At 54.6% G+C, this 57,671-nt stretch carries 54 protein-coding genes and 2 pseudogenes (2 of these 56 only partly in view); 45 read left to right on the top strand and 11 right to left on the bottom strand.

All coding sequences use genetic code 11. The annotated features are described in order from the left end of the window. The 3 genes from pepT to SH573x_RS06735 all read left to right on the top strand — a co-directional run. A protein-coding gene (pepT, locus tag SH573x_RS06745) for a peptidase T (protein ID WP_479353563.1) crosses the window boundary here: on the top strand, positions 1–529 show its 3' portion. Its footprint begins 722 nt before the window's first position; only the last 529 of its 1,251 coding nucleotides appear in the window; the start codon falls outside the window, past its left edge; it ends in the stop codon at positions 527–529. Between the two features lie 164 nt (positions 530–693). Then, on the top strand, positions 694–1,575 hold the full coding sequence (locus SH573x_RS06740) for a glycosyltransferase family 2 protein (RefSeq protein WP_479353562.1): 882 nt from the start codon (positions 694–696) through the stop codon (positions 1,573–1,575). A 197-nt stretch (positions 1,576–1,772) separates the two neighbouring features. After that, entirely contained in the window at positions 1,773–3,131 is a 1,359-nt protein-coding gene (locus tag SH573x_RS06735; RefSeq protein WP_479353561.1) for a hypothetical protein, read from the top strand. Positions 3,132–3,289: 158 nt separating this feature from the next. On the opposite strand, the gene SH573x_RS06730 is transcribed toward SH573x_RS06735, so the two are convergent. The 3 genes from SH573x_RS06730 to lipA all read right to left on the bottom strand — a co-directional run bounded on the left by SH573x_RS06730 (position 3,290) and on the right by lipA (position 6,262). Beyond that, positions 3,290–4,390, bottom strand: coding sequence for an App1 family protein (locus SH573x_RS06730; RefSeq protein WP_479353560.1), 1,101 nt, complete (start codon positions 4,388–4,390; stop codon positions 3,290–3,292). A gap of 6 nt (positions 4,391–4,396) precedes the next feature. Continuing rightward, positions 4,397–5,221, bottom strand: a complete 825-nt coding sequence (locus SH573x_RS06725; protein ID WP_479353559.1) for a carboxylesterase family protein — start codon at positions 5,219–5,221, stop codon at positions 4,397–4,399. Between the two features lie 102 nt (positions 5,222–5,323). Then, positions 5,324–6,262: a lipoyl synthase gene (gene lipA / locus SH573x_RS06720; protein WP_479353558.1), complete on the bottom strand. Its 939-nt coding sequence runs from the start codon at positions 6,260–6,262 to the stop codon at positions 5,324–5,326. Between the two features lie 401 nt (positions 6,263–6,663). On the opposite strand from lipA, the gene smpB reads away from it, so the two are divergent. The 3 genes from smpB to SH573x_RS06705 are packed head-to-tail and all read left to right on the top strand — an operon-like array spanning position 6,664 to position 9,217. Next, a complete protein-coding gene (smpB, locus tag SH573x_RS06715; protein ID WP_479353557.1) occupies positions 6,664–7,122 on the top strand; it encodes an SsrA-binding protein SmpB in 459 nt (152 codons plus the stop codon). Between the two features lie 7 nt (positions 7,123–7,129). Then, positions 7,130–7,801 carry an ABC transporter ATP-binding protein gene (locus SH573x_RS06710; protein WP_479356662.1) on the top strand — a complete coding sequence of 224 codons (672 nt, stop codon included), beginning with the start codon at positions 7,130–7,132 and terminating at the stop codon, positions 7,799–7,801. 36 nt (positions 7,802–7,837) lie between these two features. After that, complete coding sequence (locus SH573x_RS06705; protein ID WP_479353556.1) at positions 7,838–9,217, top strand: ABC transporter permease; 1,380 nt, start codon at positions 7,838–7,840, stop codon at positions 9,215–9,217. A gap of 478 nt (positions 9,218–9,695) precedes the next feature. On the opposite strand, the gene SH573x_RS06700 is transcribed toward SH573x_RS06705, so the two are convergent. Next, positions 9,696–11,159, bottom strand: a complete 1,464-nt coding sequence (locus SH573x_RS06700; RefSeq protein ID WP_479353555.1) for an SGNH/GDSL hydrolase family protein — start codon at positions 11,157–11,159, stop codon at positions 9,696–9,698. A gap of 210 nt (positions 11,160–11,369) precedes the next feature. Here SH573x_RS06700 and SH573x_RS06695 point away from each other — a divergent pair, with 210 nt between their 5' ends. Further along, entirely contained in the window at positions 11,370–12,416 is a 1,047-nt protein-coding gene (locus SH573x_RS06695) for an NAD-dependent epimerase/dehydratase family protein (RefSeq protein WP_479353554.1), read from the top strand. Between the two features lie 547 nt (positions 12,417–12,963). On the opposite strand, the gene SH573x_RS06690 is transcribed toward SH573x_RS06695, so the two are convergent. The 3 genes from SH573x_RS06690 to SH573x_RS06680 are packed head-to-tail and all read right to left on the bottom strand — an operon-like array spanning position 12,964 to position 15,837. After that, complete coding sequence (locus SH573x_RS06690) at positions 12,964–14,073, bottom strand: ATP-binding protein (protein ID WP_479353553.1); 1,110 nt, start codon at positions 14,071–14,073, stop codon at positions 12,964–12,966. After that, on the bottom strand, positions 14,066–14,524 hold the full coding sequence (locus tag SH573x_RS06685) for a glycine cleavage system protein H (RefSeq protein ID WP_479353552.1): 459 nt from the start codon (positions 14,522–14,524) through the stop codon (positions 14,066–14,068). The genes SH573x_RS06690 and SH573x_RS06685 overlap by 8 nt, the downstream gene beginning before the upstream one ends. Continuing rightward, complete coding sequence (locus SH573x_RS06680) at positions 14,521–15,837, bottom strand: coproporphyrinogen-III oxidase family protein (protein ID WP_479353551.1); 1,317 nt, start codon at positions 15,835–15,837, stop codon at positions 14,521–14,523. Before SH573x_RS06680 ends, SH573x_RS06685 begins: the two co-directional genes overlap by 4 nt. 251 nt (positions 15,838–16,088) lie before the next feature. Between SH573x_RS06680 and SH573x_RS06675 the strand changes: the two genes are divergently transcribed. The 4 genes from SH573x_RS06675 (at position 16,089) to SH573x_RS06660 (ending at position 20,153) form a co-directional block, all read left to right on the top strand. After that, positions 16,089–17,369: a hypothetical protein gene (locus SH573x_RS06675; protein ID WP_479353550.1), complete on the top strand. Its 1,281-nt coding sequence runs from the start codon at positions 16,089–16,091 to the stop codon at positions 17,367–17,369. Between the two features lie 6 nt (positions 17,370–17,375). Beyond that, positions 17,376–17,759 carry a hypothetical protein gene (locus SH573x_RS06670; protein ID WP_479353549.1) on the top strand — a complete coding sequence of 128 codons (384 nt, stop codon included), beginning with the start codon at positions 17,376–17,378 and terminating at the stop codon, positions 17,757–17,759. A gap of 26 nt (positions 17,760–17,785) precedes the next feature. Further along, a complete protein-coding gene (locus SH573x_RS06665; RefSeq protein ID WP_479353548.1) occupies positions 17,786–17,989 on the top strand; it encodes a hypothetical protein in 204 nt (67 codons plus the stop codon). Positions 17,990–18,734: 745 nt separating this feature from the next. Continuing rightward, entirely contained in the window at positions 18,735–20,153 is a 1,419-nt protein-coding gene (locus SH573x_RS06660; protein WP_479349103.1) for a transposase, read from the top strand. 38 nt (positions 20,154–20,191) lie between these two features. Here the strand turns inward: SH573x_RS06660 and SH573x_RS06655 are convergent, their stop codons facing one another. The 3 genes from SH573x_RS06655 to SH573x_RS06645 all read right to left on the bottom strand — a co-directional run bounded on the left by SH573x_RS06655 (position 20,192) and on the right by SH573x_RS06645 (position 25,064). Next, complete coding sequence (locus SH573x_RS06655; protein WP_479353547.1) at positions 20,192–21,544, bottom strand: DUF1552 domain-containing protein; 1,353 nt, start codon at positions 21,542–21,544, stop codon at positions 20,192–20,194. After that, the gene (locus tag SH573x_RS06650) at positions 21,541–23,859 is read right to left on the bottom strand and encodes a DUF1592 domain-containing protein (protein WP_479353546.1); all 2,319 of its coding nucleotides are present in this window, start codon (positions 23,857–23,859) and stop codon (positions 21,541–21,543) included. Before SH573x_RS06650 ends, SH573x_RS06655 begins: the two co-directional genes overlap by 4 nt. Positions 23,860–24,125: 266 nt before the next feature. Then, positions 24,126–25,064, bottom strand: a complete 939-nt coding sequence (locus tag SH573x_RS06645; protein WP_479353545.1) for a DUF808 domain-containing protein — start codon at positions 25,062–25,064, stop codon at positions 24,126–24,128. Positions 25,065–25,528: 464 nt separating this feature from the next. On the opposite strand from SH573x_RS06645, the gene SH573x_RS06640 reads away from it, so the two are divergent. The 34 genes and pseudogenes from SH573x_RS06640 to SH573x_RS06475 form a co-directional block, all read left to right on the top strand. Further along, entirely contained in the window at positions 25,529–25,924 is a 396-nt protein-coding gene (locus tag SH573x_RS06640; RefSeq protein WP_479353544.1) for an NADH-quinone oxidoreductase subunit A, read from the top strand. Then, positions 25,894–26,514: an NADH-quinone oxidoreductase subunit B gene (locus tag SH573x_RS06635; protein ID WP_479353543.1), complete on the top strand. Its 621-nt coding sequence runs from the start codon at positions 25,894–25,896 to the stop codon at positions 26,512–26,514. Before SH573x_RS06640 ends, SH573x_RS06635 begins: the two co-directional genes overlap by 31 nt. 40 nt (positions 26,515–26,554) lie before the next feature. Then, a complete protein-coding gene (locus SH573x_RS06630) occupies positions 26,555–27,079 on the top strand; it encodes an NADH-quinone oxidoreductase subunit C (RefSeq protein ID WP_479353542.1) in 525 nt (174 codons plus the stop codon). Positions 27,080–27,086: 7 nt separating this feature from the next. Then, positions 27,087–28,307, top strand: a complete 1,221-nt coding sequence (locus SH573x_RS06625) for an NADH-quinone oxidoreductase subunit D (protein ID WP_479353541.1) — start codon at positions 27,087–27,089, stop codon at positions 28,305–28,307. Beyond that, complete coding sequence (locus SH573x_RS06620) at positions 28,304–28,780, top strand: NADH-quinone oxidoreductase subunit NuoE family protein (RefSeq protein WP_479353540.1); 477 nt, start codon at positions 28,304–28,306, stop codon at positions 28,778–28,780. Before SH573x_RS06625 ends, SH573x_RS06620 begins: the two co-directional genes overlap by 4 nt. Further along, positions 28,777–30,108, top strand: a complete 1,332-nt coding sequence (nuoF, locus tag SH573x_RS06615) for an NADH-quinone oxidoreductase subunit NuoF (protein WP_479353539.1) — start codon at positions 28,777–28,779, stop codon at positions 30,106–30,108. Before SH573x_RS06620 ends, nuoF begins: the two co-directional genes overlap by 4 nt. 24 nt (positions 30,109–30,132) lie before the next feature. Then, positions 30,133–31,953: an NADH-quinone oxidoreductase subunit G gene (locus SH573x_RS06610; protein ID WP_479353538.1), complete on the top strand. Its 1,821-nt coding sequence runs from the start codon at positions 30,133–30,135 to the stop codon at positions 31,951–31,953. Between the two features lie 4 nt (positions 31,954–31,957). Next, positions 31,958–33,112 (top strand): NADH-quinone oxidoreductase subunit NuoH, encoded by a 1,155-nt coding sequence (nuoH, locus tag SH573x_RS06605; protein WP_479353537.1) that lies wholly within the window; start codon positions 31,958–31,960, stop codon positions 33,110–33,112. Between the two features lie 132 nt (positions 33,113–33,244). After that, the gene (locus SH573x_RS06600) at positions 33,245–33,871 is read left to right on the top strand and encodes a NuoI/complex I 23 kDa subunit family protein (protein ID WP_479353536.1); all 627 of its coding nucleotides are present in this window, start codon (positions 33,245–33,247) and stop codon (positions 33,869–33,871) included. 78 nt (positions 33,872–33,949) lie between these two features. Next, positions 33,950–34,624, top strand: coding sequence for an NADH-quinone oxidoreductase subunit J family protein (locus tag SH573x_RS06595; RefSeq protein ID WP_479353535.1), 675 nt, complete (start codon positions 33,950–33,952; stop codon positions 34,622–34,624). Next, entirely contained in the window at positions 34,624–35,088 is a 465-nt protein-coding gene (nuoK, locus tag SH573x_RS06590) for an NADH-quinone oxidoreductase subunit NuoK (protein ID WP_479353534.1), read from the top strand. The genes SH573x_RS06595 and nuoK overlap by 1 nt, the downstream gene beginning before the upstream one ends. Before the next feature lie 70 nt (positions 35,089–35,158). Next, positions 35,159–37,132, top strand: coding sequence for an NADH-quinone oxidoreductase subunit L (nuoL, locus tag SH573x_RS06585; protein ID WP_479353533.1), 1,974 nt, complete (start codon positions 35,159–35,161; stop codon positions 37,130–37,132). 81 nt (positions 37,133–37,213) lie between these two features. After that, complete coding sequence (locus tag SH573x_RS06580) at positions 37,214–38,959, top strand: complex I subunit 4 family protein (protein WP_479353532.1); 1,746 nt, start codon at positions 37,214–37,216, stop codon at positions 38,957–38,959. Positions 38,960–39,037: 78 nt separating this feature from the next. Then, a complete protein-coding gene (locus SH573x_RS06575) occupies positions 39,038–40,513 on the top strand; it encodes an NADH-quinone oxidoreductase subunit N (RefSeq protein ID WP_479353531.1) in 1,476 nt (491 codons plus the stop codon). Between the two features lie 277 nt (positions 40,514–40,790). Next, positions 40,791–41,198 carry a hypothetical protein gene (locus SH573x_RS06570; protein WP_479353530.1) on the top strand — a complete coding sequence of 136 codons (408 nt, stop codon included), beginning with the start codon at positions 40,791–40,793 and terminating at the stop codon, positions 41,196–41,198. A 146-nt stretch (positions 41,199–41,344) separates the two neighbouring features. Further along, positions 41,345–41,941, top strand: coding sequence for an ATPase (locus tag SH573x_RS06565; protein WP_479353529.1), 597 nt, complete (start codon positions 41,345–41,347; stop codon positions 41,939–41,941). Further along, positions 41,934–42,185 (top strand): hypothetical protein, encoded by a 252-nt coding sequence (locus SH573x_RS06560; protein WP_479353528.1) that lies wholly within the window; start codon positions 41,934–41,936, stop codon positions 42,183–42,185. Before SH573x_RS06565 ends, SH573x_RS06560 begins: the two co-directional genes overlap by 8 nt. 51 nt (positions 42,186–42,236) lie before the next feature. After that, a complete protein-coding gene (locus SH573x_RS06555) occupies positions 42,237–42,800 on the top strand; it encodes a hypothetical protein (protein WP_479353527.1) in 564 nt (187 codons plus the stop codon). A gap of 108 nt (positions 42,801–42,908) precedes the next feature. Beyond that, positions 42,909–43,400: a DUF4262 domain-containing protein gene (locus SH573x_RS06550; RefSeq protein WP_479353526.1), complete on the top strand. Its 492-nt coding sequence runs from the start codon at positions 42,909–42,911 to the stop codon at positions 43,398–43,400. A 17-nt stretch (positions 43,401–43,417) separates the two neighbouring features. After that, on the top strand, positions 43,418–43,963 hold the full coding sequence (locus tag SH573x_RS06545) for a hypothetical protein (RefSeq protein WP_479353525.1): 546 nt from the start codon (positions 43,418–43,420) through the stop codon (positions 43,961–43,963). A gap of 704 nt (positions 43,964–44,667) precedes the next feature. Beyond that, positions 44,668–45,156: a type II toxin-antitoxin system VapC family toxin gene (locus SH573x_RS06540; protein ID WP_479353524.1), complete on the top strand. Its 489-nt coding sequence runs from the start codon at positions 44,668–44,670 to the stop codon at positions 45,154–45,156. Continuing rightward, positions 45,146–45,361: a hypothetical protein gene (locus tag SH573x_RS06535; RefSeq protein ID WP_479353523.1), complete on the top strand. Its 216-nt coding sequence runs from the start codon at positions 45,146–45,148 to the stop codon at positions 45,359–45,361. The genes SH573x_RS06540 and SH573x_RS06535 overlap by 11 nt, the downstream gene beginning before the upstream one ends. A 743-nt stretch (positions 45,362–46,104) precedes the next feature. Next, the gene (locus SH573x_RS06530) at positions 46,105–46,302 is read left to right on the top strand and encodes a hypothetical protein (RefSeq protein WP_479353522.1); all 198 of its coding nucleotides are present in this window, start codon (positions 46,105–46,107) and stop codon (positions 46,300–46,302) included. Beyond that, positions 46,221–46,550: a DUF4240 domain-containing protein gene (locus SH573x_RS06525; RefSeq protein WP_479356661.1), complete on the top strand. Its 330-nt coding sequence runs from the start codon at positions 46,221–46,223 to the stop codon at positions 46,548–46,550. Before SH573x_RS06530 ends, SH573x_RS06525 begins: the two co-directional genes overlap by 82 nt. 27 nt (positions 46,551–46,577) lie before the next feature. Next, positions 46,578–47,006 carry a hypothetical protein gene (locus SH573x_RS06520; protein ID WP_479353521.1) on the top strand — a complete coding sequence of 143 codons (429 nt, stop codon included), beginning with the start codon at positions 46,578–46,580 and terminating at the stop codon, positions 47,004–47,006. A 209-nt stretch (positions 47,007–47,215) separates the two neighbouring features. After that, complete coding sequence (locus SH573x_RS06515; protein ID WP_479353520.1) at positions 47,216–47,764, top strand: HEAT repeat domain-containing protein; 549 nt, start codon at positions 47,216–47,218, stop codon at positions 47,762–47,764. A 136-nt stretch (positions 47,765–47,900) separates the two neighbouring features. Then, entirely contained in the window at positions 47,901–48,473 is a 573-nt protein-coding gene (locus tag SH573x_RS06510; RefSeq protein ID WP_479353519.1) for a hypothetical protein, read from the top strand. 596 nt (positions 48,474–49,069) lie between these two features. Next, entirely contained in the window at positions 49,070–49,429 is a 360-nt protein-coding gene (locus tag SH573x_RS06505; protein ID WP_479353518.1) for a hypothetical protein, read from the top strand. A 331-nt stretch (positions 49,430–49,760) separates the two neighbouring features. Further along, complete coding sequence (locus SH573x_RS06500; RefSeq protein WP_479353517.1) at positions 49,761–50,225, top strand: SRPBCC family protein; 465 nt, start codon at positions 49,761–49,763, stop codon at positions 50,223–50,225. After that, positions 50,225–50,653, top strand: a complete 429-nt coding sequence (locus SH573x_RS06495; RefSeq protein WP_479353516.1) for a DUF6855 family protein — start codon at positions 50,225–50,227, stop codon at positions 50,651–50,653. The genes SH573x_RS06500 and SH573x_RS06495 overlap by 1 nt, the downstream gene beginning before the upstream one ends. 62 nt (positions 50,654–50,715) lie before the next feature. Further along, the gene (locus SH573x_RS06490; RefSeq protein WP_479353515.1) at positions 50,716–51,198 is read left to right on the top strand and encodes a GNAT family N-acetyltransferase; all 483 of its coding nucleotides are present in this window, start codon (positions 50,716–50,718) and stop codon (positions 51,196–51,198) included. 223 nt (positions 51,199–51,421) lie between these two features. Then, positions 51,422–52,312: pseudogene (locus SH573x_RS06485) on the top strand (DNA/RNA non-specific endonuclease); the annotation flags it as partial. Between the two features lie 1,985 nt (positions 52,313–54,297). Next, complete coding sequence (locus tag SH573x_RS06480) at positions 54,298–54,594, top strand: transposase (protein ID WP_479353514.1); 297 nt, start codon at positions 54,298–54,300, stop codon at positions 54,592–54,594. A 20-nt stretch (positions 54,595–54,614) separates the two neighbouring features. Next, a pseudogene (locus SH573x_RS06475) lies at positions 54,615–55,454 on the top strand (IS3 family transposase); the annotation flags it as partial. 880 nt (positions 55,455–56,334) lie between these two features. On the opposite strand, the gene SH573x_RS06470 reads toward SH573x_RS06475, so the two are convergent. Then, positions 56,335–57,671 carry the 3' portion of a M48 family metallopeptidase gene (locus SH573x_RS06470; protein ID WP_479353513.1) on the bottom strand. It continues 1,171 nt past the right edge of the window, so only the last 1,337 of its 2,508 coding nucleotides appear in the window; the start codon falls outside the window, past its right edge; it ends in the stop codon at positions 56,335–56,337.

The raw sequence follows: 57,671 nt of genomic DNA, 5'->3' as shown, positions 1-57,671 counted from the left end.
GCGCGGGATCAGCCAACTGGTCAGCCGCATGCCGCTGGATAGACTTTCGCCGGAATCGACCGAGGGGCGCGAAGGCTTCCTGCATCCATATACAATTTCCGGTGGAGTGGGGTCCGCTGAAGCTCGCATTCTGCTACGCGACTTCGACACGCAGCGTTTGGACGACTACGCGCAGTTGGTGCGCGAGCTAGCGAACAAGGTTGAAAAGGATTTACCTGGGCTGACCTTCGAGATCACGCGCGCGGCCCAGTATCGCAACATGGCCGACTCGCTGAAACGTCAGCCATTGATGATGGACCTGGCCGAGCGCGCCTTTGAGATACTTGGCCGAACTTGTGCGCGCGGTTCCATTCGTGGCGGCTCCGACGGTGCGATGTTCAGCGAGCGTGGCTTGCCTACCCCCAATCTATCGGTAGGGCAACACAATCTCCACAGCCTGCTCGAGTTCGTCTCGTTGGATGAAATGGTGGCTGCGGTGGAGCATCTGGTCGCACTTGCCGACCTCTGGCAGAAGCACGCTCGCGCCTAGTCGTTAAAGTTTCGCTAACCGGCCCTTGAGTTATGCGCGCGGACCGGATTGGAGTTATTGGCAAAGCTGTGCCGATGTACACCCCAGGGCAACGCTTTCAATAACAAGCAGCCCACCGCGTAGCGAATGCGGTTGACGCTACCGACCAGGGAAGGAGAGGTGACGTGCCACGTGTCTCGATCATCGTCGCTCATCAACAAGATCAGCGACTGGAAGATACCCTTCTCTCGGTTTTAGAAAACCGTCCACGGGAATGCGAAATCATCGTAGCCCACGACGGTTCCTACACCGACCCCTACGAGTTAGCCGACGAAGTCCTGTTCGTCGAGACCAATGCTAGCTGCTCAGTGACCAATAAGCTGAACGAAGGTCTGTACGCAGCCTGTTCGCCTGTGGTCCACATCCTGGGCGAAGGTGTTCAGGTCACCGATGGCTGGTGTGAGAATGCTAGCCACTGGATCATACGACATGGATGCGTAGCTGTGTCCCCGTTGATCGAAATTGAAGGGCGGGGGACACACGCCGGGTTAGACCCCAGCCGCCTGGCCACCCGCGGTCTCCAAAAAACGAAACGGGGACAGACCCCGCAGCATTGCGCAGCTCCAATGCTAGCGGCCGGTTTTTATTCCAGGAAATGGTTGCTAGCATTAGGTGGCCTGCTGGAATCGGTTGATGCACAAGCGGCCGATGTCGATCTGGCTCTAACGCTAGCTGATTTGGATCAGAGTTGCGAAGTCGATGCGCATAGCTTGGTGACAGCGCCAGCTTCGATTCTGCAAACCAATAACCGCGCCGCTTTGGCGGGAGATATAGCTAGCGTTCTTGCCGCCCACCAGCAGCTCGACAGTGGAGTACTGGCTGGCATCAAGGGAGCCACCGGCCGAATGTTAGCTAGCATGGTCAACCCAAGTCAGTGGGCCCCTGCGATCGCCTGGGGTATAGGTTTGGCTAGCAATCGCCTCGAAGACCAAGTGGCAGATCGCCTGGCCGCTTATCGAAAGAGTCAAGCACCAACCGCAGAAGTAGCTACTAGGCGGGCCGCATAGTCTCCTTTCGCTCCGCGAAAGGCAGCAGAACTTGGCCACACCAGCCTTTCGGCTTACTCCTTACTCCTTACTCAATACTCCTTGCCTTTCGCGGAGCGAAAGGAGACATTGACTCCACTCTCGGAATTCTTGTACTCTCGCCGCTAGGGTACAAGTAGGCAATTTGTCTATTCTTTCGAGAGTGACGCGTACAAGTCATGGGACTGGGGCGGTGGAATTTCTTCGGTCGACAACGCACGGTACACGAAGCGACGCGTCGCGCTTGGTGTCGCATGGCGTTCGTGATTTGTGGAGCACTGCCGGTTCTCGTAACGCTACTGGCATGTTCGCTGGAATACGTACCGCTGTATCAGCAGCTGCGCGCCAGTCGCTATGAGCAGCAGTTGAACCAGATCACGGGACTGGTGGTCTCGATTGAGCGCGTCGAACTGTTGACCCCGTCCAAACGCTTGTTGCATGGCCTCGAGTTTCGGCATCCTGAGACCGGCGAGTCGATCGGACGAGTATCTGCTTTGTGGATCTCGGAAACGCCCGGTGGCTGCGCGATCAAAGCCCAGATGCCTCAAATCGAATCCGATCATATGCAAGACTGGCTGGAAATAATTCACCAGCATGTGCTCTGTCGCCCGACCAGCCAAGGCCATGCGGTTGTTCTCTGGATGGACGGTTTAACTCTCAGCGGTGCTCAGGAAAGACAATTTGAGTTCAAGCAACTGCGCTGCGAACTGCGCCGCTCGTCCACAACGACCAGCGCACGCTGCGCCTTTGAACGTGCCGGCGTCGCAGGTAATCCTGCCGAAATTACGTTTGTTCGCCAACACACCGACGTGATGCCGACGTCGCAAGTAACGCTCAATACGGGCGATACCGAGACCACAGTGGGTCAATATCTGCCTGGCCACTGGGTCAATCAGTTTTCACCACAGTTTTCCGTACCCGGTGCCGAGGCGACTGTTCGCGGCAAATTTGCGTTCGATACGAATCAATCAGGTTGGTCGCTGCGCGGCGCATGTCGCGTGCAGCGTGTGGATGCTTCCAGTTGGTTTGATCGACCAGTGCTGGCGGGATTGGCCGACGTAGAGATCACCAACTTTGGTATGACCAATCGCAACTTGAACGAAGTCGCAGGTAGCTTGCTGGTTCAAAATGGTCAGATCCATACCGACGCGCTCAAGTCGGCCGCTTACATTGGCATTCATCCGACTGCCCAAGTCCAACATAACATGCTCAATCCAACTGGCCGAGATGTACTCGCCTTTACCAAGTTGGGTTGTAAGTTCTCGCTCGATGCCCGTGGCCTGGTGCTCGCGCCGCTCTATCGCGAATCGGCCATGGCCGTGGATGAAGTTGGCCCGCTGGCGCAGTACACACTCGCGGAGAACTATGCGATACCGTTGAACTACGTGGTGGTATTCTTGTCTCTCAAGAATCCGGATAGCCAGAACACGGATAGCGAAATCCTTCAATCGCCCACCGTTAAACGCCTGGTCCAGTGGTTGCCTGGTCCTCAAGCACCGGAAGCTCGCACAGCCCGCGCGTTCGGGCCTCTGCCGTAGCTGAAGTCGCCAGACTTTGGCCGCTATCTCGTAGCTGAAGTCGCCAGACTTTGGCCGCTATCTCGTAGCTGAAGTCGCCAGACTTTGGCCGCGTAACATTTGATTCATCCAATCTCTGGCGAGATCGGCTACGAAGGTCCAATCTCTGGCGAGATCGGCTACGTGGGATCAGCTTGCCAGTCGCCGGCCAGGTCGGCTGCGCCAGCCAGTTCGGCCGGTTGGCTGAACAAGCGGACTTGCACGCTGGTCGGGATATCGAACAGGCGTTTGATGCGACGTGGTGCGAGCGGTTTATTGTCGAGCTGACGAATCCATATCGCTCGAACTTGCCGTGGAAACTTGCGCGCCAGAAAGCGATAGATCTCCGAGTCGCGCTCGCCGCTATCACCAACCAAGATGAAAGTTCGCTGCGGCATCTTCTTGATCAAGCCGGCGATGATTCCAGCTTTGCCTTTGCGGCGTTGGGGTCGCCAGCGTTTGAACATTTCATCGCGGATACGAAAGTACCGCAAGTGCATACTGCCCGAGGGAAAGCTGCCCAACTGGCACAGCTCGGCGATCGGTTGAAACAACTGCCAAGGGCTGCTGGAAACGTAATGAAAGTCAGCCCCCGCGTCATGTAGCTGCTGATACAGCTCAGCCATCCCATCGACGGCGGCAAAGGGTTTTAGAAACGTATTGGTCAGCATCGAGTGGCGGCTGGCCACATCGGTGGCTTTAATCGTATCGTCGATATCGCTGACGATACTTACGCCGCGTGGTGCAAGCAAATGCAAAGTTGTTTCGGTACCGAAAGAATTGGCCGACAGGGATGTAGAGTTCCCGTTTGTGGCCGATGGCAAGCGCAGGTCCAGGATGCGCTCGCTACGGCTGCCCCGCATGCGTGCTTCGATGTCCCAATCGGCAGGCAGTTTTAATACGCTCAAAAACGCGCCGTTGCGTTTGGATTTGCGGCGCAGTGTAAATTGTTGGCCAGCCAGTTCAACACTGATTTGTTTACCGCCCAGCGGCTTGGCCGTAAAACCTTGAATGCGGTTGCGAAAGATCTCGCCAGCCAGATCATCTTCCGTAGCCTTCAACGCTCGCTTCAGACCGCGCAAGATGATTCGGGTCGAAATGGGAATGCGACTGAGATCGTACACGCGTCCCTGCACCACCGCTCGCCAACCACCGCGTCGCAAGTCGTAGTAGCCTAGCGATGGAAACAGCGTCGTGCGTTCATCGCGAGCTCGGTTGGACTGGGATGACGCTGGAGACACGCTGATTTACTCTGGGGCTGGGTTGGGCTCTACATCGCGACGCAACTGGGTGAAGATCCACTCAATGACCGTTGGATCAGCATAAGTTTGGGTCCAGCTATTGTGCTGCACACCCGGATACTCAGTGTACTTCGGCTCGCCGCCGGCTGCCTTAATGGCCTCGATCATGTCGCGCGAGCGCGAGGCTTTGACCACCGGATCATCGGCACCATGAAAACACCATATAGGAGTCTTCGTCAGTCGATCGGCTGTCTTGGGATCGCCGCCACCACATATCGGCAAACCGGCCGCAAAAAAGTCAGGCCTTCTGGCAATCGCATCCCAAGTGCCGTAGCCGCCCATCGACAATCCCGTCATGACGATGCGTTTATCATTGACTGCGGAATCTTTAACCATCGTATCGATCAATTCGAAGATCAATTGCATCGACTGGCTCGGTTCAGCGGGCATGTCATGTGAATCGGCCGACCAATCGACTTCTACCCACTTCTTACCTTCGGGACACTGCGGAGCGATCACGTAACACGGATATTTGGTTCGCCACTTGGCCTTGCAGAATTCTGCCATGCCATGCACCAGTTGGGCCGTATTGTCCGAACCGCGCTCGCCTGCTCCGTGCAGAAAGATAACCAGCGGATACTTCAAGTCGGCATTGTAGGGCGTGGGTTTCAGCAAACGATAGTTCAACGTTTGACCGCTGGTCCCGGTATACTGCCGCGGTTCAAACAGCACCTTCGGATCTTCCACTACCTTCTCCTGAGCCTCTTGAGCCCAACTGTTGAGACCCGAACACATTACTAGGGCCAAGACAACCACCGCACGTCGAATCATCGCTGCCTACTCCGCTTACGGGACTGGATTTACTCGTCAGCCATTTCGCGACGTAGCTGCACTCGCCAGAGTGCGGACGCGTCACGCCTTACGGGCCTGGATTTATTCGTCAGCCATTTCGCGAGCATGGTAGCTCGAACGCACAAATGGACCGCTGGCTACTTTGCTGAAGCCCAATTGTTTGGCGATTTGTCCCAGTTCATCAAACTCAGACGGGGGCACATAGCGCACGACCGGCAGGTATCGAGGACCGGGTTGCAAGTATTGCCCGAGCGTCAGAAAATCGCAATCCACACCTCGTAGATCCGCTAGACACTCCAGCAACTCATCGCGTGTTTCACCTAACCCCAGCATCAAACCGCTTTTGGTCTTGATGTCGGGATCGAGCTGTTTGATTTGCCGCAGCAGTTCCAATGTCCAGCGATAATCGCTCTTGGGTCCGCGCACGCGCTTGTACAACCGTGGCACGGTCTCCATGTTGTGATTGAAGACTTCCGGCTTGGCGGCCACCACGCGTTCCAAAGCCGACTTGTGCATCACGAAGTCCGGCGTCAGTACCTCGATCGTGGCTCCAGTGCGATTGCGCACGGCCAAGATGGTCTCATAAAAGTGTTCGGCCCCGCCATCGGGCAGATCATCGCGCGTCACCGAAGTGATAACGACGTGGGCCAATCCCAAGCGAGCCGCAGCTTCGGCCACGCGCGCCGGTTCGTCGCCTTCGAGTTGTTCGGGTTTGCCTCGCGACACCGCGCAAAATCCGCAAGGTCGCGTGCACACGTTGCCCAAAATCATGAAGGTGGCAGTTTTCTGCGAGTAACACTCCATGCGATTGGGACACTTGGCATTGTCGCAAACCGTCTCCAGTCGCAGCTCGTCGAGCAAGCCGGCGGTGAAGTTACTGAAGTTGCCCTTAGGCAGTTCCCGCTTGAGCCAAGGTGGCAAGCGCTTGGAAGGTTCAAACAACGCCGCCCCGCCTCCGCAGCTACCGCCTTGTTCACCATCGGCCGTGTCACCCGATATCACCGGCAATTCAAATGTCATCAATCAACCTCATGGCTGTGGCATAGGCTTCCAGCCTGTGTCTCTGTGTGGCATAGGCTTCCAGCCTGTGTTCTTCTGTGGCATAGGCTTCCAGCCTGTGTCTGGATCTAGCACCCTGAACACAGGCTAGAAGCCTATGCCAAGGTTGCTTCACACAGGCTAGAAGCCTATGCCACAGTTGCTTCACACAGGCTAGAAGCCTATGCCACCCCTGCATTTGTGTTAAACTTGAGCGTACAGAAAAATTTTAGTCATTGGCGGTCATTCCCGCCATGAACCCCCGACCCAGCTGGCAGCGATTTGCCTTGAATAACAAACCCAAGCCTACACAACCGCCGAGCGGGAAGAATGCTAACGGCAAGGCCAAGCCAGCGGCCGCGGCCAAGTCGAAATCGACTGGGATGCCGATCGCCCGCATCGTGGCCGAGAATCGCAAGGCCCGCCACCGGTTTGAGATCCTCGATTCGCTCGAATGTGGCATCATGCTGCAAGGCAGCGAAGTTAAAAGCCTGCGCAACGGCAAATGTCAGCTCGATGAAGCTTACGGAAGGGTCAAGGGAGACGCCTTGTTTCTGATCGGCTGCGATATTGCTGAATACCCGCAAGCCACGCTCTGGAATCACGAACCCAAACGGCCCCGCAAACTGCTGGTGCATGCGAGCGAATTCTCCAAGTTTGTCTCGCGAGCCAAAGAAAAAGGCCTGTCCCTCATCCCGCTGCGAATGTATTTCAACGAACGTGGCATCGCCAAATGTGAACTCGCTTTGGGCAAGGGACGTAAACTACAGGACAAGCGGGAAAAACTGAAGAAGGCCGATGCACAACGCGACATGCAGCGAGCCAGTCGAAAGCGAGGTTGAACAACGGATGCTGGAACTGACCAACCTCGTCAAGAGTTTTCGCATGCCCGATGGCACGCAACTGACCGTGCTGCAGGTGGAACATTTTCTAATCGGCGCCGGTGAACAAGTCGTCCTCTTGGGCGAAAGCGGCGGCGGCAAGACCACGCTCTTGCACTGTATCGCCGGGATCATGCAACCCACCTCGGGCGTAATCAAGCTAGACAACATCGAACTTACCAAACTGAGCGAATCAGGTCGCGATCGAGTGCGAGCGGCGCGAATCGGTTATGTCTTTCAAACGTTCAATCTATTGCCCGGCTTCACTGCGTTGGAAAACGTGCGTTTGGGCATGACCTTCAGTGGTCGACATGATCTGCAGCGAGCCAAAATGCTCCTGGAACGTGTTGGACTGGGTGATCGATTGGGCCACAAGCCTGCCCAGCTGTCCGTCGGCCAACAGCAGCGCGTCGCCGTCGCCAGAGCTTTGGCCAATCGACCTAAATTACTTTTGGCCGACGAGCCGACTGCCAACATCGATCCTCAAAATCAACAGATGATCATCGACTTGATTCGACAAAACTGCCAAGAAGAAAACGTAGCTTTGCTAATGGTTACGCATTCGATGCAAGTGGCCGATCAATTCCAGAGAGTTGAACGACTCGAAGCGATCAACAAAGTCTTGAGCCCAGTTTCCTGAGCCCACTTTCCTAAGCTCCCACCCTAAAGACCCAGCATGAGCCTATTCCTAATTGCCTGGCGCAACATGCAACAGCGTGGCCTGGCCACCTTCCTGACGATGTTCAGTATGGCTTTGGGAGTCTGCCTGGTTGTTCTGGTATTGAGCATCGGCTGGATCATTCAAACGTCCTTCAGTCGCAATAGCAACGTCGGCTACAACTTGATCGTAGGCGCCAAGGGCAGCCCGCTGCAGTTGACGCTTAACACGGTTTATTATCTCAGTCGTCCCATCGAAGTGCTGCCCTATGACGAGTACCTCGATCTGCTGCCAACCGAAGAGCGCAAGGCCGAGATGAAACGCATCGGTGGCATGATCGCCGAACCTGATCGGCCGAGTATCTATGGCGATGGTTATATGAAGGGTGGCTTCGCCGTGCCCGTATGCTTGGGCGACTACTTCGGACCATTTCGAGTGGTGGGTACCAAGCCCGCCTTCTTCGAGAACTTGCGCTACGGCGAAGGCTCCGATATGGAATACGAATTCGCCCAAGGGCGCAACTTCGTAGATCACTCACCTGAGAACGGCTTTTACGAAGCGGTCATCGGAGCCCATGTGGCGGCCGAGATGCATGTCAAACTGGGCGATGAAATCAAGACTACGCATGGCGATCCGGAGGGCGAGGGGCACGGCCAAGGATTCAAAGTCGTCGGCATTCTCAAGAGCACAGGTACACCCAACGATCGCGCGGCCTTTATTAACCTCGAAGGCTTTTATTTGATGGAGGGCCACGCGCGGGCGATTGAACCTCGCGAGATTGCCAGTCAAACGCGAACGATGGTCGAGGCCGATCCGGAAGAAGCCAAACTGGGACGCTTGCCTCTGGAAAAACGCGACTTGACGGCAGTGCTAGTCAAGCCATCCAGTGGCATGGCAGCGATGATGATGGAAACGAACATCAACAAAAGTTTGCGGGCCGTAGCCGCTTCTCCGATTCGCGAGATCGAAACGATGCTCACGCAATTTGTAAAGCCCATCAACTCCGCGCTCTTGGCCCTGACCGCGGTCGTTTGCCTGGTAAGTGCCATTAGCATTCTGGTTAGCATTTACAATTCGATGAACGAACGCCGCCGCGACATCGCTGTCATGCGCGCGTTGGGCGCGCGGCGTGATGTAGTGATGGCGGTGGTGTTGATCGAGTCGCTCTTGATTGCCATCATCGGTGGTGGCGTAGGCTGGATCGCTGCTCACTTGATCGGCATGGCTTGCAGTCCCATGGTTGAGTATCGCACCGGCATTCAACTGGGCTTGCTGACCTCGGTCACGTCTGTTGAGTTGATGGTCATTCCTGGTTTGATCGTGCTGGCCACCATCGCTGGCTTGATTCCAGCCATGGCCGCCTATCGCACCGACGTCTCACGCAACCTGGCCTCCTAGTCACCTCTCCCACGCAGCGACCGCTCGTCCGGGAGGGCGAATGCTCCTGCTGAGCCAAACACCGTTATGCAGTCCGGACATAGTCACGGGGCAAGTGATATTGGCAGGATCAGCCGTCACCTCCACCGCGCAGCGGGGGAGGTCGCAGACGAGGCGTTCAGCCTTCGTCTGCGGGAGGGGGCATAGCGCTACGCAAGACTCCTGCGGTACTAACCACCTGCACTTCCCAGACCCCTCCCGAATCTCGCAAAGCCTCGATTCGACCTCCCCAAGGCGAAGCCTTGAAGAGGTGACTGTCACCTCCACCGCGCAGCGGGGGAGGTCGCAGACGAGGCGTTCAGCCGATGTCTGCGGGAGGGGGCATAGCGCTACGCAAGACTCCTGCGGTACTAACCACCTCTACTCCCCCAGACCCCTCCCGAATCTCGCAAAGCCTCGATTCGACCTCCCCAAGGCGAAGCCTTGGAGAGGTGACTGCTTAGGGCCTGACCTTCTTGGCGCGTCCTTGTGTCCAAAGCATCAGTCCTTCTAGCCGCTGCTTGCCGCGCTGAAAGTAGTCTTCACCTAATGATTTCAGATGAGCTAGAACAGGTGTCTGACTGGTGGTCTGCCAATTGGGATCGGCCATGGGTAGCCACTGTTGTTGCAAGATCCGTTGGCACAGCTCCGCACCCAACAATTGATGACCTTCGATGGTCGGGTGCACATGATCGACTAACCACTTATGACCGACCAGTCCATGAGGGCTGCGATCGATGAACAGTTGGTCTGCATCGAGCTGCGGTACATCGTAACGCGTTGCTAGTTCCGTGACTGCATCTTGAATGGATGACAATGCCCGCAACGGACACACGTCGTTGTCTTTGGCAGCCCGCAGGTATTGGGTTGCCTCAGCATAATGCTCTGCTTCGTAGGCGAGTCGACCGAGAAAGTAGTTCACCCCAGCATGCTCGGGATCGAGCTGATAGGCAATCTGCAATTGTTCTTTGGCCTGAGGCACATGCTGCGCATTGTCTTGAGCCGACTGCCAGGCGGCTTCGAAACGTTGACGATCGGGCGGGCTGAGATCGCTGCGTGATTCAAATTTCATCGGCGGGCAATCGAGCACGTTCACGACTGGCCGCATGAGAATGATCGGCACGCCGGCACTTTGCGCGCGCTCAACCATTTGCGCCATATTGAAGCGAAAATGTTCAACCACGGGTTCACGCCACGGGTCATCGCGATGATACTCATCCAGGCCGCCTTGATAATCCAGCAGTGCATCGACTTCGCGGGCCAGCGTGGTTGCAGTTGGTATGGGTTTGGTGGCACGATCTGCCTGGCCACCCGCCAGGTAGCGCAGGGCCTGCGCGATCTTCAGAGAACTGATTAGGCCACTGGCCTTAGCAATGGGCAACGGCACGTCGCGCCAACCAGTGTACGATCGTCGTTCCAAAAACTCGTTGTGACCAACGTACAGCACAATCAAGTCCGGTTCATAGGCGAGCACTTCGTCGAGAATAGCTCGAATCCGGTAGCTGGCATACGACAGGCCACCACAGTTGATGACTTCAATGTCGCGACCGGTGGCCTGACGCAGATAAATGCCCAGCCAGGCGGGGAAGGCGGTGGGAGTGCTGTAGGGTTCGCCCTGGGTTGTGGATTCGCCCAGAGCAAAAATGCGATACATATTTGCCGGCTTGTCGACAGCAAAACTAGCTGGCCGAAAGAGGTCCATACGTTCCGGTCCGATGTACATTCGTTGGCCATCGGGGCTGCGAGAAAATAGCGGCAGCAGGTGATGCAGATCCACGAGGGGATCGATCGCCGGCGGTTGACTCGGCCAGGCGGCCAGACGCAGCACAATCTCCATCAAAACAACAGGCAAGCACCCTAGTCCCAGCGCCAACAACCGCAGCGACCAGCGTTTGCGTTTGACTTTATGAGCAGTTGGCGGCATTTCGAGACTTCGTTTCGACGGCTTGGGGGGATTTTGCAGCCGCGGCCCCAAGTGCCCTAGCCACAAATCCACTTATTATTATTCTAGGCGTGGAATCGATGGATTAGCATAAAAGTGTCCTCCCTTTCGCTCCGCGATGGGCACTTCAATGTCTCCTTTCGCTCCGCGAAAGGCACCCCTAGCAGCAACAATTTTTACAATGAGTCTTTCATGCAGGTTCTGGTCACCGGCTCGAGTGGTTTGATTGGTTCGGCTGCGGTTCGCCACTGGGACGCCCTGGGAGCCGACGTAGTGGGTATCGATAACAACATGCGGCAAACCTTCTTTGGACCGCAGGGCAGCACCCACTGGAACCTGGAACGTTTGCTAAAAGACACGCGTCATTTCAATCATCATGCCATCGATATCTGCGACCGCGAGCAGGTGGCGGCATTATATCAGCAGCATAAATTTGAGCTCATCATTCACTGCGCCGCCCAGCCGTCGCACGACAAAGCCAAGGAGATTCCCTATCTCGACTTTGACGTCAACGCTGGCGGCACCATGAACATGCTAGAAGCGACTCGACGGTACGCGCCTGAGGCCGTCTTCTGTCACATGAGCACCAATAAAGTATACGGCGACGCACCCAACGAAGTTCCACTAAAAGAACTCGATTCCCGCTGGGAATATGCCCGGACCGAAGATTGGCATGGCATCAGTGAAGCTTGCCGAATCGATCAAACCACGCACTCGCTCTTCGGGGCTTCGAAGACGGCCGCTGATGTGATCGCCCAGGAATATGGTCGCTACTTTGATATGAAGGTCGGGATCTTCCGTGGCGGTTGCTTGACCGGTGCTTCGCATTCGGGCGTCGAGCTACACGGGTTCTTGTCCTACCTGGTACACGTAGCCGTTCACGACAAGCCCTACACGATCTTTGGTTATAAAGGCAAACAAGTTCGCGACCAAATCGAAAGCACAGATGTTATTCGTGCTTTCGAAGCCTTTGCCAAAAAGCCGCGACCGGGCGAAGTCTACAACATTGGTGGCGGCCGCGATAACGCCGCCAGCGTACTGGAGTGCATCGAACTGATCGAACGGCTGAGTCCCTATCGAGTCCGCTATACGCTCAGCGATACCAATCGCGTCGGCGATCACATCTGCTACATCAGCGATCTGCGCAAGCTGAAGAACCACTATCCCGATTGGGATCTATCGATGAATCTAAACGACATCATCGGCACCATGATCGAAATGGAAGCTTCGAAGAAGTAGAGCCACCTCCACCGCGCAGCGGGGGAGGTCGCAGACGAGGCGTTCAGCCTTCGTCTGCGGGAGGGGGCATAGCGCCAGGCAAGACTCCTGCGGTACTAGCCACCTTCACCGCCGAAGACCCCTCCCGAATCTCGCAAAGCCTCGATTCGACCTCCCCATGCTGCGCATGGAGAGGTGACTGTCACCTCCACCGCGCAGCGGGGGAGGTCGCAGACGAGGCGTTCAGCCTTCGTCTGCGGGAGGGGGCATAGCGCCAAGCAAGACTCCTGCGGTACTAACCACCTTCACTTCCCGGACCCCTCCCGAATCTCGCAAAGCCTCGATTCGACCTCCCCATGCTGCGCATGGAGAGGTGACTGTCACCTCCACCGCGCAGCGGGGGAGGTCGCAGACGAGGCGTTCAGCCTTCGTCTGCGGGAGGGGGCATAGCGCCAGGCAAGACTCCTGCGGTACTAACCACCTTCACTTCCCGGACCCCTCCCGAATCTCGCAAAGCCTCGATTCGACCTCCCCAAGGCAAAGCCTTGGAGAGGTGACACTGGCCGCTCTACAACTCCAACTCATCTAGTTGATCGATCAACTTATCCAGTTCATCGCGAGGTTGGTCAGCGTTCTGACTTAAACGGGCTTGCAGGTCTTCGGTCAAACCCACTGCATGGCGGCCGGCTAGGATAAGTTGTTCATCGCGTTCACGGGCGGCGACTTCGATGGCATCGGCACCTTCATCGGGGGCACCAAACAGTTTCGATAGATCAATCTTAAAACCACTGGCATCCATCGGAGCGCCGGCGATGGCGGGTGTCTTGTGCTGTGGAAAAATAATGGCGTTCTGAGGACAGACGCGACTGCAGGCTGGGCAACCTTTGCGACAGTTGTCAGGCTGCTCCACCAGAATCGTTTCGACGTTATCGACTCCATAGACACCAAACAAGCAGAAGTCGATGCACTCCATGCAGTTGGTGCAACGACTGAAGTCGATCACTGGATACCAACGGCGTGCTGGATGTTCATCGACCGTCATAATACCGGCAGTACCCAGCAGCGTGGGTTCGGCCGCAGTCACGCTGGCAGCGATCACCGGTTCCGAACCAGAGGCCAGACCGCCAACATAAGTGCTGTTGCGAGGGTTTTCAAAGTGAGTCGTCAGTTCCGCCGGGGCTTGACCAGCGAGAAAACTCCTAGAGGATTCTAGTTCTACTATGCGGCGAATCTCTTTCATAAATTCCGATGCCTGCGTGGCATCGCGCAGGTCGAGGCAGTAGATGCTGCGATCGGGTCGGGGATGAGCGTCCGTAACGCGCTGGGATTCTTCGCTCTCCTCAGACTCTGCCACAGCACTGGCAACTTCATCTTCTTCGGACTCTTCTGCAGGCTTCATCAGATTCTCACCGGGCTGACCGCGCACGCCGTTGCGATCCAACACCCAGTGGGCCGCGCGGTCGAACAGCCACGCACACAAGACGATTGGCCCTGCGATCAAGCGCAAACGCTTGTAGGATTCACCATCGCGCGTCAAATCGTACAGATGCGGCACGACCAACACATCTACGCCTGGCAGCGCAGCGCACGCTTCGGCGATGTCGTTTTCCAACTGGCGTTTCTCGGGTGAGCGACTTTGCCCTTGTGAGACAACAACCGTAACACGTCTATCAGGCATTGACCTGTCCCTTGATGGTTCTTTGAGCGACCTCCCAAGCTGCTGAGAGATGGTCGATGTATTGTGGCGGCGACAGAAACTCTGTGCCACTGGTTGTCAGTTCGAAAAGCCAACCCGCGCCATACTTGTCTAAATTGATGGCCGTCGGATCGTCGATCAATTGTTGATTGATCGCCGTTACGGTGCCGGCCAGCGGCGTATACAGACTGCTCTCCGCCTTCTTGCTTTCGATCGAGCCGATTTCTTGTTTGCTGCGCAGTTCCATTTCTGGTTCGATCGTCAGATCCAGAAAGTACACATCTTGCAACAAGCGAACGGCGTAGGCGCTCAGCCCCAAACGAAAGCTGTCTGGACCAACAGCCTGAGCCCACATGTGGTTCTTGGAATACAGTCGATCCGTTGGAAACCTGGCTTCGAAATTGCCCATCATGAACACCAGTTCGGCGCTCATGTGTAACGCACTCCTTGATGTTCTGGTTCAAAGAAGGCAGGCAACAGCCCGTCGACCCGCAGCAGACCTTCGGTGGTCAGTTCAATGCGCGGCGCGCCGGGCTTGTAGGGCACGACCAGGCCTTCCTCGACGTAATTCTGCCAGACTTCGCTGAAGTGATCCCAGATATCAACGCCAAACTTCTGTTGGAAGTAATCGATCTCCAGATAACCTCGTTTCAGCAGTAGAATCGTTTCGCGAATCATAGCTTGATGCTGTGTGGGCACAAAGGCGCGGCCCAGCGGCAAGCGATTGTTATCCAGTTCACCCAAGTACTGCGACCACTCGGGCAAGTTCTGATAATGCACGCCCGACACATGGCCAAAGGAGGCGATGCCCGTGGCCAGCAGATCGGAGCCTTTCCATAAGTTATCGCGATAGCTGAAGCCTACTTTGTTCGGATTCTTCAGCATCGTATAACCGCTGCTCTGCGCATAGCCGGCGGCCGCAAAAGCTTCGAAGGCGTATTGCACCCAGTCGCGTTTGGTTTGCCAATCCGCGACCGGCGACTGCTGATGCTCGTTCAATATGCCTTGCGAGATAACGGTGTTGAAGGGCAATTCCATTTGATAGATGGTGATACTCTCGGGCGACAGTTCGAGCGTTAGGCGCACATTCTCTTTCCAGTTATCCCATGTCTCGCCCACCATACCGGCGATCAGGTCGATGTTGACGTTATCAAACTGCGCCGCTTGGATCCATTCCCAAGCTCGATAGACTTCTTTGGATAAATGAGCGCGGCCGTTCTCTTCTAGAATCGAGTCCGCAAAATTCTCGACACCTAAACTCAAGCGCGTGACGCCGATTTCCTTCAAGGTCATGACCTTGGTTTCGCTGAGCGTCCCGGGTTCGCATTCAAAGGTCACTTCTTCGGCTTTGTCCCAGTTGATGTTCGCTCGCAGTCGATCAGCCAGGCTGGTCAATTGTTTGGGCGAGAGGAAACTAGGCGTGCCACCGCCGAAGTACACAAAACGAAACGGACGACCACCCATCACCGGCAAAGCAGCCACCAATTCGATTTCGCGACAAAGGGCTTGCACATAACGTTCGATGTCTTCTGCATTAACGCCGGTGAAGACTTTGAAATAGCAGAACTTGCAGCGCTTGCGACAGAACGGAATGTGCAGATAGAGTCCAAGCGGCACATCGGGCCGCGGTGGCCGAGCCATCGCCTCGACAACCTCCGGCAGCAACTCTTTCTTCCACTGGGAGAACGGTGGATAGTTGGAGATGAAATAGCTGCCAACGTCAGTCTTTGTCGCTTCGGTACTCATTGAGTTCTCCATTAGCCAATACCAGCGAGCCGCAGGGGCTCATCTTCACTCACAGCCGCAGTCGACTGCAGACGGTTAAACTCGCAGTCTCAGGTTGTGACGTTACGCATGATCGCTACTGGATGCATACGCGAGGGACGCCCCTATTCTACCATGCGGGAGCAGTTGATTGGAGCCTTACGCAACCGAGGCAATTCAATCACAATAGGGCCCTTCGGATACCAATCATGAACGTTTAGCCGGAACATTCGATGACTACAGAGCTCAATTGGGAAACGGAAATCGACACACCTGCCACCGTGGCGGTACTGGGAGGTGGCGTGATTGGAATCGAAGCCGCGCTGTATGCCCGCTTCTTGGGATACTACGTGCTGCTGATCGAAGGAGCCAAAATGGCCCAGTCGTGGCGCGAGGGGGCTCATTTGACGATGCACGAACCGTTTGGCCAGGCGGCTTCAACGCTCGGCGTTGCCGCCTTGGAAGCTCATCGACCAGAAGTAGCTCTACCGGATCCGGCCGAGCGATTGACGGGTCTGGAGTTTGCTGAGCAGTATTTGGTACCGCTGGCGCGCACCGATCTGTTGATCGAATCGGTGCAAGTTCATTCGCGCGTCATGTCGGTCTCGCGTGTGGAAACGCGACGCGAATCGCCAGGTGACATTCAAGATCGCGCCGATATCGAATACCGCCTGGCCGTCCATTCCAAGAACCGCGGTTGGTACACCGAGCGAGCTGATATCGTACTGGACTGCACCGGCAGTGGTGATGAACGCTGGTTGGGACCAGGCGGTGGCCTGGCCTGCGGCCAGTTAGAGCAGACTCACTTGATCGATGCCGGTTTGCCCGACATGTTGGGCAAGCAGCGCACCGATTACGCTGACCAACGCATCCTGTTGGTCGGCACCAGTCTGGCTGCGTTACAGAATTTAAGCTCACTAATTAAACTCGTCGGCGAAGCTCCGCTGACACGCATTTTTTGGTTGGTGCCATTGGACTACGGTCAGAACGAACCTGCGGATTGGCTCGAGCGTTTGTCGACCATTAGCCCCCTGGGTGCGGAACTCTGTCAGCGCGAAGAAATTCGCATGGCGCTGGCTGGACAGTTACCAAGTGTCGCGACCTTGCCCGCCCTGGGCATAGAGCGCATGACCGCATCGGCCAGCGGTTTGAACGTCTGCATCCAATCCAGCGAAGACAACACGGTCGACATAGTATGCGACCGCATTTTAGCCAGCACTGGCCGCACCCCTAATTGGGATCATACTCAAGCCCTGCGAGTTGGCCAAAGTACCTGGTTAGCACGCCCAGCCTGGCAACCACTATCCGAAACAAGTTTGATCGAAAATCACGTCATCGATGGGGCTGATAGCATCTTGACCCCGGAACCTCACTATTATGTATTGGGAAGCAAGAGTTTTGGATTGGCCCATGATCGCTTTACACTTGCACAAGGTCATCGCCAAATCCGTCAAGCCTTTGCACTCATTGGTGGGCGAACAGATTTAGATCTATACACAAACATTCAGCGTTAAGCCTGCATGCTAACTGAGCGCAAGCTAGAACCGTCGACGCCTGATTTCCTACTCGACTCAACCCACGAACTTACTCGTTCCGGTTGGCAGTTGAGCGTAGGACATTTGTTTCTACTGACAGCCGGCTGTGCGCTGGCGATCATGATCTATCAGTTCGCCGGCCTGTACTGGTTTGTCTTGACGGCCCTCGCAGTGGTATGTGTGCGATGTCCTGCGTATGATGGACTGAATCCCATCGCACAAGCGATTGCATATGCCGTAGTTGTTCTCGCCCTAACGTGCGGAATGGCTTATGCATTCAACGTAGCACCCATCGCCGCGATTGTGCCTTGCTGCCTGATGCCCTCGCTGGCATACCTGGTTGGATTTACCAAGGGCATCAATCAATAAATAAAAATTCTTTGGACTTACCTCGAATGCCAGACTCGGAAAAGTCGCTGGATCAAATCTTGCGTCAGCTTGAACATGACCTGCGGTCACCGCTTTCGACGATCGCCATGGGACTGGAAGCCATCAAACTACTCAAGCACGATCCCGAGCAGATCGAGGCCCTATGCCAAATGTTGCAAGAGCAAGGCATCGAAGAAATCAAGCAAATCCTGGGTGCGATGCACTCCTAAGCCGTCACCTCTCCAAGGCTTCGCCTTGGGGAGGTCGAATCGAGGCTTTGCGAGATTCGGGAGGGGTCTGGGAAGTAAAGGTAATTCGCACCGCAGCTGGCTTGCCTGGCACAGTGCCCCCTCCCGCAGACGAAGGCTAAACGCCTCGTCTGCGACCTCCCCGCTGCGCGGTGGAGGTGACAGTCACCTCTCCAAGGCTTCGCCTTGGGGAGGTCGAATCGAGGCTTTGCGAGATTCGGGAGGGGTCCGGGCGCTAAAGGTGATTCGCACCGCAGCTGGCTTGCCTGGCACAGTGCCCCCTCCCGCAGACGAAGGCGGAACGCCTCGTCTGCGACCTCCCCGCTGCGCGGTGGAGGTGACAGTCACCTCTCCAAGGCTTCGCCTTGGGGAGGTCGAATCGAGGCTTTGCGAGATTCGGGAGGGGTCCGGGCGCTAAAGGTGATTCGCACCGCAGCTGGCTTGCCTGGCACAGTGCCCCCTCCCGCAGACGAAGGCTAAACGCCTCGTCTGCGACCTCCCCCGCTGCGCGCAACGCTGTGAAGCATTTTAACTTGCAAAAACTGGGCTTCCATAAATTGCCAAAGGATGAAAAAAGGCCAGATTCCCCCAAGCACTAACTGAAACCTATCAGTCAGAAAGGAATCTGGCCGTGAGTCGCAAGCAACGAGCAAAGAATAGATCACGAGTTATCAAACGTAGGGCCAAACTCGAGCTGGTCAAGAATCGTGCATTGTTCAAGGAGCTCGTGGAGCTCATCCTTCCCTCAGGAGCATTATTTGCCAAAGGCCAGTTCCATGGCAATGCCACTTGGCAGGGAGAACAGTTAGCCGCACAAGCTTTGATTTGGACATGGCAAGAGTGTAAGAATGTGACCGATTCATTTGCCCAGTCGATTGAGACTTGTCATGGCTTGGGACTCACGAAAATTGCCCGGTCTTACACTGGGATGATGAACGTATTGACCAACAACCAGGAAGTTCTCCGAATTGGCATTCGCGCTCGCCTTCATTTGCTGGCGAAACTGTGGGGAGATCGTTTTTACCGCACCGATGGCTGGGTACTAATGGGCTTTGACGGTTCTAGAGCGACGGTACCACGTTCGGTTTCAAATGAAGAGGCATTCTGTGCGCCTAACTACGGTAAGGGAAAAAAAGCCCGTTACAACGACAACAAAGCGCAGAGGCAGAACAAGAACTCCACGTCGAAGAACAAGCCACGCAAGAGAGCCGAAAAGCCTGCACCGCCAGAACCGCAAATTTGGATGACAATGGTGTGGCACATGACTATGCGATTGCCATGGACCTGGCGGTTCGGGCCTTCTAACTCCAGTGAGCGTCACCACGTTCGCGACATAGTTGAGCAAGAGGAATTTCCGACAGGCACCCTATTCACTGGCGATGCAGGTTTCGTTGGTTTTCAATTGTGGAAGTCGATTGTGGAAGCGGGGCATGACTTCCTAGTACGAGTCGGGGGCAATGTAAAATTGCTCAGTCAAAACACGGATTTTAGAACGCAGGATGATGGAACGGTTCTGTGCTGGCCTAAAGACCAAATGGATAAAGGAGTTCCGCCACTGCGACTTCGCTTGGTTCGCGTAACGGTTGGAAAAACGAAAATGTGGATGCTGACCAGTGTGTTGAATGAGGACGAACTAACCATCGAACAGATTGCAAACTTCTACAAGCAACGGTGGTTGATCGAGGTCGAGTTTCGTGGGCTGAAGCAAACGGTCGACAAACAAAAACTTCGTTGCCGCAATCCCGAACGATCATTGGTTGAAGTCGAGTGGTCTTTAAACGCGATGGCATTGGCGGAACTGTTTGCAATGCGAGCCCAAATATCAGCAGCGACGAAAGAAAAGAAAAAGAAAAAAGACAAGAAGGAGAAGAATCGAGACTATACCCCCAATGACCGCAGTCTGGCAAACACGCTACGAGTATTGCGCAAATACATGCGTAACTTGAATGAGAGTAGCCAACCAAACCAGCTAACGCTGGATCTGATCAACGCAGTAGTACAACGATATAACAACACCACCGACAAACGCGCGCGCCATAGACCCAAAGACGCTGAAAAGAAATCGCTGGGTGAACCAACCATTCTCAAATTGACTTCTCGGGAACGGAAGAAATTAACGGAACTCGAACTCAAAAACGCCGCATAAAATGCTTCACAGCGTTGCGCTGCGCGGGGGAGGTGACGCTACAGCTCCAGTCGACCGGTGCTGTCGCCGAACTCTTTTAGATTCACGCCGACGGTATCCAACATCGTCAAGAACAAATTGTTCAGCGGCGTTTCCATGGGGTAACGACGATGCACGCCCGTGGTGAAGCGACCGCCAGCCCGACCAGCCAAGATCAATGGCAGGTCGTGGTGATCGTGTCGGTTTCCATCGCGAATAGCACCGCCGTACACAATCATCGAGTTATCCAGCAAGTTACCTTCGCCTTCGCTCGTCTCTTTCATCTTCTTCAAGAAGTAAGCAAACTGCGTCGCAAAGAACTTGTCGATCGAAGCGATCTTGGTCATCTTCTCGGGATCATCTTGATGGTGCGAGAGTTCGTGATGGCCTTCTTTGACACCAATGGTTGGGAAGGATCGATTGGAACCTTCATTGGCCAGCATGAACGTAGCCACGCGCGTCGTATCGGTTTTGAAGGCCAAGACCATCAAGTCGTACATCAATCGAATATGTTGTTCGATCTCATCAGGCTGCTCTTCGGGCGGCAGATGCGGCGTCACATCAAAGCCGACAGGTTGGCTCATACGATCGATACGGTTCTCTACATCACGGACGCTGGTGAAGTACTCGTCCAACTTTTGACGATCGTTAACACCTAACGACTTCTTCAGTTGAGCTGCATCGTCGGCCACCATGTCCAAGATAGAACGTTGATACAACAGCGTTTTGCCTTCAGCGGTTGCACCGGTGGCGCCATTGCCAAACAGACGTTCGAAGGCCAGGCGTGGATGAATCTCTTTGGCCATGGGCTGCGAAGCAGTCTTCCACGAGATGTTGTTGCTATACGCACAAGCGTATCCGCTATCGCACGATCCAGCCGCGCGGCCGCGCTCGGTTCCCAACTCGATGGAAGACAATCGCGTATCGCGACCATATTGTTCCGCCGCATATTGATCGGCACTCTTGCCGACGCGCATGTTGGCACCCGCTGTCTTCAGCGGATGAGCTCCCGTTAAGAAGGCTGCCGCGCTGCGCGCGTGGTCGCCAGGACCATCACCCAGCGATCGAGCATTCACCTGAGCCAGACCGCTGATGATCGAGAAGTCTTTACGATGCTCGGCTAAAGGCTCGAGCGACGGTTTGACATCCCAATCCGGGCCCTCGATCGTCGGTTCCCACTCGCGCGGATTGGTACCGTTGGGGAAGAAGATCCAAGCCAACCGCACCGGTGTCTTACCCACTTGCTCTGCGGCCCGCAGGAGGGAGGTGCGCGGAGCCATCGCTTCTAACATGGGCAAGCCCATAGCGACACCCAATCCGCGGAGCACACTACGACGTGAAACGTTCTTGTAGCTAAGAGGCCAATTGTTCACAGTGCGTTCTCCTGAGTGCCACGTCGTAATCGGAAGGGATCGCTCGAAACGATCGCTTGGATAATCGTCGAAAGTCGATAGTTGTCTTGCTCGGCTCGGGCCAGGATCTTGTCGACCGTACAGTTATCGTACGGTTCCAGACCTCGTCCCAGAGCATAAGTTAACATCTTGGAAACAAAATGACGCGCGATCTGTCGCTCACGCGTGCTCAGTATGTTAGCCAATTCCTTGGCGCCACTAAACTTCTCGCCCGTGGCCAGTTCGCCCGAGGCATCGATGGGTTGATCTCGATCGGTCTCGCGCCAACGGCCCAGTGGGTCAAAGTTCTCAAATCCTAGTCCCAATGGGTCCATAACGCGATGGCAACTAGCACAACTGGCGTTTTCACGGTGAATTTCCAGTTGTCGCCGTAGAGTTAAACCCTCGTGCTTGGCTTTGGTTTCTTCGAAGCTGGGAACATTTGGCGGCGCGGCCGGCGGTGGATCACCCAGAATATTTTCTAGAATCCATTTTCCTCGCTTAACCGGGCTGGTTTCACGCGGATTGCTGGTCAGCGTCAGCACCGACGCATGAGTCAACACGCCTTGTCGCTCAGCCGGCAAACTCACGCGAATCCATTCATCCTCGCGCGGATACTTGCGATCGCGGCGGTTGCGAGGTGCATCGCCCCCGCGACCAAAGCCGCCCCGACCTTGACGGTAAAGGTCAGCCCCCGACACGCCATCAAACTCCAAGCCATAGAACTCAGCCAGACGCGGATTGATGTAAGTAAAATCGGCTCGCAACAAGTCCATCAAACTGCGGTCCGACTTCAGAATCTCACCACAGACCAATTCCGTTTCTTTGCGCATCGCATCGCGCAACAGATCATTCCACATCAGAAAGCGATCGCCATCGGGTGAGACTTCGCGCAAGCCACCGATGCCCAACGTCTGCAAGAAGAACTCACTGACGAGCGATTGACTGCGAGCATCGGCAATCATGCGCTTGGCAGCTGCCTCAAGTTGCTCGGGCTCATGCAACTCGCCAGCGGCTGCGGTATCCAGTAGTAGATCGTCCGGGGCGCTGGCCCACAAGAAATACGACAGCCGCGAAGCCAACGCCGCATCGCTCAACGGTTCTTGAACCGACTTCGATTCGCTCGGCTCACTTTCGACGCGGAATAGAAAGTGTGGCGAGACTAGCACCGACTGCAGTCCAATACCAACCGCACTTTCAAATGACTCACCTTGAGTACTGGCCAGCTTAACCAGATTGACCACGCGCGAAATCTCTAATTCTGTCGGCTGCCTGCGGAAGGCTCGACGCACGAGCGGAGTAAAAATCTGCTCAGACGCTTGCTCAACTGTAACGTCATTGCCAGGCATGGCCACAAACAGGCGTTCGTGTTCAGCCGGCAGCGCTGGCAGACCATCTTTAGGGCCTTCCATCGAAATGTATTCCACTTCGACTCGCCGTCGAAAGTCTGGACGCTCTTTGTCTTCAGCTTGCTTATCTTCGACAAACTTGAAAGCCACCTCATGCCAACCGGCTTTCAGTGGCAATGTCTTTCCAAACTTCTGCTGCTCAGAACCGACCTCATAGGTATCGATGACTTCACCATCGATCAGTAGATTCACGGTGGCGGTTTGATCTGGTTTGTCACCAAACTTCATGCGCGACCAGACTTCATATTCGCCCTCTGCAAACAAGAACTTGGCGGCACGTTGGTCATTGACCATGACTTGACCGCCATCACCCCGCTGCCTGCGCAGGGATTCGCGGTCCAGCACAATTACGCGTTCAGCCACGGTCTTGGCGGCATGCAGATATTTTTCAAGTTGCAAAGGCGACAGAGTCAGCACATCACCTTGATTATCAAAACCGTTGCCGACTCCATCGGATGGGAAAGCCACGAGGCTCGACGGCGAGAAATCGTCGAGGCCAAAGAGGTCGCGAATCGTGTTGTCATACTCGCGATTGTTTAATCGCCTGAGCGTTACGCGGCCGGGATCGGTTACCAGGTTGCAATCCACCGTATTGATACGATGATCAATCCACTGAGCGATCTCTTCACGCAGTTCCATCGATGGCAACGTGTGATGATCCGGCGGCGGCATGGCCCCAATTTCGATCAGACCGCGAATTTGGTTCCACTTGGCCCGCTCTTTATCCAGCGGGGTCGCTGCATCAACGATCGACAAATCAATGGCCGCTTCAGCGTGTTCACCCGTATGGCACTCGACACAGTGGGCTTTAAAAAACGGTTTCAGTTTTTCATCCCAGAACTGCTTATCGTCGGGCTTCGGCGCAGACTGTGCGTTAGCTAAACCCATTGGGCAGACGAAGAGGGCGAACGTAAACGCCCGAGCTAGGACATTTCCGAGATGCAATCGACGACTTTTCACGTGTCAAACTCAGGCGGGAAAGGTAGGTAGGTGGGCACCCCCATTATACCAGAACACCTGGCCCAAGTGCAGGTTTGTTTGAGTGGCGTTAGCCTCGGTTGAACTAAACCGTAGGCGTAAGCCTCGGTTATTGAACGTTCACGGGCGGTTGTTGGGAAACCGGAGCTAACGCTCGCGGCTTAGTGGAACCGGGGCTAATGCCCACGGTTTAGTCGAAAAACACGCTGAATAACAAACCACACCATCACCAGCGCCAAGCCAACCAGAATACCTGCAACTGCATCGAGCAACATGGCCACAATGATGCTCAACACGCCGCCCACACCAGGCACCGCGTGCACCATTTCGCTCCAGTGATGTAACAGTTCATGCACGGGGTGAATTCCATGTGTCAGAATTCCACCGCCCACGATGAACATCGCGGCCGTGCCAGCGATTGACAAGAACTTCAGCAACCACGGCGCAAACGCTAGGATCGCTCTACCGAGCTTTCTAGATACCCAACTGGTGCGCTGGCACAAAGCCAGGCCGAGATCATCCAGCTTGATAATGCTGGCCACCAAGCCGTATACGCCGACGGTCATCACAATCGCAATCGCGATTAAGACAGCGATGCGCTGTCCGAAGGGCACGTCTTTGACGGTTCCCAGCGCAATGACGATGATCTCGGCCGAGAGTACAAAGTCGGTGCGTACGGCACCGGCGATCTTGTCTTTCTCAAATGCAACCATATCGATAGCAGGATCGAGCGTAGCGGCCGCCAATTCTTTATGACCATGCTCGTCTTCATCCGGCGCATGTAAGAACTTGTGCACCAGCTTTTCGCAGCCTTCAAAACACAAATACGCGCCGCCAATCATCAGCAGCGGTGTCACTAACCAGGGCAACAGTGCGCTCAGGACCAACGCCGCGGGTACCAAGATGGCTTTGTTAATTGCCGAGCCTTTGGCCACGGCCCACACCACGGGCAACTCACGATTGGCGTTAACTCCGGTGAGTTGTTGAGCGTTCAGCGCCAAATCATCGCCAAGCACGCCGGCCGTTTTCTGCACCGCCACTTTGCTCAGCACCGCCACGTCATCCAAGAGCGTCGCGATATCGTCAATCAGCGCGAATAGACTTGCACCAGCCACATCAGTCCTTTCCAAAGAGTTGCAACTCACAAGCTGTTTTGTAGTTGTAGCGGAAGCCGTCAAGGCTTTCGACTGTGCGCTAGTTGTAGCGGAAGCCGTCAAGGCTTTCGACACTCAGAACAAACTCAAACAAACTTACGAAATGCTTGACGCATTCCGCTACCTGCCCACAAACTTACGAAATGCTTGACGCATTCCGCTACCGGATCACAAACTCACGACTTGCTTGACGCATTCCGCTGCGACTGCTAGGCCACATTCAGCGCCCCTAAACGCGTTTATCATTCCGAAGTCCGCCCGTGACTTTTTGTCGCGACTTTTATCATTGGCACACAGCCATTGGCGAGCCTTCGCCAGGGGAGGCGAATTCCCAACCCTGGGCTTGTCCCACTGCCAAATAAAGTGCAAAATAACGCCTGTTGACTTTGTGAAGAATTTCACAAGCGGCACTTTCGAGGTGGAAGATGAGCCAGTTTGGACCGATTCTGTTTTATCTTGTGGCCGTAATTGGCTTTGCCGCAGTAAGTCTTTTGCTGCCGCATATTGTCGCACCCCGCAAGAAGACCGTTGTTAAGGACATGCCCTACGAATCGGGTATGGATCCGGTCGATGACGCCCGCAAACCGCTGGACGTTCAGTTCTACTTGCTGGCCATCCTGTTTTTGGTGTTTGACGTCGAGTTGCTGCTTGTACTGCCGTACGCAGTAGCTCTGCGAGCTGATAACGGTTTACCCGTCGCTTTTCGCCCAGTTGTACTGGGTGTTATGGCGCTTCTGCTCGGCACTTTGGCGCTAGCCTACGTCGTGGCTTGGCGAAGTGGTGTCTTTCAATGGCGACAACGTCACCGCGAGAAACTGTAACAACAAGTTCCTTGGGCGAAGGTATTATCTGGACCAGTATCGATGCGGCGGCCAATTGGGCCCGCTCGAACAGTCTGTGGCCCATGCCGTTTGCTACCGCGTGCTGCGGTATTGAACTGATGAGCACGTCGGCTAGCCGACACGATCTGTCGCGCTTCGGCAGCGAGGTCATGCGCTTCACGCCGCGCCAATGCGATTTGATGATCGTCGCTGGCCGAGTCGTGATGAAGATGTTACCGGTCATGCAGCGCATCTGGTTGCAGATGCCCGAACCGAAATGGTGCATCTCGATGGGCGCGTGCGCTTGCAGCGGCGGTGTCTTCGACACGTACGCCGTGGTGCAAGGCATCGATCGCTTCATCCCAGTCGATATCTACATCCCCGGTTGTCCACCGCGACCCGAGCAACTGATTCGTGCGATTATCGACCTGCAAGAAAAGATCATGAACACCGGCACACTTACCGGTGGCGAGTTCTACAAGCGCAACACGCCCGAAGGTCCTGGTCGCTTCGAAGATGACGAGCTGGTGCGGATGCGCGAGCGGCAACCGCTGAAGCTGTACGATATCAACTACGATCCCAAACACTGATTGAAGTTTGCACTCTGAAATTTGAGATTTGGAATCTGAAATGTCCACCAATACTTTTCCGCAGACTTCTGAACTTCAGTCGCGCCTGGCTAAGGTGCTCGAGCGTTTTGCGTTCGAACTGCAGTGGGCCGAGTTTCGCGGCTCGCTGAAACTGGTCGTGCCCGCCGCCAGCACCTTTGCGGTGCTGGAAAAGTTGAAAGCCGCGGGGATGGACATGCTGGTCGATATCACAGCCGTTGACTTGCTGGAATACGAAGGTGCGACCGATCGCTTTCGCGTGGTCTACCTGCTGCTGTGCACCGAGACCAGCGAGCGACTGGAAGTCAACACGCATGTCAACGATCCCAAACCTACGCTGACCAGTGTCTACAGTTTGTGGAATGCAGCCGATTGGATCGAGCGCGAAACGTACGACATGTACGGCATCATCTTTGACGGCCATCCGAATTTCAAACGCTTATTATTACCACAAGAATTCGCGGCTTTTCCACTGCGCAAAGACTATCCCGTGAAAGGTCGCGGCGAACGACACAATTTCCCGGTCATCACTCGAGCGGAGAGTTAATCAAACTATGCCTCTGGAATTATTGGATGCCCCGGGCCAAGAACTTTCGCAGCGCGAAGGCTTGTGGACATTGAACTTCGGTCCGCAGCACCCGGCCACGCACACGACCTTGCGCTTGGTGCTGACACTCGACGGCGAAACGGTCCTCGACGCCCAACCAGACATCGGCTACCTGCACAGCGGTTTCGAAAAGCTGGGTGAAGTGCTGGACTTCAACCAGTATGTGACCATCGTCGACCGCATGAATTACATTTCGCCTTTGGCCAACGAGATCGCCTGGCATCATACCTGCGAGAAGTTGCTCGACATTGAACTGACGCCGCGCTGCAAGTACTTGCGCGTGGTACTAGCCGAACTGATGCGGATCCACGATCACTTGCTGTGTGTCGGCGCTTGCGTGCTGGATTTGGGTGGTATCTCGGCGTTTATGTACATGTTCAACGAACGCGAGAAGATCTACGAACTTTGTGAAGAGGCCTCTGGTCAGCGTTTCCACACTAGCTTTACGCGCGTGGGCGGCTTGCTGTACGACGTCACCGACAAGTGGCTGGCCAACGTCAAGGACTTCATCACCAACTTTCACAAGACGATGAACGACGTCAATCGCATGCTGATGAAGAACCGCATCTTCATCGAGCGGACACAGGGCGTGGGCATCCTCTCAAAAGAAGAGGCGATCAACACCGGTTCGACCGGCCCGGTGGCGCGAGCGAGCGGCGTAACTCGCGACCTGCGTCGCGATGAACCTTACCTGGCTTACGACGACTTTGATTTCGATGTGGTCTGTGCCACCGCTGGCGATTGCTTTTCACGTTTCCATGTGCGGATGCTCGAAATGGACGAGAGCGTCAAGATCGTCAAGCAGGCATTGGACAAGATGCCCACAGGTCCAATCTTTGCCGAAGGCACAGGCAAAGAAGCTCTGCCTGAGAAACGCGAAGTCTACACCAGCATCGAAGGCTTGATCCATCACTTCGAATCGATCATGCCCAATCGGCAATTGCAGCCGCCCAAGGAAAGCCTATACGCGGCAACGGAGTCACCTAACGGCGAGTTGGGCTTTTATATCGTTTCCGACGGTACGTTCCGCGCGTACCGCGCTCGAACTCGACCACCATCGCTGATTCACTTCGCCCTCTTCCCGCGGCTGATTCGCGGTTGCATGCTGAGCGATGTCGTAGCAGTGCTGGGCAGTCTGAACATTATTGCAGCGGAGTTAGATCGATGAGCGCCTTGAGCGAAAGCGCGAAGCAACAAATTCGCGATCACTTTTCACGTTACCCCAACAAACAAGCCGTCACTCTGCCTGCGCTGCACATCGTGCAAGAAGAGCAGGGCTGCGTTTCACGCGCGGCCATTGCCGAGATCGCCGATCTGCTGGAACTGTCTCCCGCTCAGATCGTCGATACGCTCAGCTTTTATGGTTTCTTCAAAGACGAAAAACATCCGCTGGGCAAGCGACGCATTTGGGTTTGCCGCTCACTGGCCTGTGCCCTCCGCGGCGGTGACGAATTGCTGGCCGAAGTTTGCGAGCGATTGCACGTCAGCCCGGGAGAAAACACGGCTGGCGGCGGAGCCACGATCGAACTGGCCGAATGCCTGGGCGCCTGCGATGGCGCACCCTGCATCTTGATCGACGATGAATTGCAACTGAACGTTACAGCCGACGATGTAGTCGCGATTGCCGAGGGACGCTCATGAGTGAACCATTCCAGCCCGTACTACTGGCTCGGCGCAATATGCCGGACAGCCAAAGCCTAAAAACTTACCAGGCCACCGGTGGTTATGAAGCCCTGCGCAAAACCTTGAAGATGGAACGCAAGGAAGTTATCGACACCGTGATCAAAAGCGGCCTGCGCGGTCGCGGTGGAGCTGGCTTCTCTACTGGTACCAAGTGGACATTTTTGCCCAAAGATCTCCAAGGTCCGGTCTACCTGTGCATCAACGGCGACGAAAGCGAACCGGGAACCTTCAACAACCGCGTGTTGATCGAGACCGATCCACATCAAGTGCTGGAAGGCATCGTCATCACCGGTTATGCCACCCAGTCGACGACCGCTTACTTCTATTTGCGATACGAATACGGTGAATGTTATCGCACGCTGAAAAAAGCGATCGACGAGATGTACGCCAACAATCTGCTGGGCAAAAACATTCTCGGTTCCAATTACAGCCTCGATGTGCACTTGCATCGCGGGGCGTGCGCTTACATTTGTGGCGAGGAAACTGGGCTGATCGAAAGTCTGGAAGGTAAACGCGCCTGGCCACGCATCAAACCTCCGTTCCCAGCTATCGAAGGTGCCTTCCGTCGTCCCACGGTGGTCAACAATGTTGAGACCATGGCTTGCGTAACGCAGATACTCGATCGCGGTGCTGATTGGTTCTTGTCGATCGGCGTCCCCAAAGACCCTAGCAATCCTCGCGATGGCGGTAGCTACGGACCCAAGCTGTATTGCATCAGCGGTCACGTGAATCAACCTGGCTTGGTGGAGTTGCCGCTGGGTATCACAGCTCGCGACCTGATCGATAAACATGCCGGCGGTGTCTGGAAAGGCCGACAAGCCAAAGCGGTTGTACCCGGCGGTATCAGCATGGGCTTTCTATCGGCTTCGGAACTCGATACGCCGCTGGACTTCAACGGCCCTGGCAAAGTGGGCTGCTTGGGATTGGGTACTGCCGCTGTAATCGTGATCGATGATCAGACCAGCATGGTCGATGTGCTGTATAACACCTGCCGCTTCTTCGCTCACGAATCATGTGGTCAGTGTACACCCTGTCGCGAAGGCACCGCCTGGTCGACAAAAATCCTGGCTCGCATCCGAGCAGGGGAGGGCACGTTGAAAGATCTCGATACATTAACCGACATCAGCAACACGATCGGCATCATGCCGGGCACAACCATTTGCGGCCTGGCCGATGGCGCCGCCTGGCCGATCAAGAACTGCATGAAGAAGTTCCGACCAGAGTTCGAAGAGTACATCAAGAGCGGTCGCAAATCGACTGCGCGCGAAGCAGTAGCAGCGCACTAAACGCAAGCGGAGGGGAACCCACACGTGGGCAATGTATACGTAAATGATATCGAAGTCGAATGCGGCCCCAAGGACAATTTAATCCTGGCTGCCCGCAAGGCCGGCGTCGAAATTCCACACTACTGTTGGCACCCCGATCTATCCGTCGTGGCTAGCTGCCGTATGTGCCTGGTGGAAGTCGGTGAGAAGAAACCCGATGGCACCATCGTCATGCAACCCAAACTCATTCCGGGTTGCCAGACGATCGCCAAGCCCGGTACAGTCATTCGCACCGACAGCGAAAAGGTCAAAGCTTCGCAAGCCCAGACGCTCGAGTACTTGCTGCTGAACCATCCACTGGATTGTTCCATCTGCGATCAAGCCGGTGAATGCTACTTGCAAGATTACACCTTCAAGTTCGGCAACGCGCATAGCCGCTTGCAAGAACCCAAAGTGCAACGCGCCGACAAATACCACATTGGCGAGCAGATCGCCCTGTTCACCGACCGCTGCGTCATGTGCACGCGCTGCGTACGCTTTACTCGCGAAGTCAGCGGCACCAGCGAACTGCACGTCATTAGTCGCGGTAGCGTCGAAGAGATCGAAGTCTTTCCCGGCGAGCCTTGCAACAATAAACTGGCCGGCAATGTCGTCGACCTCTGCCCAGTGGGCGCACTGTGCAGTAAAGATTTTCTATACAAGAAACGTGTCTGGTGGCTCAAGAGTCAAGATAGCGTATGCAATCTGTGTAGCACTGGCTGCAGCATTCACGCTGATCAGAACGAGAACAGACTCTATCGTCTGCGACCTCGCGAAAATGAACAGGCCCAAGGCTCGTTCATGTGCGACGAAGGTCGCTTCGGTTGGAAATATATTCACAGCGACTCGCGCATCCTGGCACCCCGCGTAGGCCGTGTGACCCCAGTGACCACTGATGGCAATGGTCACGCAGGCAATGGTCACGCAGGTAATGGTCACGCAGGCAATGGTCATTCAGGCAACGGTCACGCGGTTAGCGCACGTCCTGGCAATGGCCAGGCGGCTATTTCCGATAGCCAAGTGCCGACGGACCTGGCCGTAGTTGATCCATGGCCAACTGCCCTTGATGCAGCTCGCACGCAACTGGTTGAAGCCGGCGGCAAAGACGCAGCCAAGCTGATCGCGATTCTCTCGCCCATGATGACGCTCGAGGAAGCTTACTTGCTGGCCAAGTTCATCAAGGGCTTGGGCTCCAAGGCTGTCCTGGCCATGGGACCGGTACCGATTGTGGGCGTGGACGATCGCTATCCCAAGAATCACAAAGGTGAACCGCCTGCGCCCGAACAAACCAAGTTCACGATTCGTGCCGAGAAGTGCCCGAACCGCCGCGGCGTCGAGATGATCCTGAAACATTTCCAAGGTGAGCTGATCACCTTTGATAAAGCTCTCGAGCGAGTCGAACGCGGTGACTTTGCCGGTGCTTATGTGGTCGGTGGTTATCCCACCACCGAGCTTGGCTATTGTGCCAAGTCAACCGCCGCCCTGAGCAAGTTAGCGACACTGGTCGTTCAAGACTTACTGCGCTCACCCTTAACCGATGCAGCCACCGTGCTGCTGGCCAGCGGCAGCTTTGCCGAACGTGAAGGCGCGTTCATCAATCATGCGGGACTGGCCCAGTTGATTCGCGCAGTACTGCGAGCCGAAGGCGACATTCGTCCCGATGGTCGCATTCTCTTTGATCTGAGTGGTCGCAAGGGCCTGTTCAATTCAACCGCCATTCGCCGCGAGATGGCAATGGAAATCTTTTCGCTCTCGGCGCTGGCTAGTGGCGAACTGGGACCGCTGGGCACGTTCATTACCAAGCAACCTCAACCTGTAACGGCATAACGCAATGTTCGAGTGGCAAAACTTATGGCCTTTGCTGGTCGCGATTGGCATCGTCCTGGCGGTGGTGCCGATCGTCGGTCTGTACATGACGTTCGTCGAACGCAAGATCGCTGCCTGGATTCAAGACCGAGTCGGTCCCAACCGCGTTGGACCGCTGGGCTTGTTTCAAGCCATTGCCGACGGCATCAAGATCTTCCTCAAAGAACAAATTATTCCTGGGCACGTCAACAAAGTCGTTTACTTCTTTGCGCCCACCATCGGCCTGATGTGTGCGATGTTGTCGATTGCAGTAGTACCGTTTGGCCCAGCCGATCCCGATCAACAATCGGGCTTCCGCGCGATCATTGCACCGGGAGTCGATATAGGCTTGCTGTTCCTGTTGGCCATCTCGAGCTTGTCGGCTTACGGCATCATCTTGGGAGGTTGGGCGTCCAACAACAAGTACAGTTTGTTCGGTGCAATTCGTTCTTGTGCCCAGTTCATCAGCTACGAAATTCCCTTGGGTTTGTCGATTCTGGGCATCGTCATGATCGCCGGCTCGCTGAACATCGAGCAATTGGTGGCCGCACAGGGTCCGGGACTGATTTATTGGAATGTATGGTGGCAACCATTAGCCGCTTTGCTGTTCTTCATCGCCGCGTTGGCCGAAACCAACCGCTTGCCTTTCGACTTGCCAGAATGCGAACAGGAATTGGTCGGTGGTTTTCATACCGAGTACAGCGGTATCAAGTTCGTGCTCTTCTTTTTGGCTGAGTACACCCATTTGGTAACTGTCAGTTTTCTGACGGTCCTGTTGTTTTTTGGTGGCTGGCATTTCCCAGGACTGACCGGACCGGCCGATGGAACATTGGTTGGATACTTGGTGCGCTGGGCCGTGCTGCTGGCCAAAGTTGGCTGCGTGGTCGCCGTGATCATTCAACTGCGTTGGACTCTGCCACGCTTTCGCTTCGACCAACTGATGGGCTTGGCCTGGCGCGGCATGATCCCGCTGGGAGTACTGAACCTGGCCGCAGTGATCGTTGTACTTTCCCTTGATATACCCCGTTGGACATTAGCACCTGTAACCATATTTTTCCTGCTAGCCGCCGCTGGGCTGAACGCCAAAGCCGTTTCGCAGCGCAGCCGCCAACTAGCCGCCAAACCGTCATTCACTTCGTAATCCAAAATCACCGTCGTAGCGGAATGCGTCAAGCATTTCAAACTGAGTAGCGGAATGCGTCAAGCATTTCGAAACGCAACCCCAAAAACCAACACAATCACTACCCGACGCGTCAGCGAGGGACCGAAACATATGACCACAACCACCAAACGCGAAAAGAAAGTGCAATGGGCCGAGCCTCCTAAGATTGGCTTTGCCGAAGCACTTTATTTGCCAGCGATTGCTCAAGGCATCGCCACGACGGTCAAGCACTTGTTTGCTGGCAAGTCGATGACACGTCAGTATCCGGAAGTCGAACCAGAGATCCCGCCCAACTATCGCGGCGTCCATCGACTTAATCGCGATGAGAAAGGCCGCGTCAAATGCGTAGCTTGTTTCCTCTGCCAAACGGCCTGCCCGGCTAATTGCATCGCGATCGAAGCGACTGGTACTGACAAAGATGATCCCAACTGGAACGATCGCGACAAGTATCCCGCTTCGTTTGTGATCGATGAACTGCGTTGCATCTACTGCGGCATGTGCGAAGAAGCCTGCCCGGTCGATGCCATCGAACTGACCAGCATTTATGACCTGACTGGCATGACACGCGAAGAGATGATTTTTGACAAAGACAAACTGCTCAGCGTCTTTGACGAAACGGTCGGCAGCGGCAACGATCCGGTGCGCACCAATCGTGGCCCGCTCAGCCCCGCTTCGGTGAAATCTCCAGAGTCGGCCACAGCACCACCGCCTCCAGGCCGCGGCCAAATCGGAGGCTAGTCAGGCTTCAGGCTTCAGGCTTCAGCAATCAGCAACCAGCAATCGAAAATCGGCAATCGAAAAATCGGCAATCCATCCATGATCGACACAATCGAATCCATTCTGATCATTTTGTTCTGCGGGCTGATCGTATTGGCTGGCATCGGCTTCGTTGTCTTTCGAACGCCGGTCTATGCAGCGCTCAGTTTTACAGCGACGGTCCTGGCGGCCGCCACGCTCTATATACTGCTCGGGGCTGCCTACGTGGCGGCAGCCACCATGGTCATCTACGCTGGAGCGACGATCATCATCTTCCTGTTCGTGCTGATGTTTGCGCAGCATTCGAACCTACACTTGTACGAACTCAAGTATTCCAATCTCGGATCGGCCCTGGTTGCCTCGATCGCCTTGGGATTGCTGTTAGGCTACGCCGTCAACACGCGTGAGGAGGGCAAGTACGGCATCGCCAACTTGCCGATGCCACCTCAGCCGATGCCGATTCAAGCCGCACCAACTACTCCTGCTCAGCCACCTCGAGATCCAGCACCTCAAGACCCAGCCACGTTACCGGCTACGTCTTCTGCCACCGAATCATTCAGGCCCGCGCCCTTGCCCGACAAAGATACGTCGGTCGCTGTGTTAGGGCGTGTTATGTACACCCGCTACTTGTGGACGATTGAATTGGCGGGCACGCTGTTGCTGGTCGCGGCTTGCGGCGCGATTGCGATTGCTCAGCGCGACACCAGCAGTTCCAGCTCCGGAGTCTCTGCATAATGACCAACATACTGTTGACCGTCGGCGCGATTGTATTTTGCCTGGGCATGCTCGGCTTTCTCACGCGTCGCAATTTGATTCTGATGTTCTTGTCGCTCGAGATGATGCTGGCTGGCGTCTCGCTGAACTTTATTGCCTTCGGACATCAATATGGCGACATGGGAGGCCAGGTATTCGTGCTGTTGATTTTGACAGTCGCAGCCTGCGAAGCCGCCCTGGCTCTGTCGATCATCGTAGCTCTCTATCGCAGTCGGGGAACACTGGATATCAATGTGTGGACCTCGCTGCGAGAGTCAACGCTCGGCGATCGCGAACGCGCCGATCTGATGGCCGGCGAACTGGACGATGCCGAAGCCACCACATCTTATGGTGACTTGCCCAAGCTGACCCCAGCCGGTCGCGATCCAGTCCAATATCCATCAGCTTTGGAAACCAACAGTCGAGATTTCACGCCCAAAGCCTGATCACCGTTTGTTGACGATCCACTTTAAAATCCGACAGCCTAAAACACCTACCACCTAAACACCTAAGAAAATGACTGAAACATTGGCTTGGATCATTCCGCTGGCACCGTTGCTGGCGTGCATCGTGTGCACTGCGATGTCATTTGCGGGTGCGGGCAAACATACGGCCCACTTTCCCGCATGGTTGGGCTTGGGTGCTTCGGCCGTGGCGTCGGTCCTATTGCTCTTGACCTTTGACACCGAGTCCACGGTATCGACGGTGGTGTTTGCATACGACTGGCTAAACGTCGGCCATGTGAATGTGCCCGTCGGACTTCAAATTGATTCGATCAGCCTGATGCAAATCTGCGTCGTGACCGTGGTGGCTTGGTTGGTCGTTATGTACTCGCCGGGTTACATGCATGGCGACGCTGGTTACGCGCGCTACTTTGCCGTCTTCAGCGCATTCGTGTTTTGCATGTCGATGCTGGTCCTAGCCAGTAACCTGCTGGTCCTGTACGCCTTCTGGGAAGGCGTCGGTTTGTGCAGTTATTTGTTGATTGGCTATTGGTATCAACGACCGGCCGCAGCCAAGGCGGCCACCAAGGCATTCTTGGTTAACCGCGTCGCGGATTGCGGATTCTTGCTGGGCATCTTGCTACTGTGGTACGGCGTGGGCTTAGTCTATGACGGTGCCGGAGTGATCAGTCGCTTGGACTACATGGTGCTGTTCAACCCCGACAACCACATCATCTCAAGGCTAGTTGAGACGCAACCCACACTCCTGATTACGGTATCGGCATTGCTACTAGTTGGTGCCATCGGTAAATCTGCTCAGTTCCCGCTTCACGTTTGGTTACCTGATGCGATGGAAGGTCCCACGCCGGTCAGCGCGCTCATTCACGCCGCCACGATGGTGACTGCGGGCGTCTTTCTGCTGTGTCGCATGTCGCCGCTAATTGTTGAAGCTCCGATCGTGCTCGTGGTCACGGCTTGGATCGGGGGCATTACGGCGCTTCTAGCTGCGACGATCGCGCTGTTTCAGGACGATCTCAAACGCGTACTGGCTTATTCGACCGTTAGTCAATTGGGTTACATGTTCATGGGTGTCGGTTGCGGAGCGACCGGGGCCGATGTGATGACTCTGGCGGTGATGGCCGCCATGTTCCACCTGGCCACGCATGCGTTCTTCAAGGCCTTGCTGTTCCTGAGTGCCGGTAACGTCATGCATGCGATGGGTGATGTGATCGACATGCGCGAGTTCAGTGGGCTGAAACGTGTATTGCCACGAACTCATGTGCTGTTTGCGATCGGTGCGGCCGCCTTGGGTGGACTGCCCTTGCTGGCTGGTTTCTGGAGCAAGGACAACATCCTGGCCCTGGTGGAGCGTGCCTCACACGAGTCGGCTTATTCTGGTTCTTTCAGCGTGCTGTTGATCATCGGTTTGGTAACTGCGTTCTTCACTGCCGTTTACACTTTCCGCTCCTACTTCCGCACCTTCCACGGTCCAGAGCGATTTCCCAAAGCTGCCGGAGCTCATCCTCACGAAGCAACTTTCGGCATGCTCTGGCCGATGGCCGTCTTGGCAGTTGGCAGCCTAGTCCTAGGCGCCCTGCTGGGACCGACCGGAAAATTGGAACATTACTTCGCGCATATACCTTACTTGCCAGAACCACATCATGAAGAGCATGGCCTATTCATGCTGTTTGTCAGCAGCGGAGTAGCCATCGCCGGCTTGATATTCGCCTACTGGTCTGTCGCCATTCGCCTGAAGTCGTCGGCTTTGGGTGCGCCAGTGGAAGCCATAGCGCAGGCGGGCGTGAACCGGTTCTACTTGGATGAGCTCTACGCTGCCTTGATTGTCAAACCTATCGAGGGCATCAGTCGACTGGTCGCGTTTTTGGATCTTAGCCTGGTCGATCAATTCTGGCGCAGTGTCGTCGGCATCCCCAAGTTGCTTGGTACTCAAATGCGTCACGTGCAATCCGGCGCGGTTACCAACTATGCCGCGGTGATGGCGATTGGCTTGGTGATTTGTTTGATTGTAGTCGTGATACGCTACTGACAACCCGCGCGATTGCATCCCTATTCCATTCAACTTTTAACCTAAACCACCAAACACATACTCAACGATTCGAGCGTTTGCATGAGCACGTTACTTCCACTGCTGATCTTGATTCCGCTTTTGGGCGGATTGGTCTTGCTCTTTGCGCGGCGTGGTTCCGTAACGGATGCCGTTGGTGAAAACGTGGCGATGCTGTTGTCGCTGGGGGCTTTGGCGCTGAGTGTATTGCTGGTGATCAGCGTGGCTCGAACGACTCCCGCGCCCATTATGGCCGATAGCGAGCAGCTGGCCGGTGCCCCGCCCGTGGATGCCAATGTGCCGCATTATCAAGCTCAATCGACCATCGTTCCGCGCCTCGAGTTCGCTCCTTCATGGTTCCGCATCCGCATTCCAGCCAACGCCACGATAACCAACGACGGTTGGCAATTGCGCTTGGGCCTGGATGGCATCGGCGCGATCATGGTCCTGTTAACGACGCTGGTAACTAGCTGCGTCCTGGTGATTGCACGCACCACGGTCGCACACAACCGCAGCGATTTCGCGGCCTGGCTCTTGATTGCATCAGGCTGCATGCTGTTGGTGTTCATGTCGATGGATATGTTGCTGTTTTATATCGGCTTTGAACTAGTGCTGATTCCGCTGTTCATGCTGATTGCTAAATGGGGCGACAAGGACGCGACCACAGCTGCCAAACGTTTTGTGCTCTACACGTTGGCTGGTTCCATTCCAATGGTCTTGGCGCTCCTGGGCATTGCTTCGATCTATGCGACCTCGGAATTCAACAATGCCCGCTGGGTGATCGGCTTCAGCGAACTATCGCTGCAAGCGGCCATGGATGTGCAGATACCCGAACGCGCTTACTTGCAGAATTGGGTATTCTGGTTGTTGGTGCTGGGCCTGGGGATCAAGACAGCGGTCTTGCCACTGCACACCTGGTTGCCGACAACTTATGGCGCCGCTCATCCTACTTGCAGTGCGTTCCTGGCGGCTGTCGTACTGAAGCTCGGCCTGTTCGGTTTCTTGCGGCTGGCTCTGCCAATGGTTCCACAAGCTGTCTATGCCTTTGGACCGGTTGTGTTAGGCACGCTCGGTGCCATCGCCATCGTGTATGGTGCTTTGGCCGCCTTGGCTCAGAAAGATCTGCGGCTGCTGATGGCCTACAGCAGTTTGTCCCACGTGGGCTTCATTACGCTGGGCATGTTCGCCCTCAATCAAGAGGGTTTGGCCGGCGCGACCTTACAGATGTTCAATCACGGTTTAACGACTGCGGCCATGTTCTTGTTGATGGCATGCCTGTTCGCACGACGCGGTAGCATGCGCTGGGATGACGGTAGTCGTGGCGTCGCCAGTCAATATCCACGCCTGGCATTCTTCTTGGTGTTCTTTGTAGTGGCTGGTGCTGGTACGCCGGGACTGAATAACTTTGTGGGTGAACTATTGGCACTTTCGGCCATGATCAGCGTCTACCCGGTGCTGACGGCCATCGGTGTCTTGGGTGTTGTACTGGGTGCCTGGTATGCTTTCCGTATGACGCAGAATGTGCTCTTTGGTAAATACGATGCCGGCCGGCGCACCGAGTATCCAGGTCAATTGCAATCGGACGATTTATCGTTCGATGAAAAAGCTGTGTTTGCTCCGCTGGCGATTCTTTCGATTGCGATCGGCGTGGTACCGCTGAGCGCCATCAATATTTTCCGCAGCGACGTTGATCGCCTGGTCGCCGTGACGGCCGAAATTCAGCGCGAACAAACGCAAGCGATTCCCGTGACCGTTATTCAACCCGCACAACCAGCCACTGTCGAATCCCTTGTTCAGCTGGCTCGCTGATCAATTCACGTTACTTGAGCACTTCACAATTCATCTCAGCAACGCACCGGCCCAAACAGTAATCAGAGTTCACCACCTATGGACATATCCGTCGAACAAGTCATCGACCAGATCGCCGCTGTTACGCCGGGCAATGTGTTGCTCTTGGCTGGCATGGTCATCCTGGCTCTTGGGCTGATTCCCACCAGTGCCGGTCCTTTGGCCCGCCGCAATCTCTGGGGCGCGATGGCGCTGTTCAGTTTGGGTATGGCTGCCTCGTTGGCTCTGATTCAATCGCCCACCGCTGCAGCCGATCGACTCGACCCAACCGCCAACTTGTCGCTCTTTATCGCCGACGAAGTCACCAGTCGCGGTGTTTGGTTGTCGCTCCTGGCGGGCGTGCTGATCGTGCTGGTGGGTTGGGAAAACGTCGTCGCCAAACGAGCCTCTGAGTATTACGGTTGGTTGCTGCTGATTCTGGCCGGACTGATTTACACAGCCGGTTCGCGCGATCTGACCTCGCTGTTTTTGAGCCTGGAACTGGTCAGCTTGCCCACCACGGTACTTTTGGGCATATCGCGCACCGACGACTCGGGCCGCGAGTCGACTTTGAAGTACTTTACGCTGGCCGCGTTTGCTTCCGGGTTCTTTTTGCTAGGTTGCTCGTATCTCTATGGCACCACTGGCAGCACCACGATCGATACGATTCACAATGCCATTGTGCAGCAACGCACCGCGTTTTGTTCGGTCGCTTTGGCCTTGGCGCTGGTGGGTTTGTCCTTTCGTGTGACCGCGGTACCCTTTCACTTTTATGCGCCTGATGTTTTCTCGGGCACGACTTTGCCCATGGCCGCCGCGCTATCCTTCATCCCCAAGCTGGCCGGATTTTTGGCGATGGTGCGTTTACTTGGGGGCGCTCATTTGACCAATGACTTGCCGCCCATGATTGTGACGCTGTTGCTGATCATAGCTGCGATCACGATGACGATCGGTAATTGTGCCGCCCTGGCCCAAACGAACTTGCGGCGTTTGATGGCATATTCCAGCGTGGCGCATTCGGGTTATTTGTTGTTAGGGCTGGCAGCGATTGTGACCTATGGTGGACACGTGGCCCCGATTTTCAATTACCTGGCCGCTTATGTGGTCATGACCGTTGGCGTGTTTGCCGTGGCGGCCAGCATCCGCCCGGCTGGCGAAGCGGCCGAGGACTTGAGCATTTTCAATGCGCTCTACTCCAAGAACTTACTGGCCGCGATTGCCATGACCATTGCGCTGCTGAGCCTGACAGGTATTCCGCTAACAGCTGGATTCTGGGCCAAGCTGCAGATCTTTATTGCCACGGTTAATGCGGAGAGCACACCTGTGTTGGTAGTGGCCATCCTTATGGCGCTCAATGCCGCGATTGGCGCCATCTATTACTTGGGCATTCTGGGCCGGTTGTTCCAAGCGCCCGCGACGGGTGAGTTGACCGCGGCAGTGCCGATCAATCCCGAAGCGATGCCCAAAGCCTGGTCGGCCACAGCCGCTGCGCTGGTCTGTTCGGTGCTAACGGTCGTCTGGTTCTTTGTACCGTAGTGCCGCATCTGGCTGATTGCTCCAGCTGTTCACTGCTGGCAAGCGCCCACCCCTCGTCCCTCCCAGGCCACCCAGACTGCCGATTCTATTGCCGCAAACTGGGATAAGTACTTATCCCTCATACGTTGAAACTGGGATAAGTACTTATCCCGGTTTCGCGCAGACTGGGATAAGTGCCGCTCAACCGGGGATAATTAAGTTGACAAACCAGGGATAAGACCCCAAAATCCGGTTATCGAAACGCCAAACCGGGATAAGAAGAAGTTAGGTGGGAAATATGAATCCCTACGAAGCCTCTCAACGCGAGATCATCGAGTCAGTTGACGTCTGCTCCAGACGCGATGACGAATTTCGAAAGGAAACATTGACCAAAGCACTTCGGCGCTTCATTCTGCTTTCCCCATTGCTCGGACCGTTATTACTTGCCGTGATTTGGATTTCATTTCCGACACCGGCACCGGGGCCATTTCCGTATGACCAACCGACGTTGCTCGTCGAAAACCTGCTGTCCATTGTTGTGATTGGACATATACTTTTGTCGCTGGCGGCATTGGTTTACAGCATTTGGGGAATTGCCCGATTAGACCTACGCACAGTATTCTGGTCGATGATTACGATCGCGACACCGGTGTTCCTTCTTTGCGCATTCGAGCTTTCCCTGAGCAAATCTGGAAAATGGCTATAGTGCGGACCGAGATCTTTCTCCAACAATTACAAGTGCCACCTAACAAAGCGGTGAACCCAAGTCGCCGATAGCGTCATTAATTACATCAACATCAAACGCGGCGACTGGGTTACCGCAGTCGTTCTGTGACGTGGCGAATTTGGTGAATGGAACTTGGCTTGGCTGAGAAACCACGTCTCCTGATAGTCGGAGGACCTAACGGTTCCGGCAAAACAACGGTTGCATTGCAGTACGCGTCCACCGAAGCGATCCCATACATTGGCGCCGATGCCATTGCTGCGGCGCTAAATCCCGCAAGCCCTGCCGACGCGAGAATTGAAGCTGGCCGGCAGTTCATTAGTGCTCTCGATGCTGCCATCGCGAACCGAACTTCTTGTGTGGTCGAGTCTACGTTGTCGGGGCGAAGTTTTCGCAATCGAGTACTTGAAGCTCGCGACTCTGGATATGATGTCACGATTGTCTTCGTTTACCTGGACTCTGCCGAGGCATGCGTGGCACGCGTTTCTGAGCGAGTTCGCAAGGGCGGGCACCATGTACCGGAAGCTGACATCCGACGTCGGTTCGGCCGAAGTGTCTCGAATTTCTGGTCACTCTACCGTGAGTTGGCTGATGCCTGGGTCGTGTTGTACAATGGTGGGAACCGGGTCCAGGATGTTTCGGTTGGGTCGCGGCATGAGTTAACGGTTCGAGATACGTCGCTTCACACCGCCTTTATGTCATTGGTTGAATTGTTCGATGATTAGAAAACCCGCTTTGACCGCCGAAAGATACGCGGCGATTGACGAACTTGTGCGACTAGGGAGCATCGCAGTGAATGATGCTCAAGATGAGAGCCGACGATTAGGCGTGCCCAACGTCTATTCAATCAATGGACGCCTTTATTACGAAACACTTGCGGGCGAACTCTCGACGACAGACCCTGGGGTAAGCCGCACAGAACCAAGCGATGGACCGGAGTCGCCGACAGTCCCAACCACCAATGGTTAATCTCTCACGGCGACCGCGGTCATCGCCGTCGTTATCGGATACTGGCATGAAATGGTAGACGTTTCTTCGCTCGCCGTGCCCTACTTACCGCACCAACGCGTGATCGTATTTCAAGCCGACCTTATGTCCGGTGACACGTTGGGCTACCACGGGACTATCGTGCGACTTCATGCGACCAGCCATCGTCAACATCCTAGTAATCCTGAACGCTGGATCTATCGTGTATCCATTCCATGCCTGCGCCGCCAAGTGGATGTCGCTTCCATTGATTTCTTTGCTACCGAGGCATTGAATGATTCCCCCTTGGCTTCGGAGAGCGCCGCAAGCCAACCCGTTTGCGAGGTTCGATTCGAGACACAAATTGGTGAAGACAACAACCAGATCGATGGCGATTACCGAATGCCTTCGCGAAAATGGGTACGCTTTACATTTCGCAAGAACGAGCAATCACAGGCTGAATACAAGCTGAGTTTTCAATTGGACGGATTCCAACTGGGATCTGGTCATCTCCGCTACATTGTTCCAATGGTCGATCGCCTTGACCGTCAATATGTACTTCGTGCCATCGCCAGCATTGTTGGAACTGAGAAACGGCACGGCGACACTACACCGTGATGAATCCGATAACCAAGCGATGCAACCCAGCCGCGATGGGTGCCGATTTTCAAGGGTCAACCAATCCCTCGCGGCGGGCTGATCGCTAGCGTTCGCCTCGGAGGTACGATGGACGAAGAGATCGCCGAGATCGTGCGCAATCACGGATGGTATGCTGCCAATGTAAACGATGCTGATCCGCCGTTTCTTTATACCATTGGCTTGATGGAAACGTGCCGCCATCCTGAATTCATTATCTTTGGACTCGACGCAGACAACGCTTTCGCCCTTTTTGCTGGACTAATCGCAGAAATTCGAAATGGAGCGTCGTATTCGGTTAACGGCGTTCGCACGATTGAGCTGGGGGGCGACAAGCATCAGGTTGCCTTTCGTCGCGTTCATCCAACCCAGCATCCGTTGTATCTTGGATTCGCTATGGGATTTCTGACGAACGTCGGCCGAATGGGCGAACTGAACGCGATGCAAGCATTCTGGCCAGATTCGAACGGCAAATTCCCTTTTGATGCTGGTTGTGACTTGAGCGTTTACAATTTACAGCCTCGTCTTGATATTGGATTGACACCTCGTGAGATTCGAGAATTTGAACGACGTTGGGAGTGATCGAGGCGAACAAAGGGTTGCAGACAAAGCCCTCGATCAGCCACTTTGACTTGCGCCAGAGTCAACTGCTCGGGCTCGCTGAACCCAAACGTTACCCATCGGCCAAACAGTGCTTGTTCATGACAATCAACATTGAGTTGAACGGTCAATTCATAAGCGTTTCGAACCAGCGCTTTAACACTCTACTCTCGTTCTTGCTGGACGTCGCCAGAACTACAGTCCACGCTGACCACGAAACTGGATACATTGAAAGGCTGGCGAACTGGTATGACGATGAACACTATCCGGGGTGTCCGTTTGATATGCAGGAGCGATTTCCCACCGTTGAGGAAAAGCGATTCTGGGCACGGTGCTTTCGGGAGGTCTCGATGCAAATCTTTCTGCGCAAAATTGGCAATCAAGACGTCAGTGACTGGCAACCATCCACGATCGGAGACGCGTATTTAATTTCACGGATGCTTACTGCGGTCGTCAACTTGGCGACGATAGTACACGATGGCCCAGCCGCTCAGGCTTCACGCAACGCACCGGAATCGGATGGACCGATAAACGTACAATGCTGAAACAAATGGGTAACAAAGACGTCCACCAAAGCACGCGAACGGACGATTCTTCAATGGTGACATCACCGCGCGTGCTTGGTGACGTCAGCCGTTCCCGATGTCAGATGCTCGCATACTTTACGTATAAACTAATGCTTGCTCTTGTTCGTACCGGCACTTGCGCCGCCGGCCTGCCGGTGCCTTACGGCGACCGGCAGAGGTTGTGTCGGCCCTTCAGGCCTGGACACTGAGTTTGCTTGACTCCAACGCTCCGAGCATTGAAACTTAGCCGCGCTGCATGGTGGTCTGGGATCGAAGCGGGTAAACGCTCATCAGCCAGAGCCCAGGCCTGAAGGGCCGGTAGAATCTTTGCCGGTCGCCGTCAGGCACCGGCACGTGCGATCGGCAAAGGTGGTTGGCAAGTTCAAGACATCCTGCGGAACGGACAATCGATAAACCGTGGTGGTAACTCTCTGTGTTCTCTGTGTCTCTGTGGTTTAATAGGTTTTGGCTGATGCAGACACGCCTATGAAACTGGCAAAGCAGCCAAGCGAAGTTGCGGCTTCAATTGTCGACCGGCTATACTGCAGGATTGCCTGGGTGCCGAAACATCGGGAACCAGGCAATGCACCGGAGCCGCGGGCGGTCTCCAACTTACTAACAAGATCAATCGCCGCGGCCGCGGTGATCGCCAGTCGTTCCGCCAATCCAAAGGTGACTACCACATGGCGCGAATCTATGTTGAAACTTCGATTGCGAGCTTCTATTTCGAAGTCCGCACGGAGCCCGACATGGTCGCACGACGAGATTGGACGCGTCGATGGTTCGAGTCCGCGATATCGAACTCTCATAATGTAGTCACAAGCCTTGCGACCATTGCTGAATTGGAGGCCGGGGAATTTCCTGGCAAACAAGACGCCTTGAAGCTTTTTGCAGAATTGCCGCTGCTGGATTTGACAATCGACATCAATGCCATAGTAAACGCCTACATTGACAGGCAACTGATGCCCAAGGATCCTGGCGGTGATGCACTTCATCTGGCAGTGGCTTCGTTTCACAGATGTGATTTTCTCGTTACCTGGAACTGTAAACACCTGGCAAACGCGAACAAATTTGGACACATTCGTCAGGTCAATGATATACTGGGAATAGGAAACCCAACTCTGGTGACGCCCCTGGAACTGCTGAACGAGAACCCGTCCTATGACACCTAGCAACTACGATGAAATCCGCCGGGTGCGGCATGAAATGTCGGCTGCTGCTGGTCATGATGTAAATAAACTAATCGCTACAATAAACCGGTTGCGAGACCAGCACGCCGACAAAATTGTCGCGCCGGGCAAGGCGGAACAATGCGATGCACCCAAGCCGCCGATCAGCCCATTGCTCGATGGTAAATCTACTCCGGCGGCTGGGTGATTGCGGACGTTCCCGATATCAGATACTCGCAATACTTTATGCATCAATTAATGCTTAGGCTTGGTCGTACCGGCAGTTGCGCTGTCGGCCTGCCGGTGCCTTACGGCGACCGGCAGAGGTTCTATCGGCCTTTCAGGCCTGGACACTGAGTTGGCTCGACTCCAACGCTCCGAGCATTGAAACTTAGCTGCACAGACCGCTGGTCTGAAATCGAAGGAGTAAACGCTCATCAGCGAACGTCCAGGCCTGAAGGGCCGGTAGAATCTCTGCCGGTCGCCGTCAGGCACCGGCACGCGCGATCGGCAAAGGTGGTTGGCAAGTGGCTTAGCCACTGTTTTCTGCAATTTTGTTTTCTACATGATAAAGCTTTCGAGTAGGAGCTCGTCGGAGCCTGTGGCCTTCGAGCGAGAGGTGGCTGTGGGCTGAATACACAAACGACGCACCCCAGCCGCGCTGAACTTCACTAATCCTAGCGTGCCGCCAAACTTGATTGCTGGGTTTGATCAAGCTGCTGAGGCTGGCGAACCGCTACGTCGGTTTGCTAGTGCAATCATGCCGATGAGGCCAGTGGTCGGGACAATGTAGTTGCAGGCTCTATCGCATACCGGCTATACTCCAAACCGTGTTGCTGAGTTCAAAAGACAGCGGGAACAAAGCGATGCAACCGAGGTCTCGATCGTATCCTCCTTACTAATCAACAAGCGCCTCGAACCGGCTGATCGCACACGTTATTCGGCACACTCATGAACCACGCGCAATTCTGGCAGATCATCGCTGATAGTTGCCGCTCTGATCCGCATTCAGCCGAAGAGTGGGATACCAAACTCACAGAAGCGCTGACAAAGTTCCCCGCCCATGAATCATCGAATGGAATCACATCTTCGATGAACTTGCCCAACAAGCGTATCGCGCAGACCTGTGGGCTGCCGCCTACCTCATAAACGGTGGCGCTTCGGGTGATGGCTTCTACTACTTCCGCTGCTGGCTGATTGGTATGGGCCAAACAATCGACTCGCGGCATCCTATGACGGTTCTTGACTCGGATGCTTGCAAAACAGAGCCAAATAACGTGTTACCGGGTTTAACTAACATCGGAACAATGCGATGCAACCCAGCCGCGATGGGTGCTGATTTTTTAATGGTCAACCAATCCCTCGCGGCGGGCTGTTCGCCAGCGCTACCGGCTTGAAGTTCAGTGACAACCGAGACCCCTGGGATGACAGTTAACGCATCGTCGCATCATACCAAATCTCATCAATTCGCCTTGCGAAATCTGTTCTATTCCACAACTGCCATCGCATCCGCATTGTCCCTCGCAAATTGGCTCGGCACTCCCTTTGGTTGGATTGCTTTTTGTCCGTTTTCAATATTATTCGTTCAAGTCAGCCTGACTGGGCGCAACTTGCTAGTAAGTGCAGCTATTGGATTCGGGATCGCAAGCGTGGGAGGCGGGTTAATGACCGATTGGCCGTTTGCAGACATCAACTTTTACAAATGCGCTTTTTCATTAGGAATGTTCGGATCTGCAATAGCTTCTGGTGCTCGATTGTTGTGGATGAAACGGCTAGTCCTGGGCTTTTCAACGACTGCGTTAACAGTATCACTGCTGCTGTATATAATGCTTGCTGACATTCCAGTGCCGTAATACTCCTATAATGAGTGCTTTGAAAACGCCGGTATCAAGCGATTGCCGTTCGGTTTTTTGGGAGACGGTTAATGCGACGGACAGATATTTGCCTGATTAGCCTTACTCTTACTCTTGCGATTGCTGTCGGATGTAATTCTAAGCCTGCGCCGGATACCACTGTGTCCAAGGATCGAGCTGCTGAGCTCGCGAAGAAAGTTCGAGAAGCAATGACGGAGCCTTCGCTGGTGCAATTGGATCAGGGGCGCACGGCTGATGATGGCCTTCGTGGACGAAGGCAAAGAGAGGCTGCTTTCCCTTTCATGTTGAAGCTGATTCAGTGCGGTAAAGCTGCGGAAGAACCACTTTGGGAGCTAATCAATGACGCCGACGAGGACGTTCAACGCTCCTGCGTTATTCTCGTGGGCCGCACGCATGTCACGCGAGACCTTAAATCGATCGCTCCCCAAACGCTTGTTGAATTGAGCATCCCGCTTCTGGAGCGCGCGCTCACCTGCAAAGATTCCCAAGTTCGGTACTTCGCTTGTGCCGGATTGGGCGACTTCGCTACCTGGTCGGATGATTGTTTGGAGCGGGTAAAACTCTCGCTGCCGAAACTTCGCGAACTTCGGAATGACGGTGACGCAGAAGTGCGGAACTTGGGTTGGATCGCATCCAATAACATCGCCGCGACTTTATCAGCGCGGGCTAAAGAGCCAAAGGATCGCGAGATGGCAGCCCGAGAATTGGAACAACTGCAACGTGAAAAATCTTGGTAGACGTTGAAGCTATGCCTTAGCCGAGGTATCCTGCCTCTCCATCCCACTGCAGCATATCAACTACCGACATAGACACTAGAAAAGAACTGGCAGTGACGACTAGCGTTCCCCGATCAAAATCGAATGCTTTCAACAAATGACCGATACAACGACCGAGAATCCGTATGATCCAGCATCGCTTCCGAGCGATGCAACGCATTCCGTTTTGACGAGATTGCCATCTGCTCTCTTGGCGATTCTGGCGATTGTGCTTCTCATACGGGGCGGCTTCATGCTCTTCTCATGGGCGATGCAACTGTCTTTTGGATTCCAGCTTGACTCGCATTTCCACGCTGCGATTCTTGCCAAAGATGCGATCTACGGGACTTCCGCGTTGATCGGAGGGGTGATGCTGCTGGCACACCACAAACTTGGTTGGTGGTTGGCACTTGTTCATTGGTGTTGGTACGTGGCGTGCGAGATCGTCGTTGTCGGCACTGGTGCGACTCTTGGTTGGCGTGTCCCCGTGCACCACGATCCCCCCATGCTATACCGCGCAATGAGTTTTACCGCAGTGCTGGCGATCTGCGGTCTTTCCGTTCTGCTTTGGCGACCAATCGTCACTGCTTGCAATGCGCCGACATCCAGGCGGTACGCGGTTTTGCTCACGGTGATGGGGTGTTCGGTTGCGTCAGCATTTGCTGTGAACTGGTGGATGTCACTTCGATGATCCTCAGGAGCGGGGAACCATGCCGTGCATCGGAGTCTGACGCATCGCAGCTCGGTTCGGAAGTAACGAAGAGAAGATTTCGAAACTCCATTTGCTACCAGGGACATGGTTGCCAAATTGACCGCAGCCGGGCTATACTCGATCCAATGGTCGGAATTCTCGGAAATTTGACAGAACGCAAATGAGGAGAACTCGTTGAGATACTCAAATGCAAAAGCTACTCTGCATATTTCGTTGAGGTCAATATTGCTCGTAGTCATGACGGTTGCGTTTGCATGCGCTTTCGCCACCGCTGCGTCGACGGCAGCTCAATTCTTTACTCCGCCGGTTGCCATTGTCGCAATAGTATTATTTGCTGCGACGTTTATGTTAACGGCTGCGAGCGTTGCAGACGACCTCTGGGCAGATCCTGGTATCAACTTCGCGGCAGCGATATTCGGAATGTTTGCCTTTCCGTTTGTGTTGCCTTTACTTTGGCTCCTCGCCACCTGATGCAAGCCCATCCCCAGTGCTCGGGGGCCCGGCGATCCGACTGGACCGCATATCTCACGCAAAGGCGCGAAGGGGTAAAGACCATCCACCTTTTAATTTGTGGGATGATTTTGGTGCTAAAGACTCGGGTGCTGACAGAAGGTAATGTGCCTTATATGACTCGACTACTGGCTTGGATTCCATGGCTCTGTCTGTTTTTTGCGATTTTGGCGGTGATCGCCATTCCGTTTGGTCCGGTATTTTACTCGACTTTTGGAGCCTTCTCTTCGTTAGTCCAAGTGTACGGTGGAACAGGGTTTGGTCTCGCTGCAGCGGTTTTGGGAATAGCCGGGGTTGCAACGTACCGCGTTAGGCCGATCGCATTGACTGTCATGTCCGGGCTGAGCTCCCTGGTCGGCTTTTCCGTGTTGGCGGTCATCGCTGTTGCATATGCTATGGAGTGGCTGAGCCCGGACTTTTACTGAGTGCAAGTGCCGCTGTCGAGAACTTATGGGCCTAGATGACAATTGCGTTGGTCTAGAGTCGTGACGCAAGTGAGCCAACTAGTGTTCTCTCCTCCGATCAAATTTTGGAACAGTATTAAGCGCTAATCTTAAATAATTAAGTTTCGGTTGCGACATCAATTGGATTCCGGCTGTACTACTTTCCGCATCAAGTAAATGCGGTATGGCTAATCTTTTTGCCCAGCAAGAGGCGGTCAGCTAAACATGGAAAATAGTTGCGGCCGCGCGTGCATAGGGGCTATAATTCGGTCCATATAAATGTGTGCGAAGACATCTGAGATCAGGCGATGCAATGTCAAATACCGATAGCCAAACGACTGGCAAAGCCGCGACCATCAAGAAGTTCTTCAGTCGCCAGACGTCCGTGGCGATCGACATTGCCGCGTCCCCCGAGACGATCTGGAAGCTGTTGACCAACGCGGAGTCGTTTCCTTGTTGGAACAGTACCATCGTGGAACTGGCCGGGAAGATTGCTCCTGGTGAAAAGATTGTATTGCGATCAACGCTCGCCCCCGACCGGCGGTTTAAACTGAAGGTCAAGGAATTCGATCCCAACAAGCGGCTCAAATGGGGCGATGCGATGGGGACGCGCATTTTCACTCTGATCCCGAAATCCAGTGGTGAAACGCGGTTCTCAATGTCCGAGACAATCGGTGGGCCGATCTTTCCGCTCTTTGCTAGAATGATCCCGCCCTTTGATGATTCGTTCAATCAATTTGCTGCCGATCTCAAGAAAGCCGCTGAGGAGACCACTTGATGCCGGACTACCGCAAGAAGATCGGAACCAAGGACAAGCCGCTGGAGCTGAAAACTCCGCCCGGTACCGCCAGTTACACAATGCACATCGACGAAAAGGACGGGACCGACATTCTCGTATGCACGGTTGGAACAACCATTTTGCACTACGACCTGCGATGCATTGATGATCTTGCGGCCATGTTAAAACGCCACGGCGATTGGATGCTGTTGGGTAGTAAAGACGAGAAACAAGAAACAAATGAGGGAACGGTCGAACATTGGGCTCGTTCCAAGGATAATCCAATTGGTGGCTGGTACGGCTTAAAGAAGAATTTCCGTGGCCGCTTTGCGATGTACGTACCACCCATGATGGAGCACCTTGGTCTCGTTGAGGTTGAACACAACGCACGTGACAATCGAATGCGATCGAAGACGAAGAGCGGATAACCACGCGGTGGATCGATGTCGCCGAAACTGTCAGTCTCTCAAGATGAAAGAACTGCTCGCCAATGGCGACTGCAATTGACATACGCGAGGCAACTGCCAACGACTACGACGCGCTTGCGCTTGTCATGTTCGACGCCGTCCGGAACGGTCGCAGCCAGTATACGGAAGAGCAAAGACGGGCGTGGGTTCCGCAGCCACGTAGCGGATCGGAGTGGAACAAGCGTTTGGAATCACAGACGATTTTGGTTGCGATTTTAGCCGGGAAAACTGTGGGATTCATGAGCCTGGCTGCCAATGGTTACATCGACTTCGCGTACGTTCGCCCATCTGCTCAGGGGACTGGAATCTTTAGGCTGCTCTATCAGTCGATTGAGAAGCTGGCTCAAAAGACTGGAGAGACACGGCTCTGGGTGCATGCCAGCCTGATGGCTCAGCCCGCTTTTAGTGCCCTGGGGTTTGCAATTACGAAGAAGGAGACTGTGGAGATTGGCGACCAATCTTTGGATCGCTTTGAAATGGAAAAGCCAATCACGCTTCATCAATGATTTGTCTTTCTCAGCGATCTAGCCAAGTCAGTCAGCGGTCCACCGAGACAAGCTCGGTGGTGCCGGTCGTACTCGTTGGTTGCACGAGTAGGAGTAGGAGTAGGAGTAGGAGTAGGAGTAGGAGTAGGAGTAGGAGTAGGAGTACGAGTGGTCGGCGGGTTATACTAGACTGCAACAAATAGACCTGCCCCTTTTCCCGTTCTGTTTGCCTGGGAGAGAGAATATGGCTCCGACGCGTTTTCCTGGTGCGATCGGTACTTCGACGACTCCAACGATGGACGCCGGTACGCTGGCGCGAACGACATCGCCTGCTCCGGGAACTCACGGAGTAGGTACAACGCATCCAGACCACCCGGATTTAGAAACGCAGCAGTTGCGTGAGCTGGGATTGGATCTGCTGCAAATGGCCTTTGATCTGGCGGGCATCTTTGATCCCACACCCACTTCGGATGGGGCGAGCTGTTTGTTGGCGCTAGCGCGGGGACAATGGTTCGATGCGGTCATATCCGGCGTCAGCATGGTACCGTATGTCGGTGACTTGGCCAAAGCCGGCAAGTTGCCTAAGTATTTGAAGACGCTTGAGAGAGCGGTCGAACTAGCTGAGAAATCAACCAAGGCAGCCCAAGCCTTGTTGCCCGGGTTGCAGAAACTGAAAGCCGTGCTGGATTTGTTGCCGGCCGGCGCTAACAAGTCCATTGATCATATGCGTGGCGTAGTGGAGGGCTTTCTGCAACGTCATGCTGCCAAGCCGCTGGCCAAGGTATTGCCGGATATCAGCAAACGCTTCGAATATCGCAGTTGGGAAACGGGCGATCGAGCTTACAAGCAAGTCAGCGGTCGCTTGGGTGTTCCCGATACGGTCATGAGACACCGCAGCAAGTCCGCGCAGTCCAAAGTATCATCCGGCACTGGTGATCACGCGGGCCATTTGGTAGGTGACCGCTTTGGTGCCTCTGGCGGTGCAGATAATCTGTCGCGGCAAAATTGGAAAGCCAATTCAGCTGGCACTTACCATGACTTGGAAGATAAATGGGCCAAGAAACTCAAGGAAGGTACGGGTATCGAAGTCCGCATAACCGACGTCACGCGCAAAGGCGAAGATCGTCCATTCATGCGGCAGGTAGAATGGGACGAGATCACGCCTGATGGGCGTCGCAAACCCACTCAGAAAATCGACTTCGCCAATACCCACACGCCGCAGAGCCGCGACAAGTCTGGGATCGCTCCTAGCGTTTCCAGTCCTCAAACTAACAACGTCATCGAAGTCGACTTCAAAAACAAACGCCGCCAATAAGCTGCCAGTCGCCTCTTGGCGCCTGTCTCTGTGCCTCTGTGGTTAGCTTCGATTTACTAACCACAGAGACACAGAGGCACAGAGAAATTCCGATGCAACTGGCTGTCGGAAGTAGTGCGGCATGGTCATTTCGTAGCGAGTTTAAATTGCGCTCACGCCATGGCGCTAAGACGCAAAGCTACGTAGTTCCCTCTTGGCGCCTTCGCGCCTTGGCGTGCGATCTGTGCACGTCTCTCTGTGTCTCTGTGCCTCTGTGGTTAGCTTCGATTTACTAACCACAAAGACACAGAGGCACAGAGAAATTCCGGGGCATCTGGCTGTCGGAAGTAGTGCGGCATGGTCATTTCGTAGCGAGTTTAAAATACGGGCTCACGCCAAGGCGCTAAGACGCAAAGCTACGTAGTTCCCTCTTGGCGCCTTCGCGCCTTGGCGTGCGATCTGTGCACGTCTCTCTGTGTCTCTGTGCCTCTGTGGTTAGCTTCGATTTACTAACCACAGAGACACGGAGACACAGAGAAATTCCGGGGCAACGACTGTCGGAAGTAGTGGGGCATGCTCACTTCGTAGCGAGTTTAAAATACGGGCTCACGCAAAGGCGCTAAGACGCAAAGCTACGTAGTTCCATCTTGGCGCCTTGGCGTGAGATCTGTGCACGTCTCTCTGTGTCTCTGTGCCTCTGTGGTTAGCTTCGATTGATTAACCACAGAGACACAGAGGCACAGAGAAATTCCGATGCAACTGGCTGTCGGAAGTAGCGGGGCATGGTCACTTCGTAGCGAGTTTAAAATACGGGCTCACGCAAAGGCGCAAAGCGACGTAGTTCCCTCTTGGCGCCTTCGCGCCTTGGCGTGAGATCTGTGCACGTCTCTCTGTGTCTCTGTGCCTCTGTGGTTAGCTTCGATTGATTAACCACAGAGACACAGAGGCACAGAGAAATTCCGGGGCAACGGTCTGTCGGAAGTAGTGGGGCATGCTCACTTCGTAGCGAGTTTAAAATACGGGCTCACGCAAAGGCGCTAAGACGCAAAGCTACGTAGTTCCATCTTGGCGCCTTGGCGTGAGATCTGTGCACGTCTCTCTGTGTCTCTGTGCCTCTGTGGTTAGCTTCGATTGATTAACCACAGAGACACAGAGGCACAGAGAAATTCCGATGCAACTGGCTGTCGGAAGTAGCGGGGCATGGTCACTTCGTAGCGAGTTTAAAATACGGGCTCACGCAAAGGCGCAAAGCGACGTAGTTCCCTCTTGGCGCCTTCGCGCCTTGGCGTGAGATCTGTGAACGTCTCTCTGTGTCTCTGTGCCTCTGTGGTTAGATTCGATTGACTAGCCACAGAGACACAGAGGCACAGAGAAATTCCGGGGCAACGGTCTGTCGGAAGTAGTGGGGCATGCTCACTTCGTAGCGAGTTTAAAATACGGGCTCACGCAAAGGCGCTAAGACGCAAAGCTACGTAGTTCCATCTTGGCGCCTTGGCGTGAGATCTGTGCACGTCTCTCTGTGTCTCTGTGCCTCTGTGGTTAGCTTCGATTGATTAACCACAGAGACACAGAGGCACAGAGAAATTCCGATGCAACTGGCTGTCGGAAGTAGCGGGGCATGGTCACTTCGTAGCGAGTTTAAAATACGGGCTCACGCAAAGGCGCAAAGCGACGTAGTTCCCTCTTGGCGCCTTCGCGCCTTGGCGTGAGATCTGTGCACGTCTCTCTGTGTCTCTGTGCCTCTGTGGTTAGCTTCGATTGATTTGAGGTGGTACCGCTTTTCCGGACAGTCCAGTCTCTTAGAATGAGCAATCTAAGGAGACGGCATGAAGCCTCAAAAGAAGCTAAAGAATTCACGAAGAGTTTATCCGGAAGACCTGAAGCAAGAAGCTGTACAAATGCACCTTGATGGGCATTCAGCTTCGTCGATTTGTGAACGGCTTGGGATCCCTCGAAGGAACTTGCTGTACAAATGGAAGCAAGAATTGGTCACAGACGCAGGCCCAGTCGCTGACGCAATGGATGCCAGGCTAAAGCAGATGCAGGCGGAGCTTCACCGCGTGGAGCGTGAGCGAGACATTTTAAAAAAAGCTTTGGGTATTTTAGGCCGGAACGACTCGTAGAGCTTTACGCAGTCGTTCAGGCCATTGAACAGATGGAAGTGGCACCGATCACCCAGATCTGTGAAGTGTTGGAGTTGACCCGTAGTGCGTACTACTCGTGGCTTAATTCTGACGACACACAGCGCGATGAGGAGGATCGTATTCTCTCGCCTAAAGTGCGCGAAGCATTCAGGCATCATCGTCGTCGATATGGTAGCCGTCGAATTGCAACTGAGCTCACTGAGAAAGGCATGAAATGCGGTCGGCGCAAAGCCCGTCGGATAATGAAAATGCAGGGACTTCGTGCAATTCAACCCAAGTCATTTAAGCCTCGCAGTACTGAAAGTAAGCACCGCTTAGGATACAACCCAAATCTGCTTTTAAGTGAAAGCGCAAATGGCATCGGACAGGTGTGGGTAGGAGACATTACTTACATACCGTGTGCTGAATGTCACTACTGCTACTTAGCCGTTTTGATGGATGCATATTCGCGTCGAATTGTAGGTTGGCATCTAAGTGATGACATGACCGAGGAACTAGTGCTAACCGCACTGCGCAACGCGATCACCGCGAGACAGCCATCGCCTGGCTTGATCCATCATACCGACCGTGGTGGACAGTACGCAGGCAAAGAATATCGTCAAATCCTGAAACGAGCAGCCATGCGCCAAAGCATGTCTCGAGCAGATAACTGCTACGACAACGCAGCCATGGAATCTTGCTTTGGAACACTCAAGAGAGAGTTGGAGATAACCGAATACAGTACTACCAAGGAAGCATTCAAAGACATAGCTTCCTACATCGAATACTACAACGTCGAGAGAAGGCACTCTTCTCTTGGCTATCTCAGTCCAGTCCAGTTCGAATCAACCCAGTCCTGAAGCGCAAGAGACTGGACTGTCCAGAAAAGCGGTACCACCTCAATTAACCACAGAGACACAGAGGCACAGAGAAATTCCGATGCAACTGGCTGTCGGAAGTAGCGGGGCATGGTCACTTCGTAGCGAGTTTAAAATACGGGCTCACGCAAAGGCGCAAAGCGACGTAGTTCCCTCTTGGCGCCTTCGCGCCTTGGCGTGAGATCTGTGAACGTCTCTCTGTGTCTCTGTGCCTCTGTGGTTAGATTCGATTGACTAGCCACAGAGACACAGAGGCACAGAGAAATTCCGATGCCACTGGCTGTCGGAAGTAGTGCGGCATGGTCATTTCGTAGCGAGTTTAAATTGCGCTCACGCCATGGCGCTAAGACGCAAAGCTACGTAGTTCCCTCTTGGCGCCTTCGCGCCTTGGCGTGAGATCTGTGAACGTCTCTCTGTGTCTCTGTGCCTCTGTGGTTAGATTCGATTTACTAACCACAGAGACACGGAGGCACAGAGAAATTCCGGGGCATCTGGCTGTCGGAAGTAGTGCGGCATGGTCTAGACTTCGTAGCGAGTTTAAAATACGGTCTCACGCCAAGGCGCTAAGACGCAACGCTACGTAGTTCCCTCTTGGCGCCTTCGCGCCTTGGCGGGCGATCTGTGAACGTCTCTCTGTGTCTCTGTGCCTCTGTGGTTAGATTCGATTTACTAACCACAGAGACACGGAGACACAGAGAAATTCCGGGGCAACGACTGTCGGACGTAGTGCGGCATGGTCACTTCGTAGCGAGTTTAAAATACGGTCTCACGCCAAGGCGCTAAGACGCAAAGCTACGCAGTTCCCTCTTGGCGCCTTCGCGCCTTGGCGTGAGACTATGCAGGTGGACCTACCGAATCGAGCTTAAAATAGACCGGCACTCTTTTCCTGCTGCTCGATGATTGCGGCGAGTGTTCCGATCGAACGAAAGTAGGCGTACTGATAGTTCTTCAGTAAACCATCGGTTGCTTGCAGGGCATCGCTGTAGTCCTGTACTTTGTCGGCGTCTGGTGCTAAATATTGCGACATCGACATTGGTCCGCCCGCGTGCTCAAACGGATAGGGCACATGGGCAAAGTGCTGATTCAGCTGGGCAATGGTGCCCTTGATGCGATCGCCGTAGTACTTCACGCGTTCTACGTGCTTCTCAGTCATCTTGTCGCCAACCGCACCGAAGATGGTCATGGTCGACACGAAATCATTGCGTAGATCAACCAGGGGACGGTGCATTTGATCCATGGCAGACAAGACCTTCAAGACCGCTTGAGCTTGATTCAGAACGGAGGCCGACTCCGAGTTCGGATCGTGACGAACTTGCGCAAAGAGCCCTTGCAAAGCCGCGTCGACGCGCTCGGCAAATGACTGTTCGAAAGCCAAGAGTTGCTCGTGCATGTGAGCCAATTCCATCTGCGTTTGTTGGATGGTTTGGTCCAACATAGGTGGCGATTGAACGGGCAAATCTTTCCAGTCGGCGGGCTTCAGTTTCATACCGCACTGCAGTAAGGCACTGGCCTGGTGCGCATGCAACCAACGACTGTCGATCTCGTCGAACTGTTTACTGTGCTGTGCATATTGGGCCAGGTTAGCTGACATCTTTTCTTGGGCCAGTTTGAGCAGGGTCATGGAGTGGGCAGGTGGTTGACCGCGATCGCTGGGCAATCCCAGATGCATGGCGCGTGGATTGGTAAAGGCTTCGCTGAACATGCGTTTGCGAGCTTCTTCAGCTTCCTTAGCAGCCTGCTTAAATGACGTTAGCTGTTGCACGCTGGCCAGCATGCTCTCTTTGAATTGATCTTCAAAGATGGATTCGAAGAAGTCCCGCGTGACGCGTTTGGACAACTGATCGACGTTAACAAACAGCGCCTCGGCTGGGGCTTCGAGGTTGAAGACGCCCGGAGCGTTAATCCGCTCCGCCGCCGCAATTCGCTGCGCATCGGTTGGGTGAGTATCCAGCCAATTGCCTTTGTTCTCAGCAACTTGCTCTTCCAATTTCTTGATCAATTCAGCGGTTTGCGTATTGCGATTGATACGCACCAGGTTGGGTAGATCGTCCACCAGTTTGCCATCGACATAAAACTCTTGCGCTTCAGCAATGGATTGTTGATAAGCCAATCCCAAGCGTTGCAGCTTGCTAAAGGTACCTCCAAACTCCTTGGTGCCGGCGAACTGAATCTCGTAGCTATCGGCGTCGTATTCCATCT

This window comes from Rania fehmarnensis (assembly GCF_056494185.1).
The sequence above is the reverse complement of the archived record's forward strand: the minus strand, read 5'-3'. Positions and strand labels throughout refer to the sequence as shown.

Bases quoted from the DNA above. Each gene is read 5' to 3' on its own strand.
- SH573x_RS06735 (WP_479353561.1), top strand. From the start codon at position 1,773: ATGGGACTGGGGCGGTGGAATTTCTTCGGTCGACAACGCACGGTACAC.
- SH573x_RS06725 (WP_479353559.1), bottom strand. From the start codon at position 5,221: ATGATTCGACGTGCGGTGGTTGTCTTGGCCCTAGTAATGTGTTCGGGT.
- lipA (WP_479353558.1), bottom strand. From the start codon at position 6,262: ATGACATTTGAATTGCCGGTGATATCGGGTGACACGGCCGATGGTGAA.
- smpB (WP_479353557.1), top strand. From the start codon at position 6,664: ATGCCGATCGCCCGCATCGTGGCCGAGAATCGCAAGGCCCGCCACCGG.
- SH573x_RS06710 (WP_479356662.1), top strand. From the start codon at position 7,130: ATGCTGGAACTGACCAACCTCGTCAAGAGTTTTCGCATGCCCGATGGC.
- SH573x_RS06705 (WP_479353556.1), top strand. From the start codon at position 7,838: ATGAGCCTATTCCTAATTGCCTGGCGCAACATGCAACAGCGTGGCCTG.
- SH573x_RS06700 (WP_479353555.1), bottom strand. From the start codon at position 11,159: ATGCCGCCAACTGCTCATAAAGTCAAACGCAAACGCTGGTCGCTGCGG.
- SH573x_RS06695 (WP_479353554.1), top strand. From the start codon at position 11,370: ATGCAGGTTCTGGTCACCGGCTCGAGTGGTTTGATTGGTTCGGCTGCG.
- SH573x_RS06690 (WP_479353553.1), bottom strand. From the start codon at position 14,073: ATGCCTGATAGACGTGTTACGGTTGTTGTCTCACAAGGGCAAAGTCGC.
- SH573x_RS06685 (WP_479353552.1), bottom strand. From the start codon at position 14,524: ATGAGCGCCGAACTGGTGTTCATGATGGGCAATTTCGAAGCCAGGTTT.
- SH573x_RS06680 (WP_479353551.1), bottom strand. From the start codon at position 15,837: ATGAGTACCGAAGCGACAAAGACTGACGTTGGCAGCTATTTCATCTCC.
- SH573x_RS06675 (WP_479353550.1), top strand. From the start codon at position 16,089: ATGACTACAGAGCTCAATTGGGAAACGGAAATCGACACACCTGCCACC.
- SH573x_RS06670 (WP_479353549.1), top strand. From the start codon at position 17,376: ATGCTAACTGAGCGCAAGCTAGAACCGTCGACGCCTGATTTCCTACTC.
- SH573x_RS06665 (WP_479353548.1), top strand. From the start codon at position 17,786: ATGCCAGACTCGGAAAAGTCGCTGGATCAAATCTTGCGTCAGCTTGAA.
- SH573x_RS06650 (WP_479353546.1), bottom strand. From the start codon at position 23,859: ATGGGTTTAGCTAACGCACAGTCTGCGCCGAAGCCCGACGATAAGCAG.
- SH573x_RS06640 (WP_479353544.1), top strand. From the start codon at position 25,529: ATGAGCCAGTTTGGACCGATTCTGTTTTATCTTGTGGCCGTAATTGGC.
- SH573x_RS06635 (WP_479353543.1), top strand. From the start codon at position 25,894: ATGGCGACAACGTCACCGCGAGAAACTGTAACAACAAGTTCCTTGGGC.
- SH573x_RS06630 (WP_479353542.1), top strand. From the start codon at position 26,555: ATGTCCACCAATACTTTTCCGCAGACTTCTGAACTTCAGTCGCGCCTG.
- SH573x_RS06625 (WP_479353541.1), top strand. From the start codon at position 27,087: ATGCCTCTGGAATTATTGGATGCCCCGGGCCAAGAACTTTCGCAGCGC.
- SH573x_RS06620 (WP_479353540.1), top strand. From the start codon at position 28,304: ATGAGCGCCTTGAGCGAAAGCGCGAAGCAACAAATTCGCGATCACTTT.
- nuoF (WP_479353539.1), top strand. From the start codon at position 28,777: ATGAGTGAACCATTCCAGCCCGTACTACTGGCTCGGCGCAATATGCCG.
- nuoH (WP_479353537.1), top strand. From the start codon at position 31,958: ATGTTCGAGTGGCAAAACTTATGGCCTTTGCTGGTCGCGATTGGCATC.
- SH573x_RS06600 (WP_479353536.1), top strand. From the start codon at position 33,245: ATGACCACAACCACCAAACGCGAAAAGAAAGTGCAATGGGCCGAGCCT.
- SH573x_RS06595 (WP_479353535.1), top strand. From the start codon at position 33,950: ATGATCGACACAATCGAATCCATTCTGATCATTTTGTTCTGCGGGCTG.
- nuoK (WP_479353534.1), top strand. From the start codon at position 34,624: ATGACCAACATACTGTTGACCGTCGGCGCGATTGTATTTTGCCTGGGC.
- nuoL (WP_479353533.1), top strand. From the start codon at position 35,159: ATGACTGAAACATTGGCTTGGATCATTCCGCTGGCACCGTTGCTGGCG.
- SH573x_RS06580 (WP_479353532.1), top strand. From the start codon at position 37,214: ATGAGCACGTTACTTCCACTGCTGATCTTGATTCCGCTTTTGGGCGGA.
- SH573x_RS06575 (WP_479353531.1), top strand. From the start codon at position 39,038: ATGGACATATCCGTCGAACAAGTCATCGACCAGATCGCCGCTGTTACG.
- SH573x_RS06570 (WP_479353530.1), top strand. From the start codon at position 40,791: ATGAATCCCTACGAAGCCTCTCAACGCGAGATCATCGAGTCAGTTGAC.
- SH573x_RS06565 (WP_479353529.1), top strand. From the start codon at position 41,345: ATGGAACTTGGCTTGGCTGAGAAACCACGTCTCCTGATAGTCGGAGGA.
- SH573x_RS06560 (WP_479353528.1), top strand. From the start codon at position 41,934: ATGATTAGAAAACCCGCTTTGACCGCCGAAAGATACGCGGCGATTGAC.
- SH573x_RS06555 (WP_479353527.1), top strand. From the start codon at position 42,237: ATGGTAGACGTTTCTTCGCTCGCCGTGCCCTACTTACCGCACCAACGC.
- SH573x_RS06550 (WP_479353526.1), top strand. From the start codon at position 42,909: ATGGACGAAGAGATCGCCGAGATCGTGCGCAATCACGGATGGTATGCT.
- SH573x_RS06540 (WP_479353524.1), top strand. From the start codon at position 44,668: ATGGCGCGAATCTATGTTGAAACTTCGATTGCGAGCTTCTATTTCGAA.
- SH573x_RS06535 (WP_479353523.1), top strand. From the start codon at position 45,146: ATGACACCTAGCAACTACGATGAAATCCGCCGGGTGCGGCATGAAATG.
- SH573x_RS06530 (WP_479353522.1), top strand. From the start codon at position 46,105: ATGAACCACGCGCAATTCTGGCAGATCATCGCTGATAGTTGCCGCTCT.
- SH573x_RS06520 (WP_479353521.1), top strand. From the start codon at position 46,578: ATGACAGTTAACGCATCGTCGCATCATACCAAATCTCATCAATTCGCC.
- SH573x_RS06515 (WP_479353520.1), top strand. From the start codon at position 47,216: ATGACGGAGCCTTCGCTGGTGCAATTGGATCAGGGGCGCACGGCTGAT.
- SH573x_RS06510 (WP_479353519.1), top strand. From the start codon at position 47,901: ATGACCGATACAACGACCGAGAATCCGTATGATCCAGCATCGCTTCCG.
- SH573x_RS06505 (WP_479353518.1), top strand. From the start codon at position 49,070: ATGATTTTGGTGCTAAAGACTCGGGTGCTGACAGAAGGTAATGTGCCT.
- SH573x_RS06500 (WP_479353517.1), top strand. From the start codon at position 49,761: ATGTCAAATACCGATAGCCAAACGACTGGCAAAGCCGCGACCATCAAG.
- SH573x_RS06495 (WP_479353516.1), top strand. From the start codon at position 50,225: ATGCCGGACTACCGCAAGAAGATCGGAACCAAGGACAAGCCGCTGGAG.
- SH573x_RS06490 (WP_479353515.1), top strand. From the start codon at position 50,716: ATGGCGACTGCAATTGACATACGCGAGGCAACTGCCAACGACTACGAC.
- SH573x_RS06480 (WP_479353514.1), top strand. From the start codon at position 54,298: ATGAAGCCTCAAAAGAAGCTAAAGAATTCACGAAGAGTTTATCCGGAA.